This window comes from Aeromicrobium sp. YIM 150415 (genome assembly GCF_016918125.1).
Taxonomy (GTDB): Bacteria; Actinomycetota; Actinomycetes; order Propionibacteriales; family Nocardioidaceae; genus Aeromicrobium; species Aeromicrobium piscarium.
The window spans coordinates 1-56,983 of sequence record NZ_JAERWM010000007.1; the positions used below are offsets into that span (position 1 = coordinate 1).

At 68.3% G+C, this 56,983-nt stretch carries 55 protein-coding genes and 1 riboswitch (1 of these 56 cut by a window edge); of the genes, 15 read left to right on the plus strand and 40 right to left on the minus strand.

Features of this window, described 5'->3' with window-relative positions:
* Positions 1–148: 148 nt before the first annotated feature.
* From cydC to JL108_RS05035, 7 genes are all read right to left on the minus strand, one after another.
* Positions 149–1,747 carry a thiol reductant ABC exporter subunit CydC gene (gene cydC, locus JL108_RS05005; protein ID WP_205197356.1) on the minus strand — a complete coding sequence of 533 codons (1,599 nt, stop codon included), beginning with the start codon at positions 1,745–1,747 and terminating at the stop codon, positions 149–151.
* Entirely contained in the window at positions 1,744–3,363 is a 1,620-nt protein-coding gene (cydD, locus tag JL108_RS05010; protein WP_205197357.1) for a thiol reductant ABC exporter subunit CydD, read from the minus strand. Before cydD ends, cydC begins: the two co-directional genes overlap by 4 nt.
* A complete protein-coding gene (gene cydB, locus JL108_RS05015; RefSeq protein ID WP_143911587.1) occupies positions 3,353–4,357 on the minus strand; it encodes a cytochrome d ubiquinol oxidase subunit II in 1,005 nt (334 codons plus the stop codon). Before cydB ends, cydD begins: the two co-directional genes overlap by 11 nt.
* A 14-nt stretch (positions 4,358–4,371) precedes the next feature.
* Positions 4,372–5,802, minus strand: coding sequence for a cytochrome ubiquinol oxidase subunit I (locus JL108_RS05020; protein ID WP_143911588.1), 1,431 nt, complete (start codon positions 5,800–5,802; stop codon positions 4,372–4,374).
* 304 nt (positions 5,803–6,106) lie between these two features.
* The gene (locus JL108_RS05025; protein ID WP_205197358.1) at positions 6,107–6,529 is read right to left on the minus strand and encodes a thioesterase family protein; all 423 of its coding nucleotides are present in this window, start codon (positions 6,527–6,529) and stop codon (positions 6,107–6,109) included.
* The gene (gene smc, locus JL108_RS05030) at positions 6,526–10,068 is read right to left on the minus strand and encodes a chromosome segregation protein SMC (protein WP_205197359.1); all 3,543 of its coding nucleotides are present in this window, start codon (positions 10,066–10,068) and stop codon (positions 6,526–6,528) included. Before smc ends, JL108_RS05025 begins: the two co-directional genes overlap by 4 nt.
* A gap of 122 nt (positions 10,069–10,190) precedes the next feature.
* Positions 10,191–10,388 (minus strand): hypothetical protein, encoded by a 198-nt coding sequence (locus JL108_RS05035; protein ID WP_205197360.1) that lies wholly within the window; start codon positions 10,386–10,388, stop codon positions 10,191–10,193.
* A 142-nt stretch (positions 10,389–10,530) separates the two neighbouring features.
* On the opposite strand from JL108_RS05035, the gene JL108_RS20175 reads away from it, so the two are divergent.
* Positions 10,531–11,016 carry a PH domain-containing protein gene (locus JL108_RS20175; RefSeq protein ID WP_143911592.1) on the plus strand — a complete coding sequence of 162 codons (486 nt, stop codon included), beginning with the start codon at positions 10,531–10,533 and terminating at the stop codon, positions 11,014–11,016.
* The gene (locus JL108_RS05045; protein ID WP_205197361.1) at positions 11,009–12,367 is read left to right on the plus strand and encodes a PH domain-containing protein; all 1,359 of its coding nucleotides are present in this window, start codon (positions 11,009–11,011) and stop codon (positions 12,365–12,367) included. Before JL108_RS20175 ends, JL108_RS05045 begins: the two co-directional genes overlap by 8 nt.
* On the opposite strand, the gene dusB is transcribed toward JL108_RS05045, so the two are convergent.
* From dusB to JL108_RS05060, 3 genes are read right to left on the minus strand one after another with little or no spacing between them, the layout of a single operon-like run.
* Entirely contained in the window at positions 12,364–13,512 is a 1,149-nt protein-coding gene (gene dusB / locus JL108_RS05050) for a tRNA dihydrouridine synthase DusB (protein WP_205197362.1), read from the minus strand. The two genes, JL108_RS05045 and dusB, sit on opposite strands and share 4 nt — an antisense overlap.
* A 42-nt stretch (positions 13,513–13,554) precedes the next feature.
* Entirely contained in the window at positions 13,555–14,154 is a 600-nt protein-coding gene (locus JL108_RS05055) for a hypothetical protein (RefSeq protein ID WP_205197363.1), read from the minus strand.
* A 25-nt stretch (positions 14,155–14,179) separates the two neighbouring features.
* Positions 14,180–15,568 (minus strand): glycine--tRNA ligase, encoded by a 1,389-nt coding sequence (locus tag JL108_RS05060; RefSeq protein ID WP_205197364.1) that lies wholly within the window; start codon positions 15,566–15,568, stop codon positions 14,180–14,182.
* 207 nt (positions 15,569–15,775) lie between these two features.
* Between JL108_RS05060 and JL108_RS05065 the strand changes: the two genes are divergently transcribed.
* Genes JL108_RS05065 through JL108_RS05090 form a run of 6 tightly spaced genes read left to right on the plus strand, consistent with a single transcriptional unit; the run spans position 15,776 to position 20,092 of the window.
* Positions 15,776–16,804: a metal ABC transporter substrate-binding protein gene (locus tag JL108_RS05065; RefSeq protein WP_205197365.1), complete on the plus strand. Its 1,029-nt coding sequence runs from the start codon at positions 15,776–15,778 to the stop codon at positions 16,802–16,804.
* Positions 16,801–17,562, plus strand: a complete 762-nt coding sequence (locus JL108_RS05070; protein WP_143911598.1) for a metal ABC transporter ATP-binding protein — start codon at positions 16,801–16,803, stop codon at positions 17,560–17,562. The genes JL108_RS05065 and JL108_RS05070 overlap by 4 nt, the downstream gene beginning before the upstream one ends.
* Positions 17,559–18,380 (plus strand): metal ABC transporter permease, encoded by an 822-nt coding sequence (locus JL108_RS05075; protein WP_205197366.1) that lies wholly within the window; start codon positions 17,559–17,561, stop codon positions 18,378–18,380. Before JL108_RS05070 ends, JL108_RS05075 begins: the two co-directional genes overlap by 4 nt.
* Before the next feature lie 10 nt (positions 18,381–18,390).
* Complete coding sequence (locus tag JL108_RS05080; protein WP_205197367.1) at positions 18,391–18,792, plus strand: Fur family transcriptional regulator; 402 nt, start codon at positions 18,391–18,393, stop codon at positions 18,790–18,792.
* Positions 18,771–19,652: a 3-methyladenine DNA glycosylase gene (locus JL108_RS05085; protein ID WP_205197368.1), complete on the plus strand. Its 882-nt coding sequence runs from the start codon at positions 18,771–18,773 to the stop codon at positions 19,650–19,652. Before JL108_RS05080 ends, JL108_RS05085 begins: the two co-directional genes overlap by 22 nt.
* On the plus strand, positions 19,649–20,092 hold the full coding sequence (locus tag JL108_RS05090; protein WP_205197369.1) for a GNAT family N-acetyltransferase: 444 nt from the start codon (positions 19,649–19,651) through the stop codon (positions 20,090–20,092). Before JL108_RS05085 ends, JL108_RS05090 begins: the two co-directional genes overlap by 4 nt.
* Positions 20,093–20,248: 156 nt before the next feature.
* On the opposite strand, the gene JL108_RS05095 is transcribed toward JL108_RS05090, so the two are convergent.
* Positions 20,249–21,067 carry a hypothetical protein gene (locus JL108_RS05095; RefSeq protein WP_205197370.1) on the minus strand — a complete coding sequence of 273 codons (819 nt, stop codon included), beginning with the start codon at positions 21,065–21,067 and terminating at the stop codon, positions 20,249–20,251.
* Positions 21,064–22,686 carry a citramalate synthase gene (gene cimA, locus JL108_RS05100; RefSeq protein ID WP_240190683.1) on the minus strand — a complete coding sequence of 541 codons (1,623 nt, stop codon included), beginning with the start codon at positions 22,684–22,686 and terminating at the stop codon, positions 21,064–21,066. Before cimA ends, JL108_RS05095 begins: the two co-directional genes overlap by 4 nt.
* A gap of 150 nt (positions 22,687–22,836) precedes the next feature.
* On the opposite strand from cimA, the gene JL108_RS05105 reads away from it, so the two are divergent.
* Positions 22,837–23,526 carry a hypothetical protein gene (locus JL108_RS05105; protein ID WP_205197371.1) on the plus strand — a complete coding sequence of 230 codons (690 nt, stop codon included), beginning with the start codon at positions 22,837–22,839 and terminating at the stop codon, positions 23,524–23,526.
* 87 nt (positions 23,527–23,613) lie between these two features.
* Here the strand turns inward: JL108_RS05105 and aspA are convergent, their stop codons facing one another.
* The 3 genes from aspA to JL108_RS05120 all read right to left on the minus strand — a co-directional run bounded on the left by aspA (position 23,614) and on the right by JL108_RS05120 (position 27,354).
* Positions 23,614–25,056 (minus strand): aspartate ammonia-lyase, encoded by a 1,443-nt coding sequence (gene aspA / locus JL108_RS05110; protein ID WP_205197372.1) that lies wholly within the window; start codon positions 25,054–25,056, stop codon positions 23,614–23,616.
* Between the two features lie 105 nt (positions 25,057–25,161).
* Positions 25,162–26,256: a branched-chain amino acid aminotransferase gene (locus tag JL108_RS05115; RefSeq protein WP_205197373.1), complete on the minus strand. Its 1,095-nt coding sequence runs from the start codon at positions 26,254–26,256 to the stop codon at positions 25,162–25,164.
* Positions 26,257–26,298: 42 nt separating this feature from the next.
* A complete protein-coding gene (locus JL108_RS05120) occupies positions 26,299–27,354 on the minus strand; it encodes a 3-isopropylmalate dehydrogenase (RefSeq protein ID WP_205197374.1) in 1,056 nt (351 codons plus the stop codon).
* Between the two features lie 498 nt (positions 27,355–27,852).
* Here JL108_RS05120 and JL108_RS05125 point away from each other — a divergent pair, with 498 nt between their 5' ends.
* Positions 27,853–28,416, plus strand: a complete 564-nt coding sequence (locus tag JL108_RS05125; RefSeq protein WP_185972947.1) for an O-methyltransferase — start codon at positions 27,853–27,855, stop codon at positions 28,414–28,416.
* Between the two features lie 5 nt (positions 28,417–28,421).
* On the opposite strand, the gene JL108_RS05130 is transcribed toward JL108_RS05125, so the two are convergent.
* The 4 genes from JL108_RS05130 to thiM all read right to left on the minus strand — a co-directional run bounded on the left by JL108_RS05130 (position 28,422) and on the right by thiM (position 31,253).
* Complete coding sequence (locus JL108_RS05130; RefSeq protein WP_205197375.1) at positions 28,422–29,045, minus strand: TenA family protein; 624 nt, start codon at positions 29,043–29,045, stop codon at positions 28,422–28,424.
* On the minus strand, positions 29,042–29,848 hold the full coding sequence (gene thiD / locus JL108_RS05135; RefSeq protein ID WP_205197376.1) for a bifunctional hydroxymethylpyrimidine kinase/phosphomethylpyrimidine kinase: 807 nt from the start codon (positions 29,846–29,848) through the stop codon (positions 29,042–29,044). The genes JL108_RS05130 and thiD overlap by 4 nt, the downstream gene beginning before the upstream one ends.
* Positions 29,845–30,456: a thiamine phosphate synthase gene (gene thiE, locus JL108_RS05140; protein ID WP_205197377.1), complete on the minus strand. Its 612-nt coding sequence runs from the start codon at positions 30,454–30,456 to the stop codon at positions 29,845–29,847. Before thiE ends, thiD begins: the two co-directional genes overlap by 4 nt.
* A complete protein-coding gene (thiM, locus tag JL108_RS05145; RefSeq protein ID WP_205197378.1) occupies positions 30,453–31,253 on the minus strand; it encodes a hydroxyethylthiazole kinase in 801 nt (266 codons plus the stop codon). Before thiM ends, thiE begins: the two co-directional genes overlap by 4 nt.
* Positions 31,241–31,334: riboswitch (TPP riboswitch) on the minus strand. Its footprint overlaps the gene before it by 13 nt.
* 137 nt (positions 31,335–31,471) lie before the next feature.
* Here thiM and JL108_RS05150 point away from each other — a divergent pair.
* The 3 genes from JL108_RS05150 (at position 31,472) to JL108_RS05160 (ending at position 34,366) form a co-directional block, all read left to right on the plus strand.
* Positions 31,472–31,987, plus strand: a complete 516-nt coding sequence (locus JL108_RS05150; protein WP_205197379.1) for a DUF6318 family protein — start codon at positions 31,472–31,474, stop codon at positions 31,985–31,987.
* 155 nt (positions 31,988–32,142) lie between these two features.
* Positions 32,143–32,754, plus strand: coding sequence for a hypothetical protein (locus JL108_RS05155; protein WP_205197380.1), 612 nt, complete (start codon positions 32,143–32,145; stop codon positions 32,752–32,754).
* 169 nt (positions 32,755–32,923) lie between these two features.
* A complete protein-coding gene (locus tag JL108_RS05160; RefSeq protein ID WP_205197381.1) occupies positions 32,924–34,366 on the plus strand; it encodes a PLP-dependent aminotransferase family protein in 1,443 nt (480 codons plus the stop codon).
* Positions 34,367–34,439: 73 nt separating this feature from the next.
* Here JL108_RS05160 and ilvC read toward each other — a convergent pair whose 3' ends face one another.
* The 3 genes from ilvC to JL108_RS05175 form a co-directional block, all read right to left on the minus strand.
* Positions 34,440–35,465, minus strand: coding sequence for a ketol-acid reductoisomerase (ilvC, locus tag JL108_RS05165; RefSeq protein ID WP_205197382.1), 1,026 nt, complete (start codon positions 35,463–35,465; stop codon positions 34,440–34,442).
* 51 nt (positions 35,466–35,516) lie between these two features.
* Positions 35,517–36,050 (minus strand): acetolactate synthase small subunit, encoded by a 534-nt coding sequence (gene ilvN / locus JL108_RS05170; RefSeq protein WP_143911615.1) that lies wholly within the window; start codon positions 36,048–36,050, stop codon positions 35,517–35,519.
* A gap of 94 nt (positions 36,051–36,144) precedes the next feature.
* Entirely contained in the window at positions 36,145–37,920 is a 1,776-nt protein-coding gene (locus JL108_RS05175; RefSeq protein ID WP_205197383.1) for an acetolactate synthase large subunit, read from the minus strand.
* A 290-nt stretch (positions 37,921–38,210) separates the two neighbouring features.
* Here JL108_RS05175 and JL108_RS05180 point away from each other — a divergent pair, with 290 nt between their 5' ends.
* On the plus strand, positions 38,211–38,537 hold the full coding sequence (locus JL108_RS05180) for a hypothetical protein (RefSeq protein WP_205197384.1): 327 nt from the start codon (positions 38,211–38,213) through the stop codon (positions 38,535–38,537).
* Between the two features lie 36 nt (positions 38,538–38,573).
* On the opposite strand, the gene JL108_RS05185 is transcribed toward JL108_RS05180, so the two are convergent.
* From JL108_RS05185 to JL108_RS05265, 17 genes are all read right to left on the minus strand, one after another.
* Positions 38,574–40,010: an SDR family NAD(P)-dependent oxidoreductase gene (locus JL108_RS05185; protein WP_205197385.1), complete on the minus strand. Its 1,437-nt coding sequence runs from the start codon at positions 40,008–40,010 to the stop codon at positions 38,574–38,576.
* Positions 40,011–40,043: 33 nt separating this feature from the next.
* Positions 40,044–40,589 (minus strand): Uma2 family endonuclease, encoded by a 546-nt coding sequence (locus JL108_RS05190; RefSeq protein WP_205197386.1) that lies wholly within the window; start codon positions 40,587–40,589, stop codon positions 40,044–40,046.
* A gap of 161 nt (positions 40,590–40,750) precedes the next feature.
* Entirely contained in the window at positions 40,751–41,902 is a 1,152-nt protein-coding gene (locus JL108_RS05195; RefSeq protein ID WP_205197387.1) for an MFS transporter, read from the minus strand.
* 83 nt (positions 41,903–41,985) lie between these two features.
* Complete coding sequence (locus tag JL108_RS05200; protein WP_205197388.1) at positions 41,986–42,969, minus strand: ABC transporter substrate-binding protein; 984 nt, start codon at positions 42,967–42,969, stop codon at positions 41,986–41,988.
* 90 nt (positions 42,970–43,059) lie between these two features.
* Entirely contained in the window at positions 43,060–43,791 is a 732-nt protein-coding gene (locus JL108_RS05205; protein WP_205197389.1) for an SRPBCC family protein, read from the minus strand.
* Positions 43,788–44,129 (minus strand): NIPSNAP family protein, encoded by a 342-nt coding sequence (locus JL108_RS05210; protein ID WP_205197390.1) that lies wholly within the window; start codon positions 44,127–44,129, stop codon positions 43,788–43,790. The genes JL108_RS05205 and JL108_RS05210 overlap by 4 nt, the downstream gene beginning before the upstream one ends.
* A complete protein-coding gene (locus JL108_RS05215; RefSeq protein ID WP_205197391.1) occupies positions 44,126–45,031 on the minus strand; it encodes a xanthine dehydrogenase family protein subunit M in 906 nt (301 codons plus the stop codon). Before JL108_RS05215 ends, JL108_RS05210 begins: the two co-directional genes overlap by 4 nt.
* Complete coding sequence (locus tag JL108_RS05220; protein ID WP_205197392.1) at positions 45,028–46,035, minus strand: amidohydrolase family protein; 1,008 nt, start codon at positions 46,033–46,035, stop codon at positions 45,028–45,030. The genes JL108_RS05215 and JL108_RS05220 overlap by 4 nt, the downstream gene beginning before the upstream one ends.
* Positions 46,032–48,506, minus strand: a complete 2,475-nt coding sequence (locus JL108_RS05225; RefSeq protein ID WP_205197393.1) for a xanthine dehydrogenase family protein molybdopterin-binding subunit — start codon at positions 48,504–48,506, stop codon at positions 46,032–46,034. The genes JL108_RS05220 and JL108_RS05225 overlap by 4 nt, the downstream gene beginning before the upstream one ends.
* Complete coding sequence (locus tag JL108_RS05230) at positions 48,503–49,003, minus strand: (2Fe-2S)-binding protein (RefSeq protein ID WP_240190685.1); 501 nt, start codon at positions 49,001–49,003, stop codon at positions 48,503–48,505. The genes JL108_RS05225 and JL108_RS05230 overlap by 4 nt, the downstream gene beginning before the upstream one ends.
* 3 nt (positions 49,004–49,006) lie before the next feature.
* Positions 49,007–49,816, minus strand: coding sequence for an alpha/beta fold hydrolase (locus JL108_RS05235; protein WP_205197395.1), 810 nt, complete (start codon positions 49,814–49,816; stop codon positions 49,007–49,009).
* Positions 49,813–50,616: an ABC transporter ATP-binding protein gene (locus tag JL108_RS05240; RefSeq protein WP_143911626.1), complete on the minus strand. Its 804-nt coding sequence runs from the start codon at positions 50,614–50,616 to the stop codon at positions 49,813–49,815. The genes JL108_RS05235 and JL108_RS05240 overlap by 4 nt, the downstream gene beginning before the upstream one ends.
* Before the next feature lie 2 nt (positions 50,617–50,618).
* Positions 50,619–51,491 carry an ABC transporter permease gene (locus JL108_RS05245; RefSeq protein ID WP_205197396.1) on the minus strand — a complete coding sequence of 291 codons (873 nt, stop codon included), beginning with the start codon at positions 51,489–51,491 and terminating at the stop codon, positions 50,619–50,621.
* The gene (locus JL108_RS05250; RefSeq protein ID WP_143911628.1) at positions 51,491–52,297 is read right to left on the minus strand and encodes an IclR family transcriptional regulator; all 807 of its coding nucleotides are present in this window, start codon (positions 52,295–52,297) and stop codon (positions 51,491–51,493) included. The genes JL108_RS05245 and JL108_RS05250 overlap by 1 nt, the downstream gene beginning before the upstream one ends.
* A 187-nt stretch (positions 52,298–52,484) precedes the next feature.
* Positions 52,485–54,191 (minus strand): dihydroxy-acid dehydratase, encoded by a 1,707-nt coding sequence (ilvD, locus tag JL108_RS05255; RefSeq protein ID WP_205197397.1) that lies wholly within the window; start codon positions 54,189–54,191, stop codon positions 52,485–52,487.
* Positions 54,192–54,243: 52 nt separating this feature from the next.
* On the minus strand, positions 54,244–54,936 hold the full coding sequence (locus JL108_RS05260) for a hypothetical protein (RefSeq protein ID WP_205197398.1): 693 nt from the start codon (positions 54,934–54,936) through the stop codon (positions 54,244–54,246).
* Positions 54,933–55,547: a SatD family protein gene (locus JL108_RS05265; RefSeq protein WP_143911631.1), complete on the minus strand. Its 615-nt coding sequence runs from the start codon at positions 55,545–55,547 to the stop codon at positions 54,933–54,935. The genes JL108_RS05260 and JL108_RS05265 overlap by 4 nt, the downstream gene beginning before the upstream one ends.
* 68 nt (positions 55,548–55,615) lie before the next feature.
* Here JL108_RS05265 and JL108_RS05270 point away from each other — a divergent pair, with 68 nt between their 5' ends.
* Positions 55,616–56,464 carry a RimK family alpha-L-glutamate ligase gene (locus JL108_RS05270; protein WP_205197399.1) on the plus strand — a complete coding sequence of 283 codons (849 nt, stop codon included), beginning with the start codon at positions 55,616–55,618 and terminating at the stop codon, positions 56,462–56,464.
* 10 nt (positions 56,465–56,474) lie between these two features.
* On the opposite strand, the gene JL108_RS05275 is transcribed toward JL108_RS05270, so the two are convergent.
* Positions 56,475–56,983, minus strand: the 3' portion of a protein-coding gene (locus JL108_RS05275) for a patatin-like phospholipase family protein (protein ID WP_205197400.1). It continues 487 nt past the right edge of the window; 509 of the gene's 996 nt are visible here — the last part of the coding sequence; the start codon falls outside the window, past its right edge — the gene reads right to left on this strand; its stop codon occupies positions 56,475–56,477.

Genomic DNA, 56,983 nt, shown 5'->3' on the forward strand with positions numbered 1-56,983 from the left:
CCCCCCGCCCCCCCCCCCCGCCCCCCCCCCCCCCCCCCCGCCCCCCCCCCCCCCCCCCCCCCCCCCCCCCCCCCCCCCCCCCCCCCCCCCCCCCCCCCCCCCCCCCCCCCACCACTCGGGGGCGGCATCGCACCACTCGCGAGCGGGATCAGACCCGGACGGAGGCGGCATCGAGCCGGATCACGCGGTCGATCCGGTCCAGCACCTCGGGCGCATGCGAGATCACGATCACGCTGCGGTCCGGCGCGAGGGCCAGCAGGTCGTCCAGCAGCGCCCGCGCGGTCGGAGCATCGAGATGCTCGGTCGGCTCGTCGAGCACGACGATCCGGTGATCGCCCAGCAGCAGTCTCGCCAACGCCAACCGCTGACGCTCCCCACCGGACAGTCTGCTGCCGTGCTCCCCCACCGGTGTGTCGAGGCCGCGCGGGAGCGAGCGCACGAATTCGCCGAGCCCCGCCCGGTCGAGGGCCGTCATCGCGGACTCGTCCCCGGCCTCGGGATCGGCGATCCGTAGATTCTCACGGATCGTGGTGTCGAAGATGATCTCGTCCTGACCCAGATACCCGATCCGGCCGCGGACATCGTCCGATCCGAGCTCACGGACATCGACGTCGCCCAGCTGGATACTCCCGGCGCGGGGCTCGATGAGGCGCAGCAGCGTGTACGCGAGGGTCGACTTGCCGATACCGCTCGGTCCGGTGATCGCGACGATCTCGCCCTCGTTGACGTCGAGGTCGATGCCGTCGACCAGGGTGCTCTCCCAGCCCACCGCGAGTCCCCGCAGGCGCAGCGACCAAGCGGACGGAAGGGCTGTGGACTGGTCGGGCTCCGCGATCGGGGCGGGGAGAGCAGTGAGGGCGGCGATGCGGGTGTCGGCGTCGTCGACAGCGGGACGGTGACGTTCGGCATCACCCCATGCCTCGAGCGGCTCGGACAGCGCGATCGGCGCGAGGACGAGGACTCCCACGACCACGACGGAGGCACCGGCCGACCAAGCGGCGACGAGTGCGACGGCGGCGCCAGTCACCGCGAGCACGATGGCGGAGGCGAGACCCACCGCGCCGGCCCCACGCCGTTGCGCACCGGCGAGCTCGGTCACCGACCGGCCCGTCTCCGCGCGGAATCGGTCACCGGCGCCGAAGGCCACGAGATCCGGGCCGGCGAGCACGATCTGCGACACATCGGCCGCCAGCCGCCCCCGGGCCGCGGCCGCCCGCCGCCCGTCGCGTCGAGCGGCGATGCGGGCGACCGTGGACCTGATCGCCACCGCGCTCACCACGACCCCACCTGCGACCACCAGGCCGGAGCGCAGGTCGAGGGCGGCGACCACGCCGATGACGACCACGGAGGCGAGCAACCCGGTCCACCAGGGCAGCCCGACTCTCAGCAGCCGATCCTGACGGGTCTGGACATCGCTGACCACGCGGCTCACTACATCGCCACGCCGCTGCCCGGTCAGCCCCGCCGGAGCGATCCGGTTCAGCTGGCGGTAGACCTCCACTCGGTCCGTCGTCGCATCGCGGAGGGCGACATCGTGGGTCATCAGCCGTTCGACATAACGGAACACGGCACGAGCGATGCCGAAGGCGCGGACGGAGACGATCGCCACCATGAGGTAGAGGACCGGAGGCTGCTGGGCGGCACGGACGATGAGCCACGCGGCAGCCAGCAGCAGCCCGATCGCCGAGAGCTGGGCGAGCACCCCCATGAGGACACCCAGCCCGAGCCGGCCCGCGCGCCCGGTCATGCGGCCACCGCCTCGGCCGGGGTGATGGTGACGACGCGATCGGCGGCCGCGATGGTCTCGGGACGATGGGCGACCGCGAGCACCGTGGCACCCAGGCCGCGGATCGCGGCAATCAGGGCCGCCTCGTGGGCGGCATCCAGGCCCGCCGTCGGCTCATCCAGGAGCACCAGCCACGCACCGGTCTCACGCACTCGCAGCAGAGCACGGGCCACCGCGAGGCGGCGGCGCTCCCCCGCCGACAGATCGGCCGCATCCTCTCGGACGGGACGATCGACGGCCAGAGGCAGCCCCGCGTCCGCCAAGGCTCGCTCAACCGCGGTGCGTGCGGCGCCAGGACAGCCGAGCGCGATGTTCTCGCCGATCGTGCCCTCGATCAGTCCCGGCACCTGCGGGACCCACGCGATCTGCTCGCGCCACGCGGCGATGTCGAGCTCGGCGAGATCGATACCGCCGACGCGGACCGCGCCCGCCTTCGGCTCGATCATGCCGAGCAGCACCGCCAGCAGCGTCGACTTGCCACCGCCGGAGGGACCGGTGACGGCGACGAACTCGCCCGGATGGATCGCGAGCCGGTCGAGGAAGAGCGATGGCCGCCCCCGATCGCCGTAGTCGACCTCCAGGTCCTCGACGATCACGGCTGAAGCCTCCTGCTGCGGGGGCCTCTCACCTCGATGCCGCTCGTGATCGAGCAGCTCGAGGATCTCGACGGTGGCCTCGGCGCCCTCGGTGGAGTCGTGGAACAGCGTACCGACCCGCCGGACCGGCAGATAGGCCTCTGGGGCCAGGAGCAGCACCAGCATCGCCGGACCGAGCTCCATATCGCCCTCGACGACCCGCAGGCCCACGCTCACCGCGACGAGCGCGACCGAGATCGTGGAGAACAGCTCCAGCACCAGCGACGAGAGGAAGGCCAGGCGCAGCGCCCGCATCGACTCGGCGCGATGCTTGTCCCCCACCTCGCGAAGGCCCCTCTCCTGCGGGCGGCCGAAGATCTTGAGCACGACGAGTCCGTCCAGCACGTCCGCGAAGTGCCGCCCCAGCCGTTCCATCGCGACCCATCGGCGCTGGACCTTGTCCCGCGTGAGCAGACCGACCAGCGCCATGAACACGCCGATCAACGGCAACGTCAGGATGATGATGGCAGCAGACAGTAGATCGACCCAGGCGATGACCGCGATCACCGCGGCGGGAACGATCGCAGCCAGTGCCAGCTGCGGCAGGAAACGGCCGATATAACCATCGAAGGCATCCATGCCAGGACCGAGCAGCGCGATCACCCGCGAGCTCTCGGGGCGCGGCCCCAGCCGACGGGGATCGAGCAGGTCGTCGACGACCTCCGCCCGCAACTCGGCCTTCACACGCACCGATGCGCGCTCGGCCACCACCGAGTGGAGCCAGGCCACCACAGCGCGCAGGACGAAGGCGGACACGATGCCGAGCGGCAGCGCCACGACGGCCTGACCGTCGAAGCGTCGCGCCACGACCTCGGCCACCATCCAGGCGACCACGATGACGAGCACCGCGGTGGCGGTGCCGAGGACCACACTCCACGCCAGGTGCCGGCGGACCGTCGCGGACCGCCGCACCAGGCGTGGATCGAGCGGCCTAGTGGGCATCGGCGGGCATGTTCTCGGTGCTGATGCGCTTACGGAAGACCCAGTACGACCAGATCTGGTAGCCGATGACGATCGGCAGGAAGACCACTGCGGACCAGGTCATGATCTTCAGCGTGTAGGGCGTCGAGGAGGCGCCCTCGACCGTCAGCCCGTACGCCGGGTCGACCGTGGACGGCATGACCTCGGGGAACAGAGCCACGAACAGCATCGTCACGACCAGGCCGATCGCGAGGAACGTGCCGGTGAAGGCCCACCCGTCGCGCTGGGCGTACGAGGCGAGCATCGCCGCCACGAAGGCGGCGGCGCCGAGGACGCCGATCACCCACACGACCGCGTCCCCATGCGAGAGACCGGTCCACACGATGAAGGCGACGGCCAGCACGCCTGCCACGAGGCCACAGCGCTGGGCGAAGACGTGGGCGCGCTCGCGGATGTCGCCCGCGGTCTTGAGCGCCACGAACAGCGCGCCGTGAACCAGGAAGACCGACAGCGTGACCAGCCCGCCGAGCAGCGCATAGGGGTTGAGCAGGTTGAAGAATCCGCCGACATACTCCCCGCTCGCGTCGATCGGGACGCCGCGGACGATATTGGCGAAGGCGACGCCCCACAGCAGCGCCGGCACGAAGGACCCGATGATGATCATCCAGTCCCAGCGGTCCTTCCACTGCTGCTCGTCGCGGGTGCCGCGGTACTCGAAGGCGACACCCCGCACGATCAACGCGATCAAGATGAGGAACAGGGGCAGATAGAAGCCGCTGAACAGCGTCGCGTACCACTCGGGGAAGGCGGCGAACATCGCACCGCCAGCGACGATGAGCCAGACCTCGTTGCCGTCCCAGACCGGGCCGATGGTGTTGATGAGGACCCGGCGTTCCTTGTCGTTCTTGGCGAAGATGCCGACCAGCATGCCGACCCCGAAGTCGAATCCCTCGAGCACGAAGTAGCCGACGAACAAGAAGGCGATGAAGATGAACCAGAGTGTGGTGAGTTCCATGAGTCCGTCCTCGCTCAGTACGCGAACGCCAACGGGGCGTTGGGGTCGTCATCGGGTTCTTCGGCGGGCGGGTTGGCATCGGGCAGCCCCTTGCCGATGAAACGCAGGAGCAGTTTGACCTCGATCACCGCGAGGATGCCGTAGAGCAGCGTGAAGCCGATCATCGACGTCCAGACCTGCGCTGCGGATACCGACGGCGAGACGCCTGTCGCTGTCGGCATCAGTCCGAAGACGACCCACGGCTGGCGTCCCATCTCGGTGAAGATCCAGCCGAAGGAGTTGGCTGCGATCGGCAACAGCGGCAGCATGACGGCGGTGAATAGCAGCAGTTTGGTGCGCCGGGTGCCGACCTGTGGCGTACGGCCCCCGCGGATCGACCAGAGCAGCCAGGCACCGCCGATCATCGCCAGCGCACCGGCGGTGATCATCATTCGGAAGCTCCAGTAGGTGACCGGGATGTTCGGCGAGAAGTCGTCGAGTCCGGTCTCGCTGTAGGTCTCGCGGTATTCCTCGTTGAGGGAGTCGATACCGCGCACCTCCCCGTCGAACGACCCGGTGCCGAGGTAGGACAACAGGTGCGGGATCTCCAATTGGAAGATCGGCTCGCTGCCGTCGAGGGTGCCGATCGTGAGCAGGGAGAACGGCGCGGGCTGCGCATCCTCGTAGAGTCCCTCGGCAGCGGCCATCTTCATCGGCTGGACCTCGGTCATGACCTTGCCCTGGATATCGCCCGTGACGATGGTGCCGAGGCCGGCGATCAAGAGGGCGATCGCGCCGAGCTTGACGCCGCTGCGGTAGGCGCTGGCGTCCTCGCCTGGCTTGCGGACGAGCTTCCAGAAGGCGACACCGGCCACGAAGCCGCCGCCGACCATGAAGGCGGCGAACAGGGTGTGCGGCAGGGTGATGAGCACGACCTTGTTGGTGAGCACATCGGCGAAGCTCTCGAGCTCGGCGCGTCCGCGCTCGGCGTTGTAGGTGTAGCCGACCGGGTTCTGCATGAACGAGTTGGCTGCCAGGATGAAGTAGGCGCTGACCGCGGTGCCGATGGCGGCGATCCAGATGCACGCGAGGTGCAGGCTCGGCTTGAGCCGGTCCCAGCCGAAGATCCACAGGCCGAGGAAGGTCGACTCGAGGAAGAACGCGAGGAGGCCCTCGATCGCGAGGGGGGCGCCGAAGATATCGCCCACGAACCTCGAGTAGGACGACCAGTTCATGCCGAACTGGAACTCCTGCACGATGCCGGTGACGATGCCCATCGCGAAGTTGATGAGGAAGAGCTTGCCGAAGAAGCGGGTGAGCCGGAGCCACTTCTCGTCCCCGGTGCGCCGCCACGCCGTCTGCATGATGGCCACGAGGAAGGCCAGCGAGATGGTCATCGGCACGAAGAAGAAGTGGTACACCGTGGTGATACCGAATTGCCAGCGCGCGAGGTCCAGTGCCTCCATCGCCATCGTCCTTTCGCCACAGTCGACACGACCCTGTGCCGACTGGATCAGAATACGCCCGCGCGAGGGTCAAGTTCCATTTTTCACAAGGCTTTGTGACGATCTTCACAAGCGAGCCTCCGGAGCCGGTTCCGCTCCCCTTCTCGAGGGCCCCGCGAGTGGTGCGTGCGGCCGGCGGGAGCGGTGACCTACGCACCTCTCGCCCAGCAGGGCGGTGGGTTACGCACCTCTCGCGACCCACGAGGGGTGTGTAGGTCACCGCCCACGCTCGCGAGGGGTGTGTAGGTCACCGCCCACGGAACCGTCAGACGACGAGGGGTTCGAGGACGGCGCGGAGCTGCTCTGGCACCGGGGTCACCTCCCGGCCCTCCCCCGTCACGTAGACGTGCACGAAGCGACCGACCGCCGCCGGCTGCTCGTCGCCCTGGAAGAGCCCGATCTCGTAGACGACGCTGGACCGCCCGAGCCTGGTGACCGCGAGCCCCGCCTCGACCGGGAACGGGAAGCGCAGCTCGCGCAGGAACCGGCAGCCGGTCTCCGCGACGATGCCGTAGGCGTCCAGCCTGCGGATGTCGGTGCCGCTCGCCTCGATCAGGTACCCGTTCACCGCCGTGTCGAAGTACGAGTAGTACTTGACGTTGTTGACGTGCCCGTAGACATCCTCGTCCTCCCAGCGGGTGCCGATGGGACGCAGGACCGGATAGTCCGAGCGGAGCCGTTCGGTCACGATGCTTCTTCCTCGTCGTCACGCAGTCGCTGGCTGATGACGGCGGACACGCCGTCGCCGCGCATCGAGACGCCGTACAGCGCGTCGGCGACCTCCATCGTGCGCTTCTGGTGGGTGATGACGATGAGCTGGCTGTTGGCGCGTAGCTCCTCGTAGATCTCCAGCAGCCGCCCGAGGTTGGTGTCGTCGAGCGCGGCCTCGACCTCGTCGAGGATGTAGAAGGGGCTCGGCCGGGCCTTGAACAGCGACACCAGGAAGGCCACGGCCACCAGCGACCGCTCACCCCCGGACAACAACGAGAGGCGCTTGACCTTCTTGCCCGGCGGACGGGCCTCGACGTCGATGCCGGTGGTCAGCATGTTCGACGGATCGGTCAGCACGATCTTGCCCTCGCCGCCGGGGAAGAGCCGGCTGAACACGTGCGCGAACTCGCGCTCGACGTCCTCCCACGCTTCGGTGAAGACCTGCTCCACCCGCCGGTCGACCTCCTCGACGATCTCCAGCAGGTCCTGGCGGGTCTTCTTCAGGTCGTCGAGCTGTTCGGAGAGGAACTGGTGCCGCTCCTCCAGGGCGGTGAACTCCTCGAGGGCGAGTGGATTGACCTTGCCGAGCATCGCGAGCGACTTCTCGGCCGTCTTGAGCCGCTTGGCCTGCTCTTCGCGCACGAACGGCACCGGCTCGGCGCCCTCCTCCCCCAGCACCGGCACGAGCTGCTCGGGACCGTACTCGGCCACCAAGGTCTCCGGGTCGATGCCGACCTCGGAGAGCGCACGCTCATGGAGCTGCTCCAACCGCAGCACCAGCTGGGAGCGTGCCATCTCGTCGCGGTGCACGGAGTCGGTCAGCTGCTTGAGCTCGTTCTCCAGATCGCGCACGCTCGTGCGCACCTCGCGCACCTGCTGTTCACGACCGGCTCGGGCCTGCTCGATCTGCGTGCGACGCTCGGAGGCCCGACCGGCGGAGGTCTCGAGGCGTTGCAGCGCGGTGTCGATGCCCCCGAGCACGGCCGTGGCCGTCTCAGCCTCGCGTCGGCGCTGCTCGCGTCGCTGGGCAGCACGCTCCCTGGCCTCACGCTCGGCGGCAGCCGCTCGCAGCATGTTCTCGACCTGGGTCGCGAGGGCGCGGGCGCGCTCCTCTGCGGTGCGCAGCGCGAGACGGGCGTCGGTCTCACCGCGGCGGGCGGCCGACGCGGCATCGGCCAGCTCCTCCAGATGGCTGGTGTCCGGCTCATCCTCGGGTGCGGACTCGGCCTGCTCGACCCGGTCCTCCAGCTCGGCGAGTCCCGCTAAGGCCTCCTCGCGCGCGACCTTGGCCTGCTCGATCGAGGCCTCCAGCCGCTCGGCCTCCGCCGTGGAGGCGCGCGAGGCGGTGCCGAGCTCGCCGAGCTTCTCGGCGACCGCGGACATCGCGGCGTCCGACTCGTGCAGGCGGCTGAGGGCGGCGTCGACCAGGCTCTGTGCCTCCTCATGCTCGGCGACGGCCTTCTCGGTCTCGAAGCGGAGACGATCGAGGTCGGCACCGACCTGGGAGAGCTGGGTGTCCGCCTCCTCGATCGCGGCGGTCACCTCCAGCAGGCTCTGGCTCGCCGACGAGCCACCCTCGGCGAAGTGCGCGCCGAGCCGGTCGCCCTCGCCGGTGACGGCCACGACCTCCGGTACGGAGGCCACGAGTGCCCGCGCGGCGGCTAGGTCGTCGACGACCGCGACCTTGTCGAGCAGTCGCCGCAGGGCCGGTCGCAGCTCGGCCGGCGCGTCGATCAGGTCGATCGCGTACGAGGCTCCGGACGGCAGATCCGGCCAACCGCCGCCGAGGTCGGGCGCCCCGCCCAAGACGATGCCCGCGCGGCCGAGATCCTCCTCCTTGAGCCTCTCGATGGCCCCGACGGCCGCCGGGGCGCCGGACACCGCGAGCGCATCGGCGGCGGCACCGAGCGCCGCCGCGAGTGCGGCTTCGTGTCCTGGATGCACGCTGATGAGAGTGGCCACCGAACCGAGGAGGCCGTCGACCTCCTCGGGGACCGCGAGCAGAGCCCCCGCGCCGTCCTTGCGCGCGAGGCCGAGCTCCAGCGCCTCCTTGCGGGCGCGCAACGCATCCTGGCGACGCTCGGCCTCGTGCCGGCGCTGCTCGAGGGACTTGGCCGTCTCCTCGGCGGCCGCCAGTCGCTCCTCGGCGGTCTCCAGCTCCTCGTCAAGGCCGGTCTCCCCGGCGTTGAGGCCCGCGATCTGGCTCTCCAGCGTGGTGAACTCGCGCTGAGCCTGTTCGGCGCGCTCCCGCGCGGCTTGGGCAGCGGTGGTGAGCCGGCCGATCTCATCGTCCGCCGCGGCGGCACGGCTCTTGACCGTGCTCAGTTGACCATGCAGTCGGGCGAGACCCTCGCGTCGATCGGCGGCGGCCCGGAGCAGGCCCGCGATCCGTTTCTCCTCGGCGGTGTACTCCTCCTCCGCCGCGCCTCGACGCTCGATGATCTCGGCGAGCGACTGCTGAGCCTGCTCGACCGTGCGCTCCAGCTCGGCGTGCTCGTCACGGGCGCGGCGGGCGTCGGCCTCCAGCTCCTCGGGGTCGCGGCCGGGGACCCGATCGTCGTCGGCCTCGGCCTGAGCCAGCCGGATGCGCTCGCGCGCAAGACCGGCCATGCCGTTGAAGCGCTCGCGCACGCTGGTCAGCGCGTACCAGGTCTCATTGGCAGCGGCGAGCTGCGGCGCGTCGGCCGCGAGCGCCTGCTCCAGCTCGGCCTCGGCGGTGCGAGCCTCCCGCAACGCGATCTCGGCATCGCTCTGGCGCTGCTTGAGCACCTGCTCGTCGGCCAGCTCGGTCTCCATCGTGCTGGTGGCAGTCACGATCTCATCGGCCAGCAGCCGCGCACGGGCGTCGCGGACGTCGGCCTGGATGACGGCGGCTTTGCGGGCCACCTCGGCCTGACGTCCGAGGGGTTTGAGCTGCCGGCGCAGCTCGGTGAGCACGTCGTTCAGCCGGGTGAGATTGCCCTGCGTGGCCTCCAGCTTGCGCAGGGCCTTCTCCTTGCGCTTGCGGTGCTTCAGGACGCCGGCCGCCTCCTCGACGAATCCGCGGCGCTCCTCGGGCGTCGCGCGCAGGATCGTGTCGAGCTGTCCCTGCCCGACGATCACATGCATCTCGCGACCGATGCCCGAGTCGCTCAGCAGCTCCTGCACATCGAGCAGCCGGCAGGTGTTGCCGTTGATCGCGTACTCCGAGCCGCCGCTGCGGAACATGGTCCGCGAGATGGTGACCTCGGTGTAGTCGATCGGCAGCGCGCCGTCGGTGTTGTCGATGGTGAGGACGACCTCGGCGCGCCCGAGCGGCGGCCGGCCGGCAGTGCCGGCGAAGATGACATCCTCCATCTTGCCGCCGCGCAGCGACTTGACGCCCTGCTCGCCCATGACCCACGACAACGCGTCGACGACATTGGACTTGCCGGAGCCGTTCGGGCCCACCACAGCGGTGATGCCGGGCTCCAGCTGCAGCGTCGTCGAGGACGCGAAGGACTTGAAGCCTCGCAGCGTGAGGGTCTTGAGATACACCACGTCTCCCGAAGCGGCCGGCGGAAGGACTACTGGCTCACCCTAGTTGATGGTGGCGGGCGGCTCGCGCAACCCGCGCCGCGCGACGGCGAACGGTCCCATGCCTGGGCACGGGACCGGAATCAGCGCGAGGCGGGCTCGAACAATTCGGCGACGTCGTCGACGCGCGATCCGAGCGCCTCGACCAGGCCGTCGTTCTCGACCTTGAGTCGCATCACCTCGGCCTCGAGGTCGGCGACCCGGCGGCGCAGACGAGCCAGTTCACCGGCGGCGTGATCGTACGACGGGCCTGCCAGATAACCGACGAGCGCTTTGGCCATGAGTGTCCTTCACAAGAGTTCAGACGGGTGTTGGCAGCCATGACTGCCATCGTCCAGTGTCTCACCGGCACATCGAGAGGGTCAAATCACCCGACCACAGGCTTGCCCTCACCACCGGCTCTCGACTACTAGGGTGGAGGCCGTGTCCGATCTCTTCACCTCACCGACCGGCGACTGGACCGCAGTCTCCCCACGACTCGCGACGGCCCGTCGACTCATCGGCGCCGTCTGCGGCGGAGTGCTGCTGCTCATCGGGATCATCCTGGCGATCGTCCTGTGGTGGTGGCTGGGCCTTCCCGTCGCCCTCATCGGCCTCGTCATCGCCGGCTGGGTGTGGTGGTGGGCGCCCCGCAACCGGCGCAGTTGGGGGTATGCGGAGGGCGAGGAGGACTTCGTCGTGCGCGGCGGCATCATGTTCCGCCGGCTCGTCGCCGTGCCCTACGGACGCATGCAGTTCGTCGACGTCGAGGCAGGCCCGATCGCGCGCCAGTTCGGCTTCGCGACGGTCACCCTGCACACGGCCAGCACCAAGACCGCCGCGGGCATCCCGGGTGTGCCGATCGACGAGGCGAACCGACTGCGCAATCGTCTGACGGAACTCGGCGACTCCGGGGGCGCCGGTGTCTGAGCTGCCACCGGACGACCTCGAGTCGCCCGAGGAGCCGGGTACCCCGGCCGTCCCCGCCGGCGCCCAGACCGAGGGCCGGCGTACCCACCCGCTGACCGCCCTGGTCCAGGGCGGGATCTGGGCGGGCCTGGGTATTTTCGGCCTGTTCAACGCCTTCGTCAACGGCGACACCTTCAGCCTGTTCAGTGGCGCCATCGCCGTAGCGGCAGCTGTGGCAGGCGGCCTGCTGATCGGACTGGTCGCGGGCTTCCTCCGGTGGTACTTCACCCGATACTTCATCGACGGAACCGAGTTACGCATCGAGTCGGGAGTCATCTTCCGCACCTCGCGGCGCATCCCCTACGAGCGCCTCCAATCCGTCGACATAGACGAGCCCTTCCTCGCTCGCCTGGTCAAGCTCTCCGAGCTGCACATGGAGATGGCCGGCGGGGGCGAATCGCGGTCGACGCTGCGCTTCCTCCCCCTCGACGAGTCGCGCCAGCTACGTCGCGTCCTGCTCGCGCGCGCCCACGGGGCGGGTGCCGACGAGGCCGTGGGTGTGGCCGAGGAGCAGCGAGAGGTCATCACCGTCGTCGGCCCCGATCGCATCATCATCGGCACGCTGCTGTCCCTGGACTTCCTCTTCGCCGTCGCCGCGATCGTGACCCTGCTGATCGTCGGCTTCGCGGTGCCCGATGCGTGGGCCGTGCTGGGCGGCATCATCCCCACCGGCTTCTGGCTGGTCCAGATCATCGGCAGTCGCGTGATCGCGCAGTGGAACTTCACGCTGTCGCGCGGATCTCGGGGACTGCGGATCGAGCGGGGCCTGCTCTCACGCAGTTCGCAGACGATCCCGTACGAGCGTGTGCAGGGCATCGCGGTGGTGGAGCCGTTCATCTGGCGCAAGCTCGGGTGGCAGCGCCTGTCGGTCGACATCGCCGGATACGGGGCGTCGTCCGACGAGGAGAACGGTGTCTCGGACACCACGCTGCTGCCGATCAGCGATCCGCCGCTCGCCCGAGCGGTCGCCGAGGAGCTCATCGCCGGATCCGATCCCGACGCCGTCGAGCGCACTCCGGTCTCTCGCCGGTCCTGGATCTTCGCCCCGATCGGCTATCGCTTCCGCTGGGTGGGTGCTTCGGACCGGACCTTCATCGCCCGCGAGGGCTGGATATCGCGGCACACGGATCTGGTCCCGCACCACAAGACGCAGTCGGTCGCGCTCCGTCAGGGTCCCTTGCAGCGCTGGCGCAAGGTGGCCACGGTCGAGGTTCACACCCCTCCGGGCCCGGTGAACGCCGAGGGCCGCCACCTGGATGCCTCAGTCGCCCGCGACATCGCCGACCAGCAGATCGCCCGCGCCCCGCACTAGCCCCCGGAGGTGGCGTCCTCGGCGGCGATATCGATGGCTCCGGCCAGCTCGCGCGAGTCGAGCCAGCCGTCCGGCAGGTGAACACGTTTGGGCGAGCCCTGTCGGCCACGTGGCGTCCCGAGCTCGGAGACCGGATACGGCTCGTCGGGATCGAGCTCGACGAGCAGGGAGTCGAGGGCGGCGTACGACGACACCATGCCGAGGTTCTCGCGGATGCGGCCTCCGGCCGGGAACCCCTTGAGATACCAGGAGACGTGCTTGCGGAACTCCACGCACCCGCGCTCCTCACCCAGCCATTCGCCGAGCAGCTCAGCGTGGCGACGCATCACGCCCATCACCTCACCGAGGCGGGGCAGTTCCTGCACCGTCTCCCCCGCGAAGGCCGCGGACAGATCGCGGAACAGCCACGGCCGGCCTAGACAGCCGCGGCCCACGACCACGCCATCGCAACCGGTCCGCTCGACCATGGCGATGGCGTCGGCGGCCTCCCAGATGTCGCCGTTGCCGAGGACGGGTATCGAGGAGACGGCCGCCTTCAGCTCGCCGATCGAGTCCCAGTCGGCGCGGCCCGAGTAGTGCTGGGACGCCGTGCGCCCGTGCAGCGCGATCGCCGCCGCACCCGTGTCCTCGGCGATGCGTCCGGCATCCAGATAGGTCAGGTGGTCGTCGTCGATGCCCTTGCGGGTCTTCATCGTGACGGGGACGCCGTACGGACGGGCCGCTTCGACGGCCTCGGTGAGGATCTGTCCGAGGAGCGTCGCCTTCCAGGGCAGCGCCGCTCCCCCGCCCTTGCGGGTGATCTTGGCGACCGGGCAGCCGAAGTTGAGATCGACGTGGTCGACGCCGTGCTCGCCGCAGAGGATACGAACGGCCTCGCCCATCGTGACGGGATCGACGCCGTAGAGCTGCACGGACTTGACCGACTCGTTGGGCGCGAAGGTCAGCATCGACAGGCTGACACGGTCCCGTTCGACGAGCCCCCGCGAGGTGATCATCTCGCAGACGTAGAGACCGGCCCCCTGCTCGGCGCACAGCTGGCGGAAGGCCGCGTTCGTGACACCGGCCATCGGCGCGAGCACGACCGGTGTCGCGACCTCGATGGAGTCACCCAGGCGCAGAGGTCCGGGCAGCGTGACAGTGGGCATGGCATCCAGTCTCCCAGCCCCCGCAACCAGAAGCCCACGAACCTACTCCTCAGGGGCGGGGGTGTCCTCCGGGGCGGGGACCGTCCAGCGGATCGCGGAGGCCGCGTCGGTGACCTGCAGGTCGATCGACTCCACCTGGCGGTCCGCGGGGAGGAGGTAGACGAGACACTGCTCGATCTCCTCGCCGGCCTCCAGATCGGCGGGCACAGGCGTGGGCGGGCACGGCTCGAAGGAACCGACGATCGAGTTGGCGGTCAGCAGCGTGCGGTCATCGGTATGCGCGAAGATCGGCAGCGAGGTGGTTCCCGGCGTGCCGGGCCCCTCGTTGACCACCGTCACCCGCACATATCGCGGCGAGGAGGCGGCGTCCTCCTCAGACAGCGAGAACAGCGAGAAGTCGGCGATATCGCCGGTATCGACCGCCGTGACAGTGACCGTCAGCGCGGTCGCGTCCTCGGCATCCTCGGGGTAGGCGACGGTCGCGCTCTCACCGAGGTCCAGCTCCGTGCCGCCCTCGGTCAACGTCACGCCGTCCGGTACCTCCAGGCCGGTCGGCTCCTCCTCGTCATCGCCGCCGGAGCAACCGCTCGCCACGAGAGCGAGCGCCAGCACGGTGCCGACGTACCACGGTGTCCTGCTCACGAGAGTCAGCGTGCCGGACGGCCGGTCAGGCGCCGATGAGGCGCGCCGCGAGGTAACCCTCGACCTGATCGAGAGCCACGCGCTCCTGATTCATCGTGTCCCGCTCGCGGATCGTCACCGCCTGATCGTCGAGGGTGTCGAAGTCGACCGTGATACAGAACGGCGTGCCGATCTCGTCCTGCCGGCGGTAGCGCTTGCCGATCGCCTGGGCGTCGTCGAAGTCGACACTCCAGTTGCGGCGCAGCTGCGCGGCGAGGTCACGGGCCTTCGGCGACAGCGCCTCATTGCGCGAGAGGGGCAGCACAGCGGCCTTGACCGGGGAGAGCCGCGGATCGAGCTTGAGCACGGTGCGCTTGTCGACTCCGCCCTTGGCGTTCGGGGCCTCGTCCTCGGTGTAGGCATCGACCAGGAAGGCCATCATGGACCTGTTGAGCCCGGCCGCGGGCTCGATGACATAGGGGATCCACCGCTCGTTGTTCTGCTGATCGAAGTACGAGAGATCCTGGCCCGAGTGCTCGCTGTGGGTCTTGAGGTCGAAGTCCGTGCGATTGGCCACGCCCTCCAGCTCACCCCACTCCGAGCCGGTGAAACCGAAGCGGTACTCGATGTCGACGGTGCGCTTGGAGTAGTGCGAGAGCTTCTCGGCCGGATGCTCGTACAGCCGCAGGTTCTCCGGATCGACGCCGAGGCCGGTGTACCAGGACATCCGCTCCTCGATCCAGTAGTCGTGCCACTGTTCGTCCGAGCCCGGGGCGACGAAGAACTCCATCTCCATCTGCTCGAACTCGCGCGTGCGGAAGATGAAGTTGCCCGGCGTGATCTCGTTGCGGAAGCTCTTGCCGATCTGACCGATGCCGAACGGCGGCTTCTTGCGCGAGGTGGTCATGACCTGGGCGAAGTTGATGAAGATGCCCTGGGCGGTCTCGGGACGCAGGTAGTGCAGTCCCTCATCGGACTCGACCGGGCCGAGGAAGGTCTTGAGCAGGCCGTTGAACATGCGCGGCTCGGTCCACTCGCCGCGCGTACCGCAATTGGCGCAGACGATATCGGTCATCGGGACGGCGTCCGGGTCGTCGAGCCCCTTCTTCTCCGCGTAGGCCTCCTGCAGGTGGTCCTGGCGGAAGCGCTTGTGGCAGGAGAGGCACTCCACGAGCGGGTCGACGAAGGCCGACAGATGCCCTGAGGCCTGCCACACCGGAGTCGGCAGGATGACCGAAGAGTCGAGGCCCACGACATCGTCGCGGCCCTGCACCATGGTCTTCCACCACTGGCGCTTGATGTTCTCCTTCAGCTCGGTGCCCATCGGCCCGTAGTCCCAGGCTGAACGGGTACCTCCGTAGATCTCCCCGCACTGGTAGACGAATCCTCGGCGCTTGCAGAGGCTGATGACGGTATCGAGAACGGAGGCGGGCATCGCAGACTTCCAATCCGGCTGGGTGTCGGTGGGCTTTCGCAGTGCGTCGTAACGCTCTGCGCCCAGGGTCGCCTCAGCCTACTCGGCCCGGACGATTGCCGGGCGCCCACCCGAGACTTCCTCCTGGATGGCAGAACCCAGGTGACCGCCATCACTCAGGTCACCCTGATTTGACAACCATTCCGGCGACTTATGAGAATGGTTCCCATGCACAGGTCTGCCCTTCCCGTCCTGCTCACCGCATCCGCACTGACCCTCGCGGCATGCGGCGGCACCGACGACTCCGGTGACGACGGCGTGTCCGTCGTCGCGTCGTTCTATCCCGCGCAATATCTCGCCGAACGTGTCGGCGGCGATCTCGTCGAGGTCTCCACCCTCACCTCACCGGGCGTGGAGGCCCACGACCTCGAGCTCACCGCACGCCAGATCGGCGAGCTGCGCGATGCCGACGTCCTGGTGTACCTCGAGCACTTCCAGGCGGCGGTCGACCAGGCGGTCGAGCAGGCCGACCGGGATGCCGGCACCACGGTCGACCTGGCCGAGGGCGTCGAGCTCCTGGAGGAGTCCGACGACGGCCACGACCATGCCCACGAGGAAGAAGGGCACGACGACCATGCCCACGAGGAAGAAGGGCACGACGACCACGACCACGGCGAGGAAGGCCACGAGGAGGACCAGGCCCACGAGGAGGACGGCCACGACCACGATCACGGCGGTGTCGATCCGCACCTGTGGCTCGATCCCGCCAACCTGGAGCCCGCGGCCACCGCGATCGCCGATGCCCTGAGCGACGCCGATCCGGACAATGCCGACACGTACCGAGCCAATGCCGACGAGCTCGTCGGGGACCTCACGACCCTCGACGAGGAGTTCGAGAACGGTCTGGCGCAGTGCGAGCGCCGCGAGTTCGTCACCAGCCACGCCGCGTTCTCCTACCTCGCGCACGCCTACGACCTCACCCAGGTGCCGATCGCCGGCATCGACCCGGGCACCGAGCCCTCGTCGGCGCAGCTCGCCGAGATCACCGACCTGGTCCAGGAAGAGGGCATCACCACGATCTTCACCGAGACGCTGGTGTCCCCCGCCCTCGCCGAGACCATCGCCCGCGAGACCGGGGCACGGACGGCTACGCTAGACCCGATCGAGGGCCTCACCGACGAGACCGCCGATGCCGATTACCTGTCGCTCATGCGAGACAACCTCGCCGCACTGCAAGAGGCCAACACCTGCCGATGACATCACCGCTCACCGCCCGCGGGGTCGAAGTCGACCTCGCGGGCGGTCCCGTCGTCCGCGGCGTCGACCTCACGGTCGGCACCGGTGAGTTCGTGACGCTGCTCGGCGCGAACGGCTCGGGCAAGTCCACCCTGGTCCGCGCCCTCGTCGGACTCATCCCGGCGCGCGGCTCGATCGAGCTGTTCGGCACACCGCTCGCACGTTTCCGCGACCGCTGGCGCTTGGGATACGTCCCTCAACGGCCCGGCAGCTCGAGCGGAGTGCCCGCGACCGTGCGCGAAGTCGTCACGAGCGGACGCCTCGCCCATCGCCCCCTGCTCGGCTTCGCCTCCCGGTCGGACCGGGCCGCGGTCGATGAGGCCATCTCCCACGTCCGGCTGGGCGCGAAGGCGGACCAGCCGATCACCGAGCTCTCCGGTGGTCAGCAGCAGCGCGCCTATATCGCGCGGGCGCTGGTCGGCGATCCGCAACTGCTGGTCATGGACGAGCCCACCGCCGGAGTCGACGCCGAGAGCGCCTCTGTACTGGCTTCGCTCATCGGCCACCTCGTCGATGACCACGGCATGGCGGTGCTCATGGTGGCACACGAGCTCGGCCCCATGCGTGCGCTCGTGGACCGTGCGGTCGTGATCGACGCGGGACGAGTCTCCTACGAGGGCCCGGTCGACGGCGTCAGGCACGACCACGCGCACGACCATCCCCATATCGGTGCGCCCGAGCGGGTCCGCCCGGTTCCCGAGGAGGGTCCGCTCGGATGACCGATCTGCTCGCCTACGACTTCATGCGCTACGCGCTCATCGCCGCCATCGTCACCGGGCTCGCGGCACCGGCGGTCGGCACCTATATCGTGCAGCGGCGTCTCGCCCTGCTCGGCGACGGGCTCGGCCACGTCGCGCTGACCGGTGTGGCGCTCGGCCTCTTGACCAATGTCGCCCCGACGCTGACGGCCGTGGCGGTCGCGGTGCTCGGGGCGGTGGCGATCGAACTGTTGCGCACCTACGCCAAGACCAGCGGGGACGTCGCGCTCGCGATGCTCTTCTACGGAGGCATCGCCGGTGGCGTCATGCTGGTCAACCTGGCCGGAGAGTCGGCATCGACGCTCAACTCCTTCCTGTTCGGCTCGATCACCACGATCGACGCGGCCGATCTGGTCACGGTCGCGATCCTGGGGCTCGTCGTGGTCCTGCTCTCGATCGGGTTGTCACCGCAGCTGTTCGCGGTCTGCCAGGACGAGGATCACGCGCGCGTGAGCGGTGTGCCGGTGCGGCTCTACACCATGCTCATCGCCGTGCTGGCGGCCGTCACCATCACGGTCGCGATGCGCACCGTCGGACTCCTCCTCGTGTCCGCATTGATGGTCGTGCCCGTCGCAGCGGCACAGCAGCTGACTCGCTCGTTCCGGAGCACGCATCTGGTCGCGATGGTGCTCGGCCTCCTCGCCGCCGTCGGCGGGGTCGTGGCGAGCTACGAGATCGACACGCAGCCCGGCCCGACGATCGTCATGTTGGCCCTCGCGGTGTTCGCGGTGGCGGCCGTGACTCGCGGGGTCGTGTCGTTGCGACGTTCGGCCCCGTAGACTGGCTGCGATGAGCACCACCAGCGAGACCCCCCAGCGCAACACTCGGCAGCGTCGCGCTGTCCAATCGGTCATGGCCGACCTCGAGGGTTTCGCCAGCGCTCAGCAGATCCACGACATCTTGAAACAACGAGGCGAGTCCGTCGGCCTGTCGACGGTCTACCGCAACCTGCAGGCGCTCGCCGATGCCGACCTCCTCGATGCCCTGCGCAATGACGACGGCGAGACGCTCTACCGCCGTTGCTCCTCGGGGCATCACCACCACCTGGTCTGCCGCCACTGCGGACGCACCGTCGAAGTGGAGGGGCCAGCCGTCGAGCGGTGGGCGGATGCGACCGCCGAGAAGCACGGTTTCCGCAACGTCGAGCACACTCTGGAGATCTTCGGCACATGCGCCGACTGCGCGTCCTGAGCCGAACCGAGTGGTCCGCGCGGGCGGAGGAGCACCGCGCACGCGTCGAGCCCTGGACACGAGAGCGCGTAAGGCGCCGTGAGCTCGGCGAGAAGCATCCCGTGTGGGACTTCCTCTTCGAGTACTACAACCTCTCCCCCGGTGGCCTCGAGCGCTGGCATCCTGGTCTGGGCCACGCCCTGGCCGAGGCACCCGAATACGCCCGGCTCGCATCGTACGCCCGCCTCGACGATCGCACCGTGACCGCAGATCTGTCACGGCTCCCGGCCCGGTTGCCGGGATTGACCTGGACGCGTGAACTGCTGTCGCGTACCGCCGAGCGTCCGGCGCGCTGGGGCTGCTTCGGCCTGCACGAATGGGCCATGGTGTATCGCCAGCCCGCCGAGCGGCGCCATGCCGCCCGCCTGCGGCTCGGACCTTCGGCGACAGACGCGGTCGTGGAGTCCCACCGTCTGGCATGCACCCACGCCGACGCCTACCGCTTCTACACCGCCGACGCACGCCCCCTCAATCGACCGGCGCCCACGCGCGACAACCAACTCGAGCTGGAGCAACCCGGCTGCTTGCACGCGAACATGGATCTGTACCGCATCGCGTTCCGGATGCTGCCTTTCCTCGACTCGGACACCGTCGCCGATGCCTTCGAGCTGGCCGCCGAGATCCGCGAGGTCGATATGCGCGCCTCGCCCTATGATCTCCGCGCCCACGGCTTCGATCCGATCGCGGTCGAGACGGCGGAGGGCAAGGCGGAGTACGTCCGGCGGCAACGTGACGTCGCCGCTCGGGCCGAGCCGCTGCGCGAGCGGCTGTTGCGGGCGACGCATCGCCTCATCGAGAACGCACAGGAGGACGCGGCATGACCGACGACGACCCGGTGGCGAAGGACGGCGATGACCTCACCGCCCGCGACGTCTACGCGATCTGGCAGATCCGCGACGCGGTGTTCGCCGTCGAGCAGCAGTGCGACGAGCCCGATGTCGACGGCATCGACCTACTGCCCACGACCACTCATCTGTGGTGCGCTGATGCGGACGGTCTGACCAGCTACCTGCGCACCTATGTCACCGGCGACGGTACGCGTCGGATCGGCCGGGTCGCGACGCGCAAGGACGCCCGGGGCCGAGGGCTCTCCAGCAGGCTACTGCGCTGCGTCCACGATCGCTGGGGCGCCGAGGAGATCCGCATCGGCGCGCAGGCCTATCTGGAAGAGTGGTACGGCTCCTTCGGCTACGAACGATCCGGCGACGGCTACGTCGAGGCCGGCATCCCCCACGTGCCGATGATCCGCCTAGGCTCCTGACCCCCTGGCGCCGGCGGGAGCGGTGAGTTACGCACCCCTCGAGCCTGCTGGCGGTCCGGTAGGCACCTCTCACGAATGTTGAGAGGTGCGCAACTCACCGCCCACGACAACGAGAGGTGCGCAACTCACCGCCCACGACAACGAGGGGTGCGTAACTCACCGCCCGATGGTGGAGGGGAACGAGGCCGGTTCGACCGGGACCTGCTCAGGAGCGGCGTCACCCTGCTCCGCCGAAGGCAGCGCCAGCGCGGCGAGAGCCGACTCGATCCGCTGACGCAACGAAGCCTCGTACTCGATGATCGGCTGGAGCGCGTCGCGGTACTGAGTACCGTAGGTGAACGATGCGCTGCGCCCGGCGTCGAGCTCGGTGGCAGCCGCGGTGGCTTCGTCGATCACGTGCTGCAAGGCGGCGTCGACCCCCGCCGCGAGCTTCTCCTGGCCTGGCGGCACCTCGACAGCGTCGAAATCCGCCCGCGTCTGATTCATGAGCGGAATCAGCTCATCGCGAACCGGCGCGCCACTGGCCACCGGTCCACCGACCACCCGCTGAGGCAGGTCGGCATCGAGGGCCTCCTGCGCAGCGGCCACGAAAGGCGCACCCACCGCCCATTCCTCGACGACATCCGCGGCGACGTCGAGTCGTTCCTGCAACGCCGCCCGGCGCTGCAGGGCGTCGCGGAAGTCCGCAGAGCGGTCACTGCCGTACTCGGGAACGTCCTGCGCAGCGGGGAGTCCCGCACGCAGATCTTCGGCCAACTCGATCCCGTGGTGGGGCTCGGCCTGCAGATCGACCGTGCTCAACCGCTCGGTGAGCTCGATCTGGAAGGAATCCAGGGCACCGTTCAGGCGCGCTGCCTCGGCCTCCGCTCGATCGACCGCCTCGTTCTTCTGATGGCGATCGACCAGATAGATGCCGGTGCCGCCGATGAGCAGCAACAGCACCGTCAGCAGGCCGAGGGTCGGGCGGATCCTCATCGCAGCGGCGCCACCTCGTGTCGTCGCAGTCCGTACGTGACGGCGTCGACGAGCGCCTTCCAGGAGGCCTCGACCATATTGGCGCCGACACCGACCGTGACCCACGTGGCCACCCCGTCGGTCGTGTCGATGAGCACCCGGGTGATCGCATCGGTCCCGTGCCCCTGATCGAGGATGCGGACACGGAAGTCGGTGAGATGGAAACGCGCCACATCGGGGTATACCTGCTCGATCGCCTGGCGCAGCGCGTGGTCGAGCGCGTTGACGGGACCGTTACCCTCGCCGATGACCGCGAGACGGTGACCGCCCGCCCGCAGCTTGACGGTCGCCTCCGCGAGGGCCTCGCCGGCCCCGGCCGACTCGGCGATGACCCGCCAGGACTCGACATCGAAGTAGCTCGGGCGGCCCCCCTCGACCTCCTCCATGAGCAACAGTTCGAAGGAGGCGTCGGCCGCCTCGAAGGTGTAGCCCTCCTGCTCCATGCGCTTGACCCGGTCGGTCACGCGCGAGAGGGTCTCCGCGTCCCCGGAGAGGTCGAAGCCCAGCTCGCGCCCCTTCAGCTCGATGGTGGCGCGGCCCGCCATCTCCGAGACGAGCAGGCGCATGTCGTTGCCGACGAGCGCGGGGTCCATGTGCTGATAGAGATCGGGGTCGACGCGGATGGCGCTGGCGTGCAGACCCGCCTTGTGCGCGAAAGCCGAGACTCCCGTGTACGGCTGTCGGGCCGATGGCGGGTAGTTGGTGATCTCGCTGATCGCGTGGGCGATCCGGGTCGCGTCGCGCAGCGCCCCCTCGGGCATGACCGACATGCCGAGCTTGAACTCGAGGTTGGCGACGCTGGTGATGAGGTCGGCATTGCCGGTGCGCTCGCCGTACCCGTTGATGCAGCCCTGTAGGTGGGTCGCACCCGCGCGCACGGCAGCCAACGAGTTCGCCACGGCACAACCGGTGTCGTTGTGGGCGTGGATGCCGAGGCGCGCCCCAGTCGTCTCCTTGACCTCGGCGACGATGTCGCCGACCCAGTGCGGCAGCATGCCGCCGTTGGTATCGCACAGGACCGCGACCTCGGCGCCGGCCTCGGTCGCCGTGCGGACGACCTCCAGGGCGTATGCCTTGTTGTCCAGGAAGCCGTTGAAGAAGTGTTCGCAGTCCAGGAACACGCGCTGCCCTTCGCGACGCAGGTGCTCCACGGTGTCGCGCACCATGGCGAGGTTCTCCTCCAGCGTGGTGCGCAGCGCGAGCTCGACATGCTTGTCGTGGCTCTTGGCGACGAGGGTGACCACCGAGGCGCCGCTATCGCGCAGGGCCGCTACCAGCGGATCATCCGCGGCGGCGACGCCCGCGCGCCGCGTGGCACCGAAGGCCGCGAGCGTCGCGTGCTCGAGATCGAGCTCCTTGGCGGCGAGAGCGAAGAACTCGGTGTCCTTGGGATTCGATCCGGGCCAACCTCCCTCGATGTACCCCACCCCCAGGTCGTCGAGGTGCTGCGCGATCGTCAGCTTGTCCTGCACGGAGAGGTTGAGCCCCTCCTGCTGGGCGCCGTCGCGCATCGTCGTGTCGTACACGTGGAAGTCCGCGCGGGCCATGGTGCCGTGCGCCGGGGTGTCGCTGCTGCTCATCGTTCCTTCGGTCCTTCGCTTCTGACTGGTGCGCGGCCAACAAAAAAGCCCCCCGATACGGGAGGCGGCGCGTCGACGGGGTGGTGTCGACGCGCTAGGCGATGATGATCGAGACGTTGGTCACGGGCACCAGCATAGACTGGCGCGACGATGAGCACCACAGCAGTCCCACGCCCCGGACAGGTCGACGTCATGTATGCCGTCGTCACGACCTCGCCGTTCGAGCGCGACGATCCCTTGCCGACCGGCCTTGAGCCCCTCCTACGACGCAACGGCACCAATGAGCAGCTGCTGGCGATGTGGCGCGAACGCGAGCACGCGCACGTGCTGCTGCGCTCGGTACCGCTGGCCGATGCGGGCGAGACCCATCTGCGCACCCGCGCGGCCGCGCTGGCGCTGGCTGCGGAGAACGACGGGGTCGTGGTCGATCTCGCCATTCCGCGGCTGGTGGAACCTCCCTCGGGAGAGCTGAGCCTCGCGTACTCCGATGCCTGGGTCATGGTGCACTACGAGGTCGCCGACCGCGGCGTGATCGGCAGCCGGGGACTGGAGTCCTTCGGCCTGCCCGAACTGTGCGTCACGGTGCCCGACGGCGCCGATCCGGCGATGTGCGGCGCGGTCACCAGCGGGCTCACCCATCGTCTCCTCGACGAGTGGCCGCAGATGGACCCGGTCGGGCCGGCGGTCATCACATTGCGCGATATCGCCTTCGGACTGGGCGATCCGCAGGCCGCCGAGATCGGCACCGAGCGCCGGATCCGGATCGAGATCGGCTACGACGACATCGCGCACGAGCTCGACGTCACCCTCCTCGACGACCCGGCGCTCCTCTTCGCCTGACTGGCGCTCCTCAGGCTGTGGCGGTAGGCCATCAACCTCACCGGCACCTCATAACGTTGACCAGCTACCGCCACCGGGGCTGTGAGATCAGACGGTGCTGATGTCGTCGGTGACGTGCGGCGGCTCGGGGCGTGGGGCGAGGTTCGCCAGCGACTCCGGGCGCAGGATCTCGTCGAGCGTCGCAGCGGGGAGCAGCTCGCGTTCGAGGATCAGCTCCGCCACCCCCCGGCCGGTCGCAAGGGCCTCCTTGGCGACCTCGGTGGCCGCCGCATAGCCGATGTACGGGTTGAGCGCGGTCACGAGCCCGATGGAGTTCGCGACCTCCGAGCGCAGCAGCTCGCGGTTGGCGGTGATGCCGTCGACACAGCGCGATGCGAGCACCAGGATCGCCTCGCGCAGCCGTGAGAGCCCGGCCGACAGCGAGTAGCAGATGACCGGCTCGAAGGCGTTCAGCTGGAGCTGTCCGGCCTCGGCCGCCATCGACACCGTGACATCGTGCCCGATGATCTGGAAGGCGACCTGGTTGACCACCTCGGGGATCACCGGGTTGACCTTGCCCGGCATGATGCTCGACCCGGCCTGGACGGCGGGCAGATTGATCTCGTTCAGGCCCGCGCGCGGTCCCGACGAGAGCAGCCGCAGGTCGTTGCAGATCTTGGACAGCTTGACGGCCACGCGCTTCAGCGTCCCCGACAGCTGGACGAAGGCGCCGCAGTCCTGTGTGGCCTCGATGAGATCCACGGCTGGCACGAGCGGCAGGTCGGTGATCTCGGCCAGGTGCGTGCACGCGGACTGGACATAGCCCGCCGGGGCATTGAGCTGCGTGCCGATCGCGGTGGCGCCGAGGTTGATCTCGTGCAGCAGCATGACCGCCTCACCGAGCCGAGCCCGGTCCTCGCCGATCATCAGGCTGTAGGTGCGGAACTCCTGCCCCAGGGTCATGGGTACCGCGTCCTGAAGCTGGGTCCGTCCCATCTTGAGCACGTCGTGGAACTCATCGGCCTTGCGGGCGAATGACTCCTCGAGCACGGCCATCGCCTCCAGCAGCGACTTCGTGGCCATGATGATCGCGATCTTGATCGCGGTCGGGTAGACGTCGTTGGTCGACTGGCTCAGATTGACGTGCTCGTTGGGATGCAGGCGCGTGTAGTCGCCCTTGGGATGGCCGAGGTTCTCGAGTGCCAGATTGGCGATCACCTCGTTGGCGTTCATATTGGTCGAGGTGCCGGCCCCGCCCTGGATGACGTCGACGATGAAATGGTCGTGCAGCGCGCCGGCCCTGATCTGCTCACAGGCATCGCGGATCGCCCCGAATCGCTCGTCGTCGAGCAGTCCGAGCTCATGATTGGCCGTCGCGGCCGCCTGCTTGACGCCGACGAGCGCCTCCACCAGATAGGGACTGCCCTCGATCGGAATGCCCGTGATCGGGAAGTTCTCCAGCGCACGAAGTGTGTGCACTCCCCAGTAGACGTCGGCCGGCACCTCGCGGTCACCGATGAGATCGTGCTCGCTGCGCGTGGAGGAATCCATGACCTCCATCCAACCACCCGGACGTGGCCGACTGGCGGGTAACCAGAGGCGTGTCCGCGGCACCGCGGCGACCGTCCCGCAGAAGGGCCACCGCGGCGCCCGCGATCAGATCAGACGGGTCATCCAGCCGTGCTCGTCGCGGGCGCGGCCGTACTGGATATCCACCAGGGCCTGGCGGATCGCCCCCGTCACCTTGCCGAGTTCGCCGTCCCCGGAGGTGACCTCGCCGCCGTTCCACTTCAGGGTGCCCACGGGGGTGATGACCGCGGCGGTGCCGCAGGCGAAGACCTCGGTGATCGTGCCGTCGGCGACGCCCTCACGCCATTCGTCGATGCTGACCTTGCGCTCGACGACCTCGTGCCCGAGGTCGCGGGCGAGCTGCAGGATCGAGTCGCGGGTCACGCCCTCGAGGATCGAGCCGTTCAGCTCCGGGGTGACGATCGAACCATCGGCGTGCACGAAGTACAGGTTCATGCCGCCGAGCTCCTCGATCCAGCGATGTTCGACGGCATCGAGGAAGGCGACCTGAGCGCATCCGTGGGCGGCGGCCTCCTGCTGGGGCAAGAGGCTGGCGGCATAGTTGCCACCGCACTTGGCGGCGCCGGTTCCGCCCACGCCGGCGCGGCTGAACTCCTCGGAGAGCCAGATCGAGACGGGCTTGATGCCTCCGGTGAAGTAGGCGCCCGCCGGCGAGGCGATCACCGAGTAGGTGACGTGCTGGCTGGGCCGCACCCCGAGGAAGACCTCCGAGGCGAACATGAACGGACGCAGGTAGAGGCTCTTCTCCTCTCCCGACGGCACCCATGCGCGATCGGTCTCGACCAACGCGCGGATCGAGCCGAGGAACCAGTCGAGCGGGAGCTCGGGCAGCGCGAGCCGGTGCGCCGACCGTTGGAGGCGCTCGCCATTGGCCTCGGGGCGGAACAGCCACACCGACCCGTCGGCGTGGCTGTAGGCCTTGAGACCTTCGAAGATCTCCTGGGCGTAGTGCAGGACGGCGGTGGCGGGATCGAGCTGCAAGGGCCCGTAGGGCACGACGCGGGGGTCGTGCCAGTCCTCGGCCGGGGTCCACTCGGCCAGGAACATGTGATCGGTGAAGTGGTTGCCGAATCCGGGGTTGGCAAGGATGCCGACACGTTCGGCTTCCCCGCGCGCGTGATCGGAGAGCTCGATGCGGGGGACGAACGTGGGCGAGGTCATAGAGGTCACGGTACTGCTTTCTGGTGGTCGAACGGTACGGGGTCAGGCGACCACCGATACCGCTGCGGCCACGCGTGACGCGATGGCCTCTCCCACCTCCTCGGTGCCGCGAGTGCCACTGCGCTCGGCGATATCGGCCTCGACCGCGGCCGTCACGGCTGCCGCCGCCTCGGGCAGGCCGAGGTGGTCCAGCAGGAGCGCCGCCGAGAGGATCGCCGCCGTGGGGTCGGCCTTGCCCTGGCCCGCGATATCGGGGGCCGAGCCGTGGACGGGCTCGAACATGCTGGGAGCCGTGCGATCGGGGTTGACGTTACCGCTGGCCGCGAGGCCGATGCCACCGGTGACGGCAGCGGCCAGATCGGTCAGGATGTCGCCGAAGAGGTTGTCGGTGACGATGACGTCGAAGCGCCCGGGATCGGTGGTGAGGAAGATCGTGGCGGCATCGACGTGGAGGTAGTCCACCGTGATCTCGGGGTACTCGGCGGCGACCTTCTCGACGGTGCGCGACCAGAGATGACCGGCATGCACGAGCACGTTGTTCTTGTGCACGAGCGTGAGCTTCTTGCGCGGGCGCGCCTGGGCGCGCTCGAAGGCATCGCGGACGACCCGTTCGACGCCGAAGGCCGTGTTGAGGCTGACCTCGGTGGCGACCTCCTGCGGCGTGCCGACGCGGATCGCTCCGCCGTTGCCGACATACGGACCCTCGGTGCCCTCGCGGACGACGATGAAGTCGATCTCGCCCGGATCGCCCAGGGGCGTGGGCACACCGGGGAACAGCTTGCTCGGCCGCAGGTTGACGTAGTGGTCGAGCTCGAAACGCAGCCGGAGCAGCAGACCGCGCTCGAGGACGCCCGACGGCACCGATGGATCGCCGACCGCACCCAGCAGGATGGCGTCGTGCTGACGGATCTCCTGCAGCACCGCATCGGGCAAGGTCTCGCCCGTCGCATGCCACCGCCGCGCGCCGAGGTCGTACTCGGTCGAGGTGAAGGCGACATCGTGGTGCTCGGCGATGACGTCGAGCACGCGCAGTGCTTGGGCAGTGACTTCGGGGCCGATGCCGTCGCCGGGCACGACAGCGAGCGAGAACGTGGTCATGGGCGTGATCCTACGGGAGCCGGTCTCATGATGTGAAACCGGTATCTCACCTGGTGATCAGTTATCGTCGGGGCGGTCATTGACCTCGGCGACGTCCTCGTCGCGCAGGTGAGCCGGTCCCCATTCGATCAATGGCTGGTTCATGATGACGTGTCCTTCGAAGAGAGTGGATGGGTGCTGGGAGTCAGCGGGATCCGGATCGATCCGGCGACTCGCCAGGCCACATGCTCGAAGGTGGTCGAGCTCTGACAGAGGAGGAGACCAGGTCATGGTCAGGACATCTGCTGCGGAGTCGCCGGGCCAACGCCGAAACTCCGCGGCAGGTGTGGCCCTAAGAGGTCCTGCCGCGGCAAGCGATGAGTACGAGCTGCTTCCGCATGTTCACACTCTAACTGTCACGTTCGGCTTTGTGAAGCATTTCGCGAGACACTGTGCCGCGTGTCTCACGAGCCGGTCCGCTCCGGCGGACAGATGCGGTGTCCGTGCCACACTGAGCGAGTGAGCGCACCCACCGATGTCCCCGATCTCGTCGCCCGGACCCTGGACCTGTCCCGGCGACGGGGGTTCATCACGTCCACGCGCCACGAGACCGGACGCCTCCTCGCCGCGCTCGCGGCCTCCCGCAGCGGAACCCTGGCGGAGCTGGGTACCGGATGCGGTGTGGGCTCGGCTTGGCTGCACAGCGGTGCGCCGAAGGAGGCTTCGATCGTCAGCGCCGAGCTCGATCCCGATCTCGCCGAGGACGTCCAGGAGATCTTCGGCGACGCCGAGAACGTCCGGGTCCTCGCCGGTGACTGGTCGGCGCTGGAGGAGTTCACGCCGTTCTCTCTGCTGTTCGTCGACGTCCGCGATGTCATGGCCGATATCGACGTCCTCGCCGACATGCTGGAGGCCGGCGGCATCGCCGTGCTCGATGACTTCGTGCCGTCCTCCTTCTGGCCTCCCATCGTCGATGGGCAGGTCGACTCCATCCGCGAGCAATGGCTTACCGACGAGCGTTTCGCCGCCGTCGAGATGCTCATCGACCCCGACGCGAGCCTCATCATCGCCACCCGCCGCTGAAGCGGTCAGCGCCAGGCACTCTCCCAGAACGCGAGCTCGTAGCGCGTCGCCCGGCTGTACGCGTCGTGCATGTCCGGGATCGTCGAGGGATCGAGCTCGGCCCACCGGTCGGCGATGGCCTCGCAGCGCCGTGTCGCCTCCGCGAAGCCGGGATCGCCGTACTGCTCGAGCCACGGCAGGTACGGATGGTCCGGATGTGCCGCGGCGGCGAGCGTCTCCCCCACGTGCGCGTAGACGCGGAAGCACGGGAGAACCGCCGCAAGCCCGACGCTCGCGGGTTGCCGCGTCACCGTCGAGATGAGGAAGCCGGTGTAGGCGTCGCAGGCCGCACTCGGCGGCGATGTGGCCAACGCAGTGCCCACCACCGTCTCGTGCAGCTCACGCTCGGCCACCGCCGCTCCGGCGGCGAACTCCGCCATCACCCCGACATCGGCAGTCATCGGGGCGCGCGCCGCGAGCGTCGCCAGCACCCGTCCGTATCGATCGAGATAGTGCGCGTCATCGCGCAGGTAGCGCTCGAAGGTCGCGGACGGCAGTGTGCCGTCGGCGAGACCGCGGACGAAGGGATGGTCCATGATCTGCGCGACCACGTCGGCGACCTCGTGCCACGCGCGTTCGCTGAAGCTCATCCCTCACCCCTCAGGTCGACCAGATGGTCCACGGGCCCGTGTCCGGCGCCGATCCGGCGATCGACCGAGGCGATGAGCGCACGCTGAAGATACGCGCGCGCGGTCACCACCGCGTCGGCCATCAGATCACCGAGCGCCAGCCGCGCCGCGACCGCCGCGGACAGGGTGCATCCGGTGCCGTGGGTGTTGGGGGTCTCGATCCGCGCGTTGATCAGGCGACCCGCGCCGTCCGCCGAGACGAGCACGTCGATCACCTCATCGCCGTCGAGATGCCCGCCCTTGACGAGGACGTTCCGCGCGCCGCGGGCCAACACGGCTCGGCCGGCGGCCTCGAAATCATCGGGCGAACGGACATCGAGACCGGCGAGCACCGCCGTCTCAGGCAGGTTCGGAGTCGCCAGGTCGGTGATCGGCAGCAGCGACTCGACGATCCCCGCGACCGCGGTCTCGGGGATCAGCCGATCCCCCGAGGTGGCGACCATGACGGGGTCGAGCACCAACGGGATCTCGGGGCGCTCCCGCAGCCGCGAAGCGATCGCCTCGATCACGTCGGCATCGCCGAGCATGCCGATCTTGACCGCCCGTACGTCCAGATCCTCCAGCACGGCGTCGAGCTGCTCACCGACGAACCGCGCGGGGACCGGGTGGATGCCGCGGACGCCGGTGGTGTTCTGCGCCGTCAGCGCCGTGAGGACGCTCGCGCCGTAGACCCCGAGAGCCGTCGCGGTCTTGAGGTCGGCCTGCACACCGGCCCCGCCGGACGGATCGGACCCGGCGATCGTCAACATGACCGGTTCGCTCATCGGACCCTCCCTCGGCTCACAGCGGCGCCGAGAGCTCGTACGGCCTGGTGCGGATCGGACGCCCGGGTGACGGCCGAGACCACCGCCACGGCGTCCGCGCCTGCCGCCATCGCCTCCGCCGCACGCTCGACGTCGATGCCCCCGATCGCGACCACGGGCACCGGCGACCGTCCCGCGATCGCCCGCACACCCTCGAGCCCGAGCGGTGCCTCGTGATCGGGTTTGGTCGGCGTCGCCCACACGGGACTGACGGCCAGGTAGTCGCACGCGCGGACCTGCTCGACGTCGTCGAGCTGCGCGATGTCGTTGACGGACCAACCGATGATCGCCTCGGCCCCAAGGGCCTCTCGTGCTCGCGCCGGCGGAATGTCCTCGACGCCGACGTGGATACCGTCGACCTTCGCGGCTGCATCGAGATCGTCGTTCACGATGACCGGCACGCCCGCCCTGGACCGGATCATCCCGGCGATCTCGACGAGCTGCGCGGTGGAGGCCGTCTTGTCACGGACCTGGATCAGGTCGAGTCCGCCTCGCGACGCGGCGACGGCGATGTCCGTGATCCCGTCGACCGGTTCGGTCACCAGATACACGCCATGAGTGAAGTTCATCGTCGGACGACCTTTCGCAGATCGTCGGGCTGCTGCAGATAGAGAGCGTCCAGCAGCGCCGGGCGGAGCGTGCCGGGGCCTGAGGCCGAACGGCCCGCGACCTCGCCCGCGTCGGCCAGTGCCGCCATCGCGGTGACGGCGCCCACCCAGGGATCGGGCGCACACGCGCAGGTCGCCGCGACCAAAGCCGACGCCGCACAGCCGAGGGCTGAGATCAGCGGCATCCGCGGATCGCCGCCCTCGACGAGCGCCGTGCGTTCACCGTCGGTGACGACATCGGTGGCGCCGCTGACCACGACGACCGATCCGAGCGCTCCAGCGAGCTTCTCCGCCTCGTGGCGGATGGCGATGGAGTCGTCGGTGCTGTCGACACCGCGACCGGCGCCTCGGGAGGTCGCGATGGCGAGGATCTCACTGGCGTTGGCACGAATGACGGTGGGGCGATGGGCGAGCAACGCGGTGACCGTCTCGCGACGGTAGGCGGTGGCGCCGACCGCGACCGGGTCGAGGATCCACGGTATGCCGCGATCGTGCGCCGTGCTCGCGGCAGCGTGCATCCCCTCGACCCAAGGCGGGCTCAGGGTGCCGATGTTCACGGTGACCGCCGAGGCGATCGTGGCCATCTCGGCGGCCTCGTTCACGTCGTGCACCATCGCCGGGGAGGCGTGTGCGGCGTTGAGCAGATTGGCAGCGACGTCCATCGAGACGTAGTTGGTGATGCACTGCACGAGCGGAGTGCGCTCGCGCACCGCACGGGCGGTGTCGACGACGGCGTCGACGGACAGATCGGACGTCATACGGCTCCCTAGCGCCGGTGTTAACCGGATCAGGTTCGGCGGGTGTGTTCTCAGCCCTCATGGGCACCCCGGCGTGGTCGTGTCGTGCCCGACCGTAGCAGCCTCCGCGGAACCATCGCGGCCAGGGTTGTCCACACGGCGATCCGACGGCAGGTGACAAACGGACCGTTCACCACTACTTTCGTGTCATCGACTTCGGGGGTGATGAGATGCGGCGGATGGTCCTGCCGGTGCTGGCTATGACGCTCATGGGGTGTTCGGGTGACCCCGACCCGCCCGAGGAGTCGGTCTCGCCGTCGCCGGAGATCACCGCGCCCGCGATGCCGGAGCTGGCCGGTGACGACTCCCCTGCCGGCGCCGAGGCCTTCGCCCGCCACTACATCGAGGTGCTGAACTATGCGTCGTCGACCGGAGATACTGACTTACTCCGGAGCTTGTCCTCAGCGGACTGTAGCGGGTGTCAAAAGTATGTGGACTTATACCGGTCTACCTATGACGATGGCGGGTACTTCCGCGAGAGCAAGTTCGTCATAGATGCAACAACAATCGACTACGAAGAAGGCTACTCGAAACAGTACGTGACGCTACAAACAACCTTAACAGAAGGCCAACATCGAACGTCCGCGGATTCCGCTCCACGCACCACCTCAGCCACCAAAGACACGATCTCGTTCGAGTTGAGTTACCACCAGGACTGGGTTGTTACTCAATTTGGTCTTGGAGAGACAAAATGATCGCGGTCGCGCTTACCTTGGTGACGATTCTTGGGTTAGCGCCGGGCACGAGTATCGGAGTGGACCCAAGCCCAGAAAAACCGGGGGTTGTAGTGTCGGGCGAGGAAGTAAGGCGCGAGCGAGGGTCCCCGCGCCCGGGGGTTGTTCCTGGGCCGGTGGCGGGGCCGGGTGGGGCGCCGGAGGCCCGGCCTCCGACCACGCGAGAACGCATACAAGACGAGATCCAGCGCCGCTGTCCCCCGAGCAGTCTCATCGGATTCCTGTGTTCCCCGCCTCCCCCGGACACCGCCGGCCCCGAGGACCCTCCACAGGGATCGACGCCGGAGCCTCCATCGCCGGAGGAGATCGAACGAGCCGTCCGCGAGATCGACCTGCCCCCGCTCAGCGTCGCCGTCGAACCACGGGACACCACCCTCGTCAACCTGCCGACCAATCTGTACACCACAGCCCCCGAGGTCGACCAGACCGTCGACATCCTCGGCGTCGCCGTGCGGATCCGTGCGACCCCGGTGTCGTTCACATGGCATCACGGAGACGGCACTCAGCAGACCACCTCACACCCGGGCACTCCCTATCCCGACCTCACGGTGACGCACCGCTACACCAGGACCGCCGCCTCGATCGATGTGCGCCTGGACGCCGGATACCAGGTCGACTACGCAGTGGACGACGGGTCGTGGACCCGCCTCGACGGTCTCATCGTCGCCTCGGGACCTCCCACGACCGTCACCGTGCGCGCCGCCGAACCCGTGCTCGTCCGGCCGTGAACGTGTGTCAGCGGGTCCTTTCCCGCCGGTACCCGTCGCGGAGCAGATCGCGCACGGTACCCACCACGGCCACCAGAAGCAGTCCACTTCCCAGAATCACCCAGAACATGCCCCGATCCTGGCAGCCAGTGGCCTTGTATTCGATAGCCAATTATCGCAGAGTGGCGTCATGAGCTCTCACCAGCTGAGCGCTACGAGCCTGGTGGCCGTGGTGGACCCGTCGGCCCATGGACGCGGAGGCCCCGCCTACCGGGCCTGGGCCTCCGCCATCTCCGCGGCCGTCATGGACGGTCGCATTCCCGACGGCACCCGGCTGCCCAGCGAACGCACGCTGGCCGACGCGGCGGGCATCAGCCGCACCACCGCGACGCGTGCCTACGGCGTCCTGCGCGACCGGGGACTCGCGAGCGCGCGACAGGGCTCCGGAACCGTCATCCGGCTCCCGCTCACCGAACAGAACGCGACGAGCCTGCTCGCCAGGTCCGCCGACCCCGACGACATCGCCCTCACCACAGCCGCGATGCCAGCACCGCCCGAGCTCGCGCATCTCGTGCACCGCGCCACCGAGGGACTCCCCAGCCTGATGGCGACCCACGGCTACCTCCCCGACGGACTGCCGCTCCTGCGCGAACGACTCGCGCAGCGTTACACCGAACACGGTCTGGCCACCGAACCCGAGCAGATCATCGTGACCACCGGCGCCCAGGGAGCGCTCGCGCTCCTGACTCGCACCCTCTGCCGGCCCGGGGGCCGCGCGCTGACAGAGGCCTGCAGTTATCCGCATGCCTTCGACGCCTTCGGCGGAGCCGGAGCACGCCTCGTCCCGCTGCCCATCGGTGACGACCCCTGGCCCCTCGCCGATATCGAACGCGCCGCACCTTCCGCACAGGTCGCCTATCTGATCCCCGACTTCCACAATCCGACCGGGGCGGTGATGGACGCCGAGCGGCGAGCCCGGGTCGGCGCGACGCTGCGCCGCCATGAGGTCGCCACGATCATCGACGAGACCACCCGGGACCTGCGACTCGACGGCGACTCCCTCCCCCATCTGGCCACCTGGTGCTCCGATACCTTCACCATCGGCTCGGCGTCGAAGTCGATATGGGGCGGGCTGCGCGTCGGGTGGATCCGCGCGCCCCGCTCGGCAGTCCCGGGCCTGGTCCAAGCCCGCCTGCACCAGGATCTGGGCGCATCGGCATTCGATCAGCTCATCGTCGCCGAGGCCGTCGCCGCGGGACTGCTGGACCGCTCACCCCACCTCGACACCGCGCGACGGACGCGCGATGCGACCTCCGCGATGATCGCCGATCGACTCCCCGACTGGAGGATCGATATTCCGGCGGGAGGGCTGACCTTATGGGCTCGGCTGCCCGGGCGCAGGGCAAGCGCCCTCGCCCTCGCTGCCGAGGAACATGGTCTCCTCCTGACGCCGGGGCCACGCTTCTTCGGCGCGCAGCCCCACGCGGGCGAGCAGTGGATCCGTATCCCCTACACACAGCCGCCGGAGACCATGGAGCGAGCGATCGAGCGTCTCGGCCGGGCGTGGAGCGACCTCGGCCCGCCGGACGCGCACGCGGTCCGCGATCCACGGACCATCGACATCATCACCTGAAACACATCGAGCGTGGTGCCCAGGCGCATCCGAGGATGCGGCCGGGCACCACGCTCAGTGGTGACAGCGAGGGTCAGCGCGCGGCAGTGCCCTCGGTGTAGTCGTCATCGACCTGCTGCCAGGCGAAGTGCGCCCGCAGCTCCTTGCCGGTCGCCTCGATCGAGTGGCCGGCCTCCTTCTCGCGCAGCTCGTTGAACTCCTTGGCTCCGTTGTCCTGGTCGTCGATGAAGCGCTTGGCGAACGAACCGTCCTGGATCTCGGACAGGACTTCCTTCATCCGGTCCTTGACCGAGGAGTCGATGATCCGCGGCCCGGAGACGTAGTCGCCGTACTCGGCGGTGTCCGAGACGCTCCAGCGCTGCTTGGCGATGCCGCCCTCATGGATGAGGTCGACGATGAGCTTGAGCTCGTGCAGCACCTCGAAGTAGGCGATCTCGGGCTGGTAGCCGGCCTCGGTCAGCGTCTCGAAGCCCGCCTGGATCAGGTGCGAGACGCCGCCGCAGAGCACCGTCTGCTCGCCGAACAGGTCGGTCTCGGTCTCCTCGGTGAACGTCGTCTTGATGACGCCGGCGCGGGTGCCGCCGATCGCCTTGGCGTAGGACAGCGCCAGTGGCCAGGCGTTGCCGGTGGCATCCTGCTCCACACCGAGGATGTCCGGGATGCCGCGACCGGCGACGAACTCACGGCGCACGGTGTGACCGGGGGCCTTGGGAGCCACGAGCACGACGTCGACGCCCGCGGGCGGCTGGATGAAGCCGTAACGGATGTTGAAGCCGTGACCGAACACGAGGGCATCGCCCTCGACCAGGTTCGGCTCGATCGACTCGGCGTAGAGCGTGCGCTGCACCTGGTCCGGCGCGAGGATCACGACGACATCGGCCTCCTCCGCCGCCTCGGCGGGAGTCAGGACGCGCAGTCCCTCGGCCTCGGCCTTGGCGCGGCTCTTGGAGCCCTCCGGCAGACCGACCCGCACGTCGACGCCCGAGTCGCGCAGGTTGAGCGCATGGGCGTGGCCCTGGCTGCCGTAGCCGATGACGGCCACCTGCTTGCCCTGGATGATGGACAGATCTGCATCGTCGTCATAGAACAACTCAGCCACGGGTGATTCTCCTTGCGTTGTGTGATGGACGTCAGTTTCTGGGGTCGACCGCTAGACGGCGCTCTGCGCGCCTGGCACTGCCCGAAGGGTGCGGTCGGTGATGGATCGTGAGCCGCGGCCGATCGCCACGCGACCGGACTGCGCGATCTCACGGATGCCGAAGGGCTCGAGGACGTTGAGCATCGCGGCGAGCTTACCGGCGTCGCCGGTGGCCTCGATCGTGACCGAGTCCTGGGCGACGTCGACGACCTTGGCGCGGAACAGCTGAACGGTCTCGAGCACCTGCCCGCGGGTCTGCTGATCGGTCTTGACCTTGATCAGCATGAGCTCACGCTCGACGGCGGCACTCGGTTCGAGCTCGACGATCTTGAGCACCTGCACGAGCTTGTTGAGCTGCTTGGTGACCTGCTCGAGCGGCAGCTTGTCGACATTGACGACGATCGTCATGCGGGAGATCTCCGGGATCTCCGTCGGTCCGACCGCGAGGCTCTCGATATTGAAGCCGCGCCGCATGAACAGGCTGGAGACGCGGGCGAGCACGCCGGGGCTGTTCTCGACCAGGACGCTCAGGGTATGCGTACTCATGCCGTCACCCCCTGGACCGAGATGTGCCGGGTATTCGTCAACCCGGGCACTCCCTGGTCGACGAATCTGGAGCACATCTCGGTTCTCCGCTCGCTCACAGGTCATCCTCTTCCCAGTCGGGCGCGAGATCACGCGCGATCTTGATGTCGTCATTGCTGGTGCCGGCGGCGACCATGGGCCACACCATCGCATCGCGCTCGACCACGAAGTCGATCACGACGGGCACGTCGTTGATGCTGAGCGCCTTGGCGATGACATCGTCGAGGTCGTCCTCGCTCTCGCAGCGCAGCCCGACACAACCGTACGCCTCCGCCAGCTTGACGAAGTCGGGGATCCGGCGTGCGCCGATCGACTCCGGACCGGTACTGAGGTCGGTATTGGAGTAGCGCCCCTCGTAGAACAGCGTCTGCCACTGGCGCACCATGCCCAGCGAGGAGTTATTGATGACGGCGATCTTGACCGGGATGCCCTCGAGCGCGCAGGTGGCGAGCTCCTGGTTGGTCATCTGGAAGCAGCCGTCGCCGTCGATCGCCCACACGACGCGATCCGGGGCGCCGGCTTTGGCGCCCATCGCGGCAGGCACGGCATAGCCCATGGTCCCGGCGCCGCCGGAGTTGAGCCACTGACGCGGGCGTTCGAAGTCGATGAACTGGGCGGACCACATCTGGTGCTGACCCACGCCAGCGACATAGGTGGCGTCCGGTCCCGAGAGGGCGCTGATGCGCTCGACGACCGTCTGCGGGGCCAGGCCCTCCGCGGGCTTGTCATAGGAGGGCGCGAACCTGGACTTCAGTCCCTGCACGAAGGAACGCCAGGCCGAGTACTCCCCGACCAGGGCGTCCTCCTCGGCCTGCTTCTGCAATGCGCGGACGAGGTCGGCGATCACCTCACGGGCGTCACCCACGATCGGCACGTCGGCGGTGCGGTTCTTGGAGATCTCCGCGGGATCGATGTCGGCGTGGACGACCTTGGCGTTCGGGGCGAAGGACTCCAGGTTCCCGGTCACCCGGTCGTCGAAGCGGGCACCAAGGGTGATGAGCAGGTCCGACCGCTGCAGGGCACCGACGGCCGCCACCGTGCCGTGCATGCCGGGCATGCCGAGATTCAACTCGTGGGAGTCGGGGAAGGCACCCCGCGCCATCAGCGTGGTGACGACGGGGATCTGGGTCAGCTCGGCGAGCACCTTGAGCTCCGCCGCCGCGTTCGCCTTGATGACGCCACCGCCGACGTACAGGACGGGCTTGCGAGCCTCGGCGATCAGCTTCGCCGCCTCGCGGATCTGCTTGTTGTGCGGCCGCGAGGTGGGACGGTAGCCCGGCAGCGCCAGCTCGTGCGGCCAGCGGAAGCTGGTGGGCCCCTGCAGCGCGTCCTTGCTGATGTCGACCAGGACCGGTCCCGGGCGGCCGGTCGAGGCGATGTGGAAGGCCTCGGCGATCGCGCTCGGGATGTCAGCCGGATCGGTCACGAGGAAGCTGTGCTTGGTGATCGGCATGGTGATGCCGCGGATATCGGCCTCCTGGAAGGCATCCGAGCCGATGACCCCGCTGGCCACCTGGCCTGTGATCGCGACGATCGGCACCGAGTCCAGGTAGGCGTCGGCGATGGCGGTCACCAGGTTGGTGGCGCCCGGACCCGACGTGGCCATGCAGACGCCGACCTTGCCGGTCTCCATCGCATAGCCCTCGGCGGCATGTCCCGCGCCCTGCTCATGGCGGACGAGGACGTGCCGGATCGAGGAGTCGAACAGCGGATCGTAGGCGGGGAGGATCGCGCCTCCGGGAATGCCGAAGATCGTGTCGACGCCCACGCGCTCCAGGGCGCGGACGAGGCTCTGCGCCCCGGTGATGATCTCGGCCGGCGGTTCGGTCATCTCGCGGTCCATCTCTGCTCAGTGGTCGGTACTTCGGGCGTGCAGCTCACATAAAAAAACCCTCCGGCCCGTTGGGGCAGTGGAGGGAGGCGATCGTCGGAGACGACCGCCTAGGAAACTACGAGAAGCTGTGCACGCACGCGTCCAGTGTGCGCCCTGCAGGTCGGCTGGTCAAGTTCTGAGACGGCTTCTTCCACGATGTGGACCGCCCCGTTGTGCGCATCCCGACACGAGCCGTGTTGAATGGCTTCGGAGCGCTTCACCGGGGGCGCCGCTAGGAAAGGTACGCCATGAAGCTGTTCACCAAGACCGCAGCCGCGGTCTCGACCGCCGTGCTCGTCGGATCACTCGCCGCCTGCGGCGGCTCCGACCGCCCCAGCCAGCAGGAGATCGCCGATTCGCTGAGCTCCGGGGACTCCGCGCTCGGCACCGCGGTGCCCGAGGAGGCCGCCGACTGCTTCGCGAAGGTCTTCCACGAGTCCGACCTTTCCGATGACGCCCTTCAGTCGCTCATCGAGGGCGATGAGGACTTCGAGGCATCCGATGAGGACAAGGAAGCTGCCGAGGACGTGCAGACTGATCTGCTCGAGGAGTGCTCCGACGTCGAGGCACAGTGAGCCGTTGGGTTCGGCCCCGGGCCGGGCCGAACCACCTCACCAGGGTGAGGGGCGGAAGTCCTTGAGGAAGACGCCGTAGAGATCCTCGCCCGCTTCTCCTCGCACGATCGGGTCGTAGACCCGTGCCGCGCCGTCGACGAGGTCGAGGGGCGCCTTGAAGCCCTCCTCGGCCAGCCGGACCTTGGTGATGTGCGGCCGCTCGTCGGTGATCCAGCCGGTGTCGACGGCGGTCATGAGGATGCCCTCGCTCTCCAGCATCTCCCCCGCACTCGTGCGGGTCAGCATGTTGAGCGCGGCCTTGGCCATATTCGTATGGGGATGACCCGGCCCCTTGTAGGCCCGGGCGAACTGGCCTTCCATCGCCGACACGTTGACCACATAGGCTCGCCGCGCTCCCGCCTCCACCGCTGCGGCCATCGCGGGCCGCAGGCGGCTCGCCAGGATGAACGGCGCGACGCTATTGCACAGCTGCACCTCGAGGAGCTCCAGCGCGTCGACCTCTCCCACGTGCTGCACCCAGCTGTTCGTGTCCACGACATCGGGCACCAGTCCCCCGGCATCGATGCGCTCCAGATCCGCCGACCCTGCCGTCAGCGCCATCGCGGTCAGCGCATCGGCGGTGTTCGCGTCTCCAGCCAGCACCGGATGCGAGGCGACCGACCCGACGAGCGAAGCCGGATGCGCGTCACTGGTGTGACCGAAGGTGATCAGTTCGGGCATCGGGCCGGCTGAGAGCTCGGTGGTCTCCGCATCGGCCAGGTGCTGGTAGGCGCCCGGCGAACGCTTGACGGTCTGCGCGGCATTGTTGATGAGGATGTCCAGAGGCCCAGCGGCAGCGACATCATCGGCGAGACCGATGACCTGGGCGGGGTCGCGCAGGTCGATGCCGACGATCTTCAGCCGGTCCATCCACTGGTCGCTGTCGGGCAACTGGCGGAACCGCCGCACCGCATCGCGTGGGAAACGGGTCGTGATGGTGGTGTGAGCCCCGTCGCGCAGCAGCCGCAACGCGATGTACATGCCGATCTTCGCGCGCCCGCCGGTGAGCAGCGCCCTCTTGCCCGTGAGATCAGTGCGGGCATCCCGCTTGGCGTGGCTCATCGCGGCGCAGTCGGGGCAGAGCTGGTGGTAGAAGGCGTCGACGACCGTGTAGTCGGTCTTGCAGATGTAGCACGGGCGGGCGACCTTCAAGGTTCCCGCGGTGGCGCCCTTGGCCTGCGAGACAAGCGGCAGACCGGCGGTCTCGTCGTCGATGCGCCGCGCCGACCCGGTGGCGGTCGCCTCGACGACGGCGCGATCGGCGGCGGCGATCTCGGCCCGCTTCGCCCTGCGACGCTGCTTCTTGACGTCCTTGTAGAACTTGCCGCACGCGCGGCGCAGCGCGATATAGGCGTCATCCTCCTCGCCGAGGAACTGGGCCTCGCCGAGGACCTTCAGCGCGACGGCGAGCTCATCGGGATCGATCGTTGACACCGCGCGATCCTACCGGGCGACGCCCCGGCGGGATCAGCGCGCCAGGTCGTCCATCGCGAAGGAGACGGTGAAGGGGCGCTCGACGGTCGCAGTCTCCCCCGGCGTCCAGCTGCCCAGCTCGGTGTAGACGGCGTCGCCGGGATGCAGCGCATAGGCGGTGAGGCTCAGCTCGGGATCGGTCTCGACCCGCCAGAAGCCCTCGATCCCCCACATCGCGTACTGGGCCGGCTTGGTGATGCGGTCGGTGGTCACCGACGACGGCGACACCACCTCAACCGCGAGCAGCACATCGGTCGGGGCCAGCCAGAGACCGACCGGGCGGACATCGCGCGGAACCACGGCCACGTCGGGCTGACGAAAGTTGCTCTCACCGAGCTGGATGCCGAATTCGGCACCGACGAGATAGTCATCGCCGAGTGAGCGTTGAAGGACCGCTACCAGTCGAGAGGCGACCCGTGTGTGCCCCCAGAGGGGCGGAGGGCTCACTTCCAGCCGCCCGTCGACCAGTTCGAGCTTGCCCTCGTGGTCGGGCATCTCCTCGACGGTGTACCGCCGCGAGAAATCGCCGAGCACCGACATGACGCACCTCCTGATGCCACTATTCCACGCGACCACCGCATGAGGCGATGGTCGCGTGGACGTGGCGTCAGGTCGAACGTCTATCCACAGTGAGCACCGTCGGCAGCCGCTTCACCGGAGAAGCCGTTCGCAGGAGCCGGCCTGCCGCGGTACCTCGGAGCTCAATCGCGACGCCACATCGCGACGAGCGCGATCATCAGCGCCGCGACACCGGCGACGACAGCCCACGCCGACAGGAATCCCCATCGGTCCACCACGATTCCGGCTAGGAGCGGACCGACCATGAAACCGAGGAACAGACCGAGCGATACCCGCCCGGTACCGCGTCCGACCGATCCGGAGGGGACCACTCGGACGACAGCGAGCATGATGATGGCGTTGGCCGCCAACGCACTGAAGCTGAACATCGACGCGCCCACCCATACCAGCCACTCACCGCAGCGGTGAGCCGCGAAGACGGCGGCGACGGCGACCAAAGCCACGACGGCCAGTCCGCTGAGCAACCGCCGCAGATCGGTGACCCGACCGGCAAGACCGCCCCAGAGGAGCCTCGCGAGGACACCGAAGCCACCCAGCACTGCTGCGATCAGGCCGGCTCGTGTCACCGATGCTTCCAACTCCTCATATAGGTACAACGGCAGGTAGACATTCGTCGCCTGAACCACGATCCCGAGCAAGAAGGCGTAGCCGCTGAGCCACCAGACCGCCGCGGGTACCTGTCCGGGAGACAACGGATCGTGCCGGCTCGAGTCGGGCAGCGATAGCGGAACAAGGCGCATCGTCGGCAGGAGCCCGACCGCGACGATGAGCCCGCTGCCGATGATCGCGTACCGCCACCCGACGATGACGGCAACGGACGGCAAAACCAGTCCGGCGAAGAGCTGCGCGCCCTGAACGCCCGACTGCTTGATGCCGAGGACGACGCCTTGACCACTGCGCTCGACCTGCGCCGCTACCAGACGATTGCTCACTGGGTTGGACAGCGACTGGACCGCGCCGGAGATCGACAACGCCACCAGAAGCCACCCGTAGCTTCCCGCCACTCCCCCGATCAGCACGGCAGCGAAGGCCAGGACGAAGATCCCGATCAGCACGACACGTTCATCGAGGATGTCTGCGACGACACCAGCCGTGATGGTGCACACGCTCGCCGCTCCGAAAGTGAAGAGCCACAGCGAGCCGAACTGCGTCGCGGTCAGACCGAGCGACTCCACCATCAGCGGTCCGAGGGCGCTGACGGAGTAGTGGAGCAACGGCCCCACCGCCATCACGAGCGCGAGGTACGCGCTCAGGGCACCACGGCTCCAGCCCACCTACGCGCCGCTCTCTTCATCACCGGCGGCGCGCCCGGTGCCCCGACCACGTCGCCTCCGGGCAGCGCCGCACGGCCTCCCGCTCACTGCAGGCCGTCGAAGATCACCGAATCCGGCGGCTGATCGGCGAGATAGCCCGTCTGGATACCGGCCTCGAACACCGCCCGGATACCTTCGGTCACGTCGCTCGCCGGTGCTACCCGCAGTCGCAACCTCTCGTCGTTGTCCTCGATGAGCTTCTGGATGACCTCCGCATCTCCGCCGGGGATCGTCTTGGCGATCAATGCGCCCGCCTCCTCAGGGTTGTCCAACACCCAGTCGGCGGCCGCCTTGTACGTGTCGTAGAGGGACTGCACCTCATCGGGATGTTCATCGACCCAGGCAGTCTGAGCGGCCACGCCCAGATAAGGAATGTCACCGGTACCGAACTCGGACTCCCACGCGTCGTAGTCGAGATCGACGGTGCGGATGTCCGAGACCGAGGCCAGCAGCGACGAATAGGCCGGCTCCCACAGCTGTGTGGCATCGGCACGGCCGGTCTGTGCCATCGTCGACAATCCGGCCGTCGTCTGATTCTGCGTCTCGACCTCGTTGAGATCGAGTCCGATGTCTTGGGCGAACCAAGCGAACATCGCATAGTTCGTCGTGCCCGTCGCGGCGGCGAGGGTGTGGCCGGGGAGATCGGTCAGGCTCTCGATATCGGGGTCCGAGGTCACCACTGTGCCGTAGAAATCGAACAGGTTGAACAGATAGGTGACATCCGCGCCTCGTTCGGTTCGCAAGCCCTCTGACAGCAGAGCCGCGCTCCCACCGACGTCATAGTGCCCAGCCCCGAACTCCGAGTTGTAGTTGTCCGGTGTGGCGTACGTGAACTGCAGGTCGAGTCCGTGCTCCGCGTCCAGTTCACGTTCCTCGATGACGGCAGGCAGGAAGGCGCCCAATGACGGAGCTTGGAAGGCGACGATCTTGACCGTGGTGCTGTCACCGCCGCCATCTGAGCCACAGGCCGTCACTCCGGCGACGGCTAGAAGCGTCGAAGCGCCGATCGCGGCGGTACGGCGTAGCACGTTTCTCCGCGGTACGGGGTTCCAGGACATGCTGCTCTCGTTTCTATCGATGGGATCAACTTCGGGCTCGGGGAAGGCGGGGAATGGGTTCTATGGCAGGAAGCTCGCTCGCTCCCGTCCCTCGGGATACGGCAACACGTAGGTCACGGGAATTCGCCCTGGCCCGGCCACGCGGCGCTGGCGGCGGCCGACCACCATCCCGATGAGACCGGCGATCAACGCGGCGGCGATCGCCGGGAGACCCTTGCGCAGCATCGGCAGCACGATCGTGCGCACGACGTCGAGGTCGTCCTGGGCGAGCGCGGCCGATCCCGTCACGCCGCTGCCCGTATCCCCCGCCGACGGTTCCGGACCGGAGACAGGGGGGCTGTCGTCGCCGCCACCGATCATGACCTCGAGACGACGGACGAACTCATCGACCATCGTGTTGCTGACCTCGGCGAGCAGGCTGCGGCCGAATTGGGCGGCCCGGCCCGAGACATTCAGCTCGGTGGTGACGTCGACGAGTGTGCCGCCCTCCACCGGTTTGAGCTCGGCAGTGATCAGAGCGTTTGCCGAACCGCTGCCTTTCTGCTCACGGCCGCGGGCGTCGATCACGGCTCGATGGGCGACGTCATCGCGCTCACGAAAGCTGGCTGTGCCTTGATACTTCGCGCTGATCGGCCCGATGCGGGTCGACAAGCCGCCGCGGTACTCACCGTCGACGACATCATCGAGCGCCGCTCCCGGCAGGCAGGTGGCTACTCGGGGAAGGTCGGTCAGCAGCGCCCAGGTCTGCTCGACGGGCAGATCGACACGGAATTGATGCTTCAGCTCGATCATGCGCGTTCCTTCGGTCCGTCGGTAGCCGGCCAGTAAGAGACCGGGTTCAGAATCCGGCTGGTCATCTCGGCCACGATGGGGCCATCCGCCTCCGACGAGGCCTTCGCCTGCTTCCAGTCCGGATCGTTCTGGAACCTGGACCAGGCCAGCTGTTGGGTATCGAGATCGTCGAACCGGAGCAGGTAGAGGATGCGTGTCGGATCCTCACGGTCCTGCCAGAAGCCGATCACGTCCAGGCCGTGGCGCTCGAACAGCGGGAGCGTGTCGTCGGCGAACCGGTCGTGCACCTTCTGCTCTGCTCCCTCATGGGCGACGTACTCGCGCAGTTCGTAGATCATGAAGCTCTCCGTCCCTCGTCTGATGTAGTACTGGTGGCTGCCGCCCGGTCGGCGGCTTTCTGCACGGCTCGTTCGAGCAAAGTCCCCGCCACGTCACGGCGGTAGTCCGCGGTGGCGTGCAGGTCGGCCGTCGGTGTGACCGTCTGTCGGGTCACCGACGCGGCCTCTTTCAAGCACGCGGCGGTAGGAGCTCGGCCGACGAGAACGGCCTCAGCCTCGGCTGCGCGGTGCGGTGTGCTCGCGACCCCGGTCAGGCACAGCCGCGCGTCACGGATCGTTCCGTCGTCAGCCAGGCTGATCTGGGCGCCCGCTCCCACCAGGGCGAAGTCACCGCGCCGCCGCCCGATCTCGTCGAAGGCGCCTCCCGTGGCTGGTCCCGCGGGGAGGATCTCGACTCGGGCCAGCAGTTCGTCGGGGCGAAGGGCTGTGACGAGATTCGCCACGAAGAAGTCCTCTGCCGGGATGCGGCGGACGCCCCCGGGGCCGAGCACGACCAACTCGGCATCGAGTGCCCTGGCGACGGCCGGCAGCTCGGCCGCCGGGTCCGCATGCGCGATACTGCCTCCGATCGTGCCGCGTGCCCGGATCGCCTCATGCGCGATGAAAGGGATGGCGGCCGCCATCAGCGGAGCGGCGGTGGCGACGGCAGGTGAACGACCGGCCTGGGCATGCGTCACCATGGCGCCGATCGACAACCCGTCCTCGGTGCGTTGCAATGCCGAGAGTGACGCGATGCGGCCGAGATCGATCAGATGCCCCGGGCGGGCCAGCCGGAAGTTCAGCAGGGGCACCAGGCTCTGGCCTCCTGCGAGCACTTTGCCGTCGTCTCCGTGGGCGGCCAGCAGATCCACTGCCTCGGTTAGCGTCTCAGGACGGTGCAGCTCGAAGTCGACCGGTTTCACGGTCGCTCGCCCCCGATCAACCGACGAGCGTTGCCGCCGTCGATGAGAGCCCGCTCGACGGCGGAGAACCGTGCCTCCTCGATGACCGAGCGGGGAGTCAGGTCCCCGATCGGGAAGGGATAGTCCGACCCCAGCAGCACCCGGTCGGCCCCGACTTTGTCGACCAGGAAGCGCAGCGAAGGGGCGTCGAAGATGACACTGTCGAAGTACAGCTGCTGGAAGGACTCCAGCGGATCGGCCGTGGTGTCGGGATTCATCGCGTGATTGCGCATGAGCCTGCCGAGCACGTACGGCAGCGCCGCTCCCGCATGGGCGACCAGCAGTTTGGCGCGGTGATACCGCGCGGGCACGCCCGCGTAGAGCAGTCGAGCGAGGCTGACGGTGGTGTCCTCCAGGCGGGCGAGCCCATTGACGAGGCCGAAGTCGTGGTAACGATCGCTGGCACCGCCGAAGCCGGGGTGCAGGAACACGAGCGCCTCGGTCTCGTCGGCGGCCTCCCAGAACGGGGTGAGAGACGGGTCGTCGAGGTCGGTCGTGCCGACCCTGGTGGCGATCATCACGCCCGGCAGCCCGTCGGCGCGCTGCTGTCGCAGTGCATCTGCCGCACGCTGCGGATCCTGCAGCGGCAAGGTCCCGAGAGCCAGCTGTCGCGGGTCGTCGGCGATCGTCTCGACGATGGCCCGAGTCAAGGTCTCCGCCCATTCAGCGCCTTCGTCGCCGCGGAGCTGATAGCCGAAGATGTCCAGCCATCCGCCGACGAGCTGCAGGTCGATGCCGTTCTCGTCCAGCCACCGTCCGCGCCGCTCCTGGTCGGTCAGACCGGGTGAGACGGGTCGGGTCGGCTCGCCGCCCGCGAAGGAGACGCGATAGGTCTCCTCATGGGCGGTGACCTCGATGTGCGGGAAGCGCACCTCGCCGCTGTGCATGCGCTCCAGCAGGTGCCGGGGTGCCAGATGCGCGTGGGTGTCGATGACGGTGGCTTCCTGGGGAGGGGTGGTGTTCACAGGGCTCCTTCGCGGTCGCGCTCCGCGCCGCGCAACGCGGCCCAGATGTCGCTGGGTTTGATCGGTAGAGAGTGGATGGGACCGGCGCCGAGGCCACTGAGGGCATCGTTGACGGCGCCGGCGACGGCCGCCGGTGCGCCCATGTATCCGGCCTCGCCGACACCTTTCTGACCATGGGTGGTGAAGGGCGACGGGGTGCAGTGCTCGGCGTCCACGATCTGTGGAACCTCGTGTGCACTGGGCAGCAGATAGTCGATGAACGACTGCGTGAGCGGCTGACCGGCATCGCTGAAAGCGAACTGCTCGTAGAGCGCGACGCCGATTCCGTGGGCGGTGCCGCCGTACACCATGCCGCGCACGACATCGGGGTTGATCACCGTGCCGCAGTCGTGGGCGATGTAGTACTTCGTCAAGTCCACCTTCGCCGTGCCCGGATCGATCTCCGCGAGGACCACATGGACCTCGAAGGAGTAGCACGGATAGAGCTGCACGGTCCCGTCCGGCGCGGTGAGTGTGCCTGACCGAGGAGTATGCGCCACGTGGACGACCTCGAGCCCGGGCTGCATGTCCGCTGGCATCAGATGCTGTTTGCGATGCGCGACGGCCACGAGATCGTCCCAGCCGATGAAGCGCGTAGCATCACCGGCCACGACGACCGCACCGTCACGGTATTCGACCTGGTCGGCCGGGAGATCGAGCATCCCGGCGCCGATCGCGCACAGCTTGGTCTTCAGCTCCGTTGCCGCGCCGTGGACCGCACGCCCGAGGACGATCGTCATGCGGCTGCCGACCGGGCTCTGCGACGGGAAGCCGGTGAGCGAGTCGGCGCGGATCACCGCGATATCGTCCGGCGCTATGCCCAGCTCTTCACCGACCAATGTCGCGATCATGGTCTCGTGTGCTTGTCCGGCCGACGAGATCGAGATGATCGCCGTGACACGCCCTGACCCGTCGACACGGAGGCGGCAGGCCTCGGGGAAGGTCGTCTTGTCGTTGCGGGGATTCATGATGTTCTCGAAGATCGCGTTGCCACCGCCGGGCTCGAGGCAGGCAGCGAAGCCGATACCTGCGAGACGGCCTTGCGCCCGCAGGTCGTCGCGTTCAGCCAGCAGCGACGTGAGGTCCGAGATCTCGATGGCCTTGTCGAGCACGCCCGGGTAATCGCCCGAGTCGTACTCAGTGCCGCTGGGGATCCGGTACGGGAACTCGTCGGGTCCGATGAAGTTCCGGCGCCTCAACTCCAGCCGATCCACGCCCAGATCCCGGGCGACGGCGTCGACCGCAGCCTCGATCGCGTAATTGGTCGGCGACTGGCCGAAGCCTCGAACCGCGACCTGCCCGGTCTTGTTGGTCGTGACCGCGGTGGCGTTGTATGCCGCGCTCGGTATCCGATACGGGCCGACGATCGCGCCGATCGGCTTCGCGAGCTGCAGTGGCGAGCGGCCGGGGTAGGCCCCCTCGTCGTCCAGCACGTCGATGCGGATCGTGGTGAACTCGCCGTCGGCGGTGTACCAGAGCTCGACCTCGAACAACCGGTCCGGGCCGTGGAAGTCACCGCCGTGCATGTTCTCGCTGCGGTCCTCGATCAGTTTGACCGGTACGCCGAGCCGGCGGGCCAGGAAGCCGGCGAGGACGCCGTGTTTGATGCCTCGCTTGACGCCATAGCTGCCGCCGACGTCGACGTCGAAGTGGACACGCACACTGTTGCTGGGTATCCGCAGCGCCTCGGCCACCTGGTCGGGGAATTGCGGCATCTGGATCGAGGCCCAGACATCGAGCACGTCCCGGTGCTGGTCCCACTGCGCGACGACGCCGAAGGTCTCCAGCGGCACGGTCGAGTTGCGGTTCCAGCGCGTCGTCACGGTGGTGGAGCGACCAGCACGGGCGCGGTCCGCATCGACATCGCCCCAGACGAAACGACGCTGCGCCATGACATTGGTGCCATGCGAGGGATGCACGAGTGGAGCTTCGTCTTGCGCCGCATGCTCGGGGTCCATGACGAACGGCAGAGGTTCGTAGTCGACCACGACCACTTCGGCGCCGTCCTCCGCGATGGCACGGGAGTCGGCCACCACGGCGGCGATCCACTCGCCCGCGTACCGCGTCGACTCGACAGCCAGCGGGCGCCATTGGACCTCGGGAACATCGAGATACTGCCGCAACGGGTTTGTCTCGGCCGCCAGCTCGGCGCCCGTCACCACGGCGACGACGCCGGGGATCTTCAGGGCCTCCTCGGTGTCGATCGACACGATCCGGGCATGGGGATGCGGACTGGTCACCAGGCCGACGTGCAGCGTGCCCGGCGGCATGATGTCGGCGACGTAGCATCCGCTGCCGGTGACGAATCGTCGGTCCTCGCGGATACGGCCGGGCTGTGAGAGGTATCGATGACCGGGTTCGTGATGCACCCCGGAAGCCACACTCTCGTGAGTGACCGTCATGTCAGGCGCTTGCTCATCGATCGTCGTCATGGCGTGCTCACCTTGTCCTCCTCCGCGATGCCAGCGACGACAGTGGCCACGGCCTCGCGGATCTGCACATAGCCGGTGCAGCGGCAGATATTGCCGCCGATGGCCTCATCGATGTCCTCGGTGCTGGGGGTGGGGTTGCTGTCGACCAAGGCCTGCACGGCCAGGACCATGCCCGGCGTGCAGAAGCCGCACTGCAGCGCGTGGGTCTCGCAGAACGCGTCTTGAACGGCATTGAGTTCGCCCCGCGGACCGGACAGTCCCTCGATCGTCGTGACCGACTGCCCATCGGCCTGCGCGGCGAGCATGATGCACGAGCGAATCGGCGTGCCGTTGAGCAATACCGTGCAGGCCCCGCAGACACCGTGCTCACAGCCCAGGTGGGTACCGGTGAGACCCAGTTGGTCACGCAGGAAGTCCGCCAAGCTGGTGCGCGCAGATGTCGCGCAGGTCCGCCACTCCCCGTTGACCTCGAGGCCGACATGCTGATCCGTGGTCATCATCTACTCCTTCGCGGCGGCAGCATCGAGCTGCTCGCAGAATGCATGGACTTCGGCGGCGAAATCGCCGGGATTGTCGGCATTGGACAGGTGACCGGCGTCGGGCAGCACCACCAGATCGGCTCGCGCCAGACCGGCGACGATCTCCTCCGAAAGCGGTCTCGGGGTCTTCTGATCGCGATCGCCCCACACGACGCGAGCCGGGGCGGCGACCCTGCCGAGGAGGTCGCGGATGTCTATCCCGAAACACGCCTCGACTGCAGCGATGTAGCTGTCCCTGTCCATCTGCGCGATCGCGCGACGCACGGCCTCGGCGTCGGGCGGATACGGTTCGCGGAACGTGTCCGCGAGGTACCGATCGGCGACTGCCGGCATCGACAGAGTCGTGGCCTGCTCGACCGAGCTCGCGATCTTCGCGGCAGCCACCTCGGCATCGAGACCGACGAAGCTGTCGGCGACGACCATGCCTCGCACGCGCTCGGGACGGTGTGCGGCGAGAGCGATCGCCTGTATGCCGCCCAGCGAGACTCCCACCACCGTGCACCGGCCCGCGTCCGCGTCATCCAGGATCGCCACGAGATCCTCGGTCCACGACGTCACCGACTGCTCCGTGGCTGCTTCGGACGATCCGTGGCCCCGCGTATCGGGCAGGATCAGCCGATACTGCTCCTGCAGCAAGGCGCGGCATCGCCCCCACATGCCACGGTCGGCGCCGAGGCTGTGCAACAGGAGCAGCGTGGGCAGGGCGGGGTCGCCGGCGACCTCGTATCCGAGCATCGTGCCGTCGGGTGACCGAGCAAATCGGTCGGTCATGCGCTCGACGCCTTCGCCGACGGGGTGCCCACTACGGTGTCACCGCCGCCGGGGTCCATCGCCCGCAGCACCCGCTGCCGCAACGCGTCGACGTCCTCCTGAGTGGCATCTGGATCGAGGTGGACATCGTCGGCGAGATGTCCGGGCGGACGCATCACCAGAACACGGTTGCCCAGCGAGAGCGCCTCGGCGATGTTGTGGGTGATGACGACCCCTGTCTTGTTGCCGGCGCGGACCAACTCCACGAACTCCGCGCGCAGCGCCTTCGCGGTGATCTCGTCCAGCGCCGAGAAGGACTCGTCGCACAGGATCAGCTCGGGGTCGACCGCGAAGGCCCGTGCGAGCGACACACGCTGACGCTGGCCGCCCGAGAGCTGGTGCGGGTAGGAATTCTCACGGCCGGCCAGTCCGAGCCGTTCGAGCCAGTCGCGGGCCACCGGTTCCCAGCGCTCCTTCTCGATGCCGGCGAACTTCATCCCCACGCAGACGTTCTGCAACGCGGTGCGCCAGGGCAGCAGTCGGGCGTCCTGGAAGACGACGGCGACCTTGCGACGGAACCAGTCGAACTCGGTATAGGGGTCGTGCCCCTGCACCTGGACGGTCCCTCGCGTCGGCGCGAACAGACCGAGGGTCAGGTTGAACATCGTGGACTTGCCGCAACCGGTGACACCGACGACGGAGACCAGCTCGCCACGGCTGATCGTGAAGTCCAGGTTCTCGACCGCACGATGACCCGGGAATGTCTTCTCGACGCGGTCGAACTCGATGATGGCGTCGTTCTCTGGAGCGTAGGTGGTCATGGTCATCCCTTCGTCGTGACGGGCTCTTCGGCCGAGGGGGCGGAGAGCTTGGCGGCCGGCGCCTGTGGAATGGCGCGATAGCGCAGCACATAGGACTCGACGGCGTCGATGGCCGCTTGCAGGATCAGCATGCAGACGGCCAGGAGAAGGGTCCATGAGACGACTGCGGCCATATCGAAGAGCTGCTGAGCGGTCAGGAGCTGCGAACCGACTCCGACGGTGGCGCCGACCAGCTCCGCGATCAGCACCATGCGAATGCCGAGTCCGAGGTTCACCTTCCAGGCGGTGAACAGTCCCGGCGTGATGGACGGCAGGGTCACCTCGCGGAAGAGCGCCCAGCGCGTCGGGCGGAATGACCGCGCCATATCGCGCAGCTCCGCCGGAATGGCGCGATAGGAGTCGTAGGTCTGCAGGGCGAAGCCGGGCAGCGTCACCAGCAGCATGACGAACCAGACACGCAGCTCGACATTGGAGAACCAGATGACGGCGATGATGACCCAGGACAGCGAAGGGATCCCCTGCACGAATCGCACGATCGGCAGCAGGTAGCCCGCCGCGAGAGCGTTCGCGCCGGTGAGCAGACCGATGGCGACGCCGACGATGAACGAGCACACGAGGCCGAAACCGACGCGTGCCAGCGTCGTGAACAGGTTCTCCAGGCCTTCGGCGCTCGTCACGGTCGCCCACAGATGCTCGGCGACGTCGAGAATGGGCGGGACGTTATAGCCAGAGACCAGGGTGGCCGCGATCTGCCAGACCACCAGGAAGAGGACGAGCAGGATCGCGATCTTGGGATCCGCGAGCCGCTGCCACACGGGCTTGCGGGTCGCGGGAGCCAGCCCCTCGTCGGGCTTCGTCGCCTCCGGGATGGCCATCAGGACTCCCCTCCAACGGTGGTCAGCTGCGTCGAGAAGTACCGCCGGTCCCCCAGGGCACGCGAGATGTCGGCGGCCGTCGCGAGCGTCATGTCACGCAGAGCGTCCATACGGTCCGGGCTCATGCGGTGGTCGGGCATGCACAGACCGACCGAGGCGACCACACGGCCGGTGTGATCCCGGATGGGAGCAGCGATGCCGCTGACATCGTCGCGGTAGCTGCATTGGTTGATGCCGTAGCCGCGTTCACGCACGTCGGTGAGCATCTCGCCGAGCTCGGCGGGATCGGTGATGGAACGGTCGGTGTACGCGGGCAGAGGCTCCGAGAGGACCCGGTCGATCTCGTCGTGATCGCTGTAGGCCAGCAGGACGCGGCCGGTGGCAACGCAGGTGGCCGGACAGCGACGTCCGACATACGACTTGGCGACGACCTGTTGCGGGCTTTCCAGGCGGTCGATGTAGATGACATCGCCGTGTTCGTACACCCCCAGATGCACGGTCTCGCGCGACTGCTCGTTGAGCGCCTTCAGGTACGGCGCGGTGACCGCGCGCAGGTCCAGATTCTGTGCCCAGAGGCTTCCCAGCTCGAAGCATCGCACCCCCGCCGAGTACCGCCCTGTGGACGCGTCTTGGCTCACGTAGCCGCGCGCTTGCAGTGAGGCGAGGATCCGGTGCGTAGTGGCCTTCGGGGACGCCACCTGTTCCGACAGCTCTGTCAGCGCCGTCGGGGCTCCTGATCGGGCCAGAGCTTCCAGGATGTCGAGTGTGCGAGTGACCAACAACACTGGTTCGGAACTATGTTTCATGTCACACAGTGAACTGGAACACAGTTTCAAAGTCAAGCCTTCGGGGTCGACCTGCCCTAGAAGAGGTGGCCACGAGTCGCCCGTACGGCCTGGGATGGCCGCAAAAAAGACAGCACCGCCAGGACGGACCTGGTGGTGCTGTCAGAAGCGGGTGAGGACCCCCGCCACGTCAGACGACTCGAACGAGCTATCCGCAGACGGCGCCGTCGGCGGCCGAGGACACGAGCTTGGCGTACTTGGCGAGCACGCCCGTGGTGTAGCGCGGCGGGTTGGGCTCCCAGCCCTGCTGGCGACGCTCGAACTCGTCGGCGTCGACCTCGACCTCGAGCGTGCGATTGGCCATGTCGAGCTCGATGATGTCGCCATCGCGGACGAACGCGATCGGACCACCGTCGACGGCCTCGGGCGCCACGTGGCCGACACACAGGCCGGTGGTGCCGCCGGAGAAGCGTCCATCGGTCAGCAGCAGCACGTCCTTGCCGAGGCCGGCGCCCTTGATGGCACCCGTGATCGCGAGCATCTCACGCATGCCGGGACCGCCCTTGGGACCCTCGTAGCGGATGACGACCACGTCGCCCGCCACGATCGTGCCGTCCTCCAGCGCATCCATGGCCGCGCGCTCGCCGTCGAAGACGCGGGCGGTGCCACGGAAGACATCGGAGTCGAAGCCGGCGCTCTTGACGACCGCGCCCTCGGGGGCCAGCGAGCCCTTGAGCACCGTGATGCCGCCGGTGCGGTGGATGGGCTCGGACAGCGGGCGGATGACGCTGCCGTCGACCTTGCCATCGAGGCCGAGGTCGCTGAGGTTCTCGGCCATCGTCTTGCCGGTGACGGTGAGGGTGTCGCCGTTCATCAGGCCCGCGTCCAGCAGCGCCTTCATGACGACCGGGATACCGCCCTTCTGATCGACGTCGTACATGACGTACTTGCCGAAGGGCTTGAGATCGCCGAGATGCGGGACCTTATCGCCGATGCGGTTGAAGTCCTCGAGCGTGAGGTCGACCTCGGCCTCACGCGCGATCGCCAGCAGGTGCAGCACGGCATTGGTGGAGCCGCCGAGGGCCATGACGATGGCGATGGCGTTCTCGAAGGCCTCGCGGGTCATGATCTGGCGAGCCGTGATGCCCTTGCGGAGCAGCTCCACGACGGCCTTGCCGGACTCCTGAGCGAAGCCGTCGCGGCGGCGGTCGATCGCCGGCGGCGCGGCCGAACCCGGCAGGCTCATGCCGAGCGCCTCGGCGACCGAGGCCATCGTGTTGGCGGTGTACATGCCGCCGCAGGCACCCTCGCCGGGGCAGATGTTGCGCTCGATCTTGTCCAGCTGCTCGCGGGAGATCAGACCCTTCATGCAGGCGCCGACACCCTCGAACCCGTCGATCAGCGTGACATCCTCGCCGTCGACCTTGCCCGGCATGATCGACCCGGCGTAGAGGAAGACACTCGCGAGATCGAGACGGGCAGCGGCCATCAACATGCCCGGCAGGCTCTTGTCGCAGCCGGCCAGCAGCACCGATCCGTCGAGCCGCTCGGCCATCATCACGGTCTCGACCGAGTCGGCGATGACCTCGCGGCTCACGAGCGAGAAGTGCATACCCTCGTGGCCCATCGAGATGCCGTCGGAGACGCTGATCGTGCCGAACTCGAGCGGGTAGCCGCCACCGGCGTGCACGCCCTCCTTGGACGCCTTCGCGAGGCGGTCGAGGGAGAGATTGCAGGGGGTGATCTCATTCCAGCTCGACGCCACGCCGATCTGCGGCTTGACCCAGTCGTCGTCGCCCATCCCTACCGCGCGGAGCATGCCGCGCGAGGCGGTCGCCTCGATACCGTCGGTAACCGTCCGGCTACGGGGCTTGATGTCGATCTGGTCCGCGGGAGTGGAGTCGGAAGAGGTCATGGGAAAAGCGTACGACTCGCCTCCGGCAGAACGCCGCGGGGTTATCGCGGAGTCAGAAGAACGGGACGGTCGCGAAGGCGAGCGCCCAGCTGACGAAGCTGCCGACCAGCACGTACTCGGCACGTGTGCCGTCGCCCGGGTCGCGCGAGATCTCGGGGAACCGCAGCACCCCTTTAGCCGCCATGACGGCGGCGACGGCCGCGTATTGCCCCGCGAGCGCCATCGCGAAGATGAACACGCGCTCGATCGGGCCGAGGATTCGACCGCCCTGGAGCTCGCGCTCCTCGTCCAGGACCGCGGGCCCGGCCCGGCGCAGCACCGCTCGTACGACCACATTGGCCGATTGCAGCAGGAAGAGCACGATGCCCAGCCCCAGCACCGCGGTGTCGAGGTCCAGGGTCTCGATCGCCGGTATCTCCAGATCGGCGTACCAGGAACCGATGGGTGCCTCCGTGCGCGGTACGTGCTGTCCGAAGAGGAGGGCGACCGCGAGTCCCGCGGCCAGGGCCAGAGGGCCCCAGACACCCTGGCGAGGCTGGGACGTGAGCCAGAGCATGACGATGGCCATCGCTGGGAGCAGCGTCCAGATGCCGGACCGCTCCAGGCCGAGCATCGCGCCACCGAGCACGTAGACGGCCAGGGCCATGAGGAAAGGAAGCTCCACGGTCCGCAACCGGCCTCCGGCGGGCCGGCGGACGAGATCGGCCGCACCCACGGAGGCCAGGAGCAGGGCGACGACGATCACGGCCGGCCCCAGGCGTCCTTGAGGGCGAGCGCTCCACTGCGACGCAGGCTCTGCGACACGGCCGACTGGGTGATGCCCTCCTGCTCGGCCAGCTCCTCCTGCGTGTGGCCACGCAGGAGCCCGAGCACCAACCGGCGCTGCCGTTCGTCGAGGTCGCTCACGATGTGATCGCGACAGACGGCGTAGGCGTTCACGAACTCCCCCTTCTCGTATCCGTCGGCCGCCCACACACGTGTGCGCAGGCCCCGGATGCGGCGCTCCTGACGCTCGACATCCTCGAGCGCCTCGCGGGCGGCCCACCAGGCCGAGCCGTCCTGGATCAGACCATAGGCGCCGGGTCCGACGATCTCGACGTCACCGACGCCGATCCCGGCGCGACAGTCGGCCGGATGGGGCAGACTCAGCCGAAGGATCATCGCCGCGTCCAGCGCGGTCGCGACATCGGGATAGACCGCCTGGAGCTCGTCGCCTATCGTGGGCTCGAGAGCTTGCACCGCCCCGGGCACCAGCTCGGCCGTGACGGCACACGCCTGCAGCACGGCGCGGTGCAGGGCACCGCGATCGTCCCAGGCGCGGGACTCGACGAGATCGCCGATGATTGCAACAGCCATATGCTGATAATGCCATAGAATCAGCTATCCGCTTCTTTTTGACGCATATCAGCGTTACCGTGTCGACCATGATCGTCGCGCTGGCCTCTGCCCACCCCTACGACACCATCGATGCCGACCTGCCGCTACTCGTCGATGCGCTCTCCCAGCATGGCGTGGAGACGGTGATCCGCTACTGGGACGATCCCCAGGCCCGCTGGGACGATGTCGCCGTCACGCTGGTGCGCTCGTGCTGGAACTACATCGAACGACGGGAGGCGTTCCTGGCCTGGGCCGAACGGATTCCGCACCTGCAGAACGCTGCCGACATCCTGCGGTGGAACACCGACAAGACGTATCTGCGCGATCTGGCCGATGCCGGCATCGACGTAGTGCCGACGCACTGGGATGTCCGCACCAAGGAGGAGCTGCCCGCAGCCTCGGAATGGGTGGTGAAGCCATCGGTCTCCGCGGGCTCCGCCGACACGGCGCGGTGGGCGATGCCCGATGACGCCGTCGCCCACAGCCGTGCCTTGCAGGATGCGGGCCGGACCGCCATGGTCCAGCCCTACATCGCGTCGGTCGACGCTCAGGGCGAGACCGCGATGATCTATACCGACGGCAGGTTCTCGCACGCGATCGTCAAAGGGCCGCGCCTGACCCGGGACTCGACCGCCGGCACGGAGCCGACACGTGCGGAGAGCGTCGTGGCGACGACACCGGAGCCCGCGCACCACGACGCCGCCGAGCGCGTCCTCGGCATCTGCCGGGGTCGCGGTCTCGACCCGTTGTACGCGCGGATCGACCTCGTCGAGGACGCATCGGGCCGGCAACTGCTTCTCGAGCTCGAGCTGACCGAACCATCGCTCTTCCTGCCGCATGCCGGCGGCGCCGCCGACCGTCTCGCCGACGCCGTTCTCCGTCGCGCGGCCGGGTGACACGCCACGGTCAGTCCGCGCTCTTCTCCACGCGCGGCCAGCCTCCGGGATGCTGGCGCATCCAGCGCTCGGCCGCCGCGTACCCCGCCTCGTAGAGCGACTGCTGCTGAACAGCGGTGAGATCGAAGTCGGTCCAGCGCACTCCCTTGGGCTTGGCGAAGATGCTCCGATCGGCGTCGACCGGGTCGCTCACGTGTCGTACCTGCGTGGAGTCGACGGTGGTGAAGACCAGGTTCGTGAGCAGCGACAACGGTCCGGTCACCGGCTTGGCCTTCGCCCGCTCCCCCGCCGGCGAGCTGAGCCGGACGCCGATCGTCGGCCAGCGGCTCGGGCGGCCGTCGGTCCGATCGAAGGCATCGATGGGATAGCTCCGCAGCAGCGACCCGTCGGCGAGCGTGACCGTGCCGAAACGCGACTTGACCCGCACAGGCTCGAAGAGGAAGGGGATGGCCGAGGAGGCGCGGACCGCCCGCGCCACCGGATAGGAGTCGGCGCTGCGGCCGTATCGCGGAAGGTCCC

Coding starts and splice junctions, on each gene's coding strand:
- JL108_RS05230 (WP_240190685.1), bottom strand. CDS start 49,003: ATGACCACGGATCAGCATGTCGGCCTCGAGGTCAACGGGGAGTGGCGG.
- JL108_RS05035 (WP_205197360.1), bottom strand. CDS start 10,388: ATGGCCAAAGCGCTCGTCGGTTATCTGGCAGGCCCGTCGTACGATCAC.
- JL108_RS05060 (WP_205197364.1), bottom strand. CDS start 15,568: ATGCCCGCCTCCGTTCTCGATACCGTCATCAGCCTCTGCAAGCGCCGA.
- cimA (WP_240190683.1), bottom strand. CDS start 22,686: ATGAGCAGCAGCGACACCCCGGCGCACGGCACCATGGCCCGCGCGGAC.
- JL108_RS05070 (WP_143911598.1), top strand. CDS start 16,801: ATGACATCACCGCTCACCGCCCGCGGGGTCGAAGTCGACCTCGCGGGC.
- ilvD (WP_205197397.1), bottom strand. CDS start 54,191: ATGACCTCTTCCGACTCCACTCCCGCGGACCAGATCGACATCAAGCCC.
- JL108_RS05095 (WP_205197370.1), bottom strand. CDS start 21,067: ATGAGGATCCGCCCGACCCTCGGCCTGCTGACGGTGCTGTTGCTGCTC.
- cydC (WP_205197356.1), bottom strand. CDS start 1,747: ATGACCGGGCGCGCGGGCCGGCTCGGGCTGGGTGTCCTCATGGGGGTG.
- JL108_RS05205 (WP_205197389.1), bottom strand. CDS start 43,791: ATGATCGAGCTGAAGCATCAATTCCGTGTCGATCTGCCCGTCGAGCAG.
- thiE (WP_205197377.1), bottom strand. CDS start 30,456: ATGAACTTCACTCATGGCGTGTATCTGGTGACCGAACCGGTCGACGGG.
- JL108_RS05075 (WP_205197366.1), top strand. CDS start 17,559: ATGACCGATCTGCTCGCCTACGACTTCATGCGCTACGCGCTCATCGCC.
- JL108_RS05105 (WP_205197371.1), top strand. CDS start 22,837: ATGAGCACCACAGCAGTCCCACGCCCCGGACAGGTCGACGTCATGTAT.
- JL108_RS05190 (WP_205197386.1), bottom strand. CDS start 40,589: ATGTCGGTGCTCGGCGATTTCTCGCGGCGGTACACCGTCGAGGAGATG.
- JL108_RS05175 (WP_205197383.1), bottom strand. CDS start 37,920: ATGACCGAACCGCCGGCCGAGATCATCACCGGGGCGCAGAGCCTCGTC.
- JL108_RS05265 (WP_143911631.1), bottom strand. CDS start 55,547: ATGGCTGTTGCAATCATCGGCGATCTCGTCGAGTCCCGCGCCTGGGAC.
- JL108_RS05065 (WP_205197365.1), top strand. CDS start 15,776: ATGCACAGGTCTGCCCTTCCCGTCCTGCTCACCGCATCCGCACTGACC.
- thiM (WP_205197378.1), bottom strand. CDS start 31,253: ATGACGTCCGATCTGTCCGTCGACGCCGTCGTCGACACCGCCCGTGCG.
- cydD (WP_205197357.1), bottom strand. CDS start 3,363: ATGCCCACTAGGCCGCTCGATCCACGCCTGGTGCGGCGGTCCGCGACG.
- JL108_RS05120 (WP_205197374.1), bottom strand. CDS start 27,354: ATGACCACGTTCTCGCTCGCTGTCGTGCCCGGCGACGGCATCGGCCCC.
- JL108_RS05250 (WP_143911628.1), bottom strand. CDS start 52,297: ATGAAACATAGTTCCGAACCAGTGTTGTTGGTCACTCGCACACTCGAC.
- aspA (WP_205197372.1), bottom strand. CDS start 25,056: ATGGATTCCTCCACGCGCAGCGAGCACGATCTCATCGGTGACCGCGAG.
- ilvN (WP_143911615.1), bottom strand. CDS start 36,050: ATGAGTACGCATACCCTGAGCGTCCTGGTCGAGAACAGCCCCGGCGTG.
- thiD (WP_205197376.1), bottom strand. CDS start 29,848: ATGAGCGAACCGGTCATGTTGACGATCGCCGGGTCCGATCCGTCCGGC.
- cydB (WP_143911587.1), bottom strand. CDS start 4,357: ATGGAACTCACCACACTCTGGTTCATCTTCATCGCCTTCTTGTTCGTC.
- JL108_RS05210 (WP_205197390.1), bottom strand. CDS start 44,129: ATGATCTACGAACTGCGCGAGTACGTCGCCCATGAGGGAGCAGAGCAG.
- JL108_RS05180 (WP_205197384.1), top strand. CDS start 38,211: ATGAAGCTGTTCACCAAGACCGCAGCCGCGGTCTCGACCGCCGTGCTC.
- JL108_RS05080 (WP_205197367.1), top strand. CDS start 18,391: ATGAGCACCACCAGCGAGACCCCCCAGCGCAACACTCGGCAGCGTCGC.
- JL108_RS05160 (WP_205197381.1), top strand. CDS start 32,924: ATGAGCTCTCACCAGCTGAGCGCTACGAGCCTGGTGGCCGTGGTGGAC.
- JL108_RS05270 (WP_205197399.1), top strand. CDS start 55,616: ATGATCGTCGCGCTGGCCTCTGCCCACCCCTACGACACCATCGATGCC.
- dusB (WP_205197362.1), bottom strand. CDS start 13,512: ATGCCCACTGTCACGCTGCCCGGACCTCTGCGCCTGGGTGACTCCATC.
- JL108_RS05090 (WP_205197369.1), top strand. CDS start 19,649: ATGACCGACGACGACCCGGTGGCGAAGGACGGCGATGACCTCACCGCC.
- JL108_RS05245 (WP_205197396.1), bottom strand. CDS start 51,491: ATGGCCATCCCGGAGGCGACGAAGCCCGACGAGGGGCTGGCTCCCGCG.
- JL108_RS05150 (WP_205197379.1), top strand. CDS start 31,472: ATGGTCCTGCCGGTGCTGGCTATGACGCTCATGGGGTGTTCGGGTGAC.
- JL108_RS05020 (WP_143911588.1), bottom strand. CDS start 5,802: ATGGAGGCACTGGACCTCGCGCGCTGGCAATTCGGTATCACCACGGTG.
- JL108_RS05235 (WP_205197395.1), bottom strand. CDS start 49,816: ATGACCGACCGATTTGCTCGGTCACCCGACGGCACGATGCTCGGATAC.
- JL108_RS05225 (WP_205197393.1), bottom strand. CDS start 48,506: ATGACGACGATCGATGAGCAAGCGCCTGACATGACGGTCACTCACGAG.
- JL108_RS05085 (WP_205197368.1), top strand. CDS start 18,771: ATGCGCCGACTGCGCGTCCTGAGCCGAACCGAGTGGTCCGCGCGGGCG.
- JL108_RS05115 (WP_205197373.1), bottom strand. CDS start 26,256: ATGACCTCGCCCACGTTCGTCCCCCGCATCGAGCTCTCCGATCACGCG.
- JL108_RS05130 (WP_205197375.1), bottom strand. CDS start 29,045: ATGAGCTTCAGCGAACGCGCGTGGCACGAGGTCGCCGACGTGGTCGCG.
- JL108_RS05240 (WP_143911626.1), bottom strand. CDS start 50,616: ATGACCACCTACGCTCCAGAGAACGACGCCATCATCGAGTTCGACCGC.